Origin of the sequence: Haliscomenobacter sp., assembly GCF_040403615.1 — a bacterium.
Lineage (GTDB): Bacteria > Bacteroidota > Bacteroidia > Chitinophagales > Saprospiraceae > Haliscomenobacter.
Genome location: NZ_JBBAKG010000001.1, coordinates 57,672 through 115,342, shown reverse-complemented (window position 1 = coordinate 115,342; position 57,671 = coordinate 57,672). Strand labels below are relative to the sequence as shown.

43 protein-coding genes (2 of these 43 cut by a window edge) are annotated in these 57,671 nt (G+C 44.0%); 10 read left to right on the top strand and 33 right to left on the bottom strand.

The annotated features are described in order from the left end of the window. From ABW391_RS00435 to ABW391_RS00300, 28 genes are all read right to left on the bottom strand, one after another. A protein-coding gene (locus tag ABW391_RS00435; RefSeq protein WP_353479859.1) for a carbamoyltransferase C-terminal domain-containing protein crosses the window boundary here: on the bottom strand, positions 1 to 532 show its beginning. It extends 950 nt beyond the left edge of the window; the window shows 532 of its 1,482 coding nt (coding positions 1–532); it begins with the start codon at positions 530 to 532; its stop codon lies beyond the left edge, outside the window. Positions 533 to 626: 94 nt separating this feature from the next. Beyond that, positions 627 to 1,664: a hypothetical protein gene (locus ABW391_RS00430; protein WP_353479858.1), complete on the bottom strand. Its 1,038-nt coding sequence runs from the start codon at positions 1,662 to 1,664 to the stop codon at positions 627 to 629. Further along, positions 1,657 to 2,946, bottom strand: coding sequence for a twitch domain-containing radical SAM protein (locus tag ABW391_RS00425; RefSeq protein WP_353479857.1), 1,290 nt, complete (start codon positions 2,944 to 2,946; stop codon positions 1,657 to 1,659). Before ABW391_RS00425 ends, ABW391_RS00430 begins: the two co-directional genes overlap by 8 nt. After that, positions 2,933 to 3,829: a hypothetical protein gene (locus tag ABW391_RS00420; protein ID WP_353479856.1), complete on the bottom strand. Its 897-nt coding sequence runs from the start codon at positions 3,827 to 3,829 to the stop codon at positions 2,933 to 2,935. Before ABW391_RS00420 ends, ABW391_RS00425 begins: the two co-directional genes overlap by 14 nt. Beyond that, positions 3,819 to 5,027, bottom strand: coding sequence for a twitch domain-containing radical SAM protein (locus ABW391_RS00415; protein WP_353479855.1), 1,209 nt, complete (start codon positions 5,025 to 5,027; stop codon positions 3,819 to 3,821). The genes ABW391_RS00420 and ABW391_RS00415 overlap by 11 nt, the downstream gene beginning before the upstream one ends. Continuing rightward, positions 5,008 to 5,649: a hypothetical protein gene (locus ABW391_RS00410; protein WP_502916306.1), complete on the bottom strand. Its 642-nt coding sequence runs from the start codon at positions 5,647 to 5,649 to the stop codon at positions 5,008 to 5,010. Before ABW391_RS00410 ends, ABW391_RS00415 begins: the two co-directional genes overlap by 20 nt. Before the next feature lie 125 nt (positions 5,650 to 5,774). Next, the gene (locus tag ABW391_RS00405; RefSeq protein WP_353479854.1) at positions 5,775 to 7,037 is read right to left on the bottom strand and encodes a twitch domain-containing radical SAM protein; all 1,263 of its coding nucleotides are present in this window, start codon (positions 7,035 to 7,037) and stop codon (positions 5,775 to 5,777) included. After that, entirely contained in the window at positions 7,024 to 8,361 is a 1,338-nt protein-coding gene (locus ABW391_RS00400; protein ID WP_353479853.1) for a twitch domain-containing radical SAM protein, read from the bottom strand. The genes ABW391_RS00405 and ABW391_RS00400 overlap by 14 nt, the downstream gene beginning before the upstream one ends. Continuing rightward, positions 8,358 to 9,503, bottom strand: coding sequence for a hypothetical protein (locus tag ABW391_RS00395; RefSeq protein WP_353479852.1), 1,146 nt, complete (start codon positions 9,501 to 9,503; stop codon positions 8,358 to 8,360). The genes ABW391_RS00400 and ABW391_RS00395 overlap by 4 nt, the downstream gene beginning before the upstream one ends. Beyond that, a complete protein-coding gene (locus ABW391_RS00390) occupies positions 9,487 to 10,860 on the bottom strand; it encodes a twitch domain-containing radical SAM protein (RefSeq protein ID WP_353479851.1) in 1,374 nt (457 codons plus the stop codon). Before ABW391_RS00390 ends, ABW391_RS00395 begins: the two co-directional genes overlap by 17 nt. Continuing rightward, entirely contained in the window at positions 10,857 to 11,807 is a 951-nt protein-coding gene (locus ABW391_RS00385) for a hypothetical protein (RefSeq protein WP_353479850.1), read from the bottom strand. Before ABW391_RS00385 ends, ABW391_RS00390 begins: the two co-directional genes overlap by 4 nt. Continuing rightward, positions 11,804 to 12,328: a hypothetical protein gene (locus ABW391_RS00380; RefSeq protein ID WP_353479849.1), complete on the bottom strand. Its 525-nt coding sequence runs from the start codon at positions 12,326 to 12,328 to the stop codon at positions 11,804 to 11,806. Before ABW391_RS00380 ends, ABW391_RS00385 begins: the two co-directional genes overlap by 4 nt. A gap of 6 nt (positions 12,329 to 12,334) precedes the next feature. Beyond that, positions 12,335 to 13,261 (bottom strand): hypothetical protein, encoded by a 927-nt coding sequence (locus tag ABW391_RS00375; RefSeq protein WP_353479848.1) that lies wholly within the window; start codon positions 13,259 to 13,261, stop codon positions 12,335 to 12,337. A 308-nt stretch (positions 13,262 to 13,569) separates the two neighbouring features. Beyond that, positions 13,570 to 14,352, bottom strand: coding sequence for a glycosyltransferase family protein (locus ABW391_RS00370; RefSeq protein WP_353479847.1), 783 nt, complete (start codon positions 14,350 to 14,352; stop codon positions 13,570 to 13,572). After that, positions 14,336 to 15,148: a hypothetical protein gene (locus ABW391_RS00365; RefSeq protein WP_353479846.1), complete on the bottom strand. Its 813-nt coding sequence runs from the start codon at positions 15,146 to 15,148 to the stop codon at positions 14,336 to 14,338. The genes ABW391_RS00370 and ABW391_RS00365 overlap by 17 nt, the downstream gene beginning before the upstream one ends. After that, positions 15,145 to 15,402 (bottom strand): hypothetical protein, encoded by a 258-nt coding sequence (locus ABW391_RS00360; protein ID WP_353479845.1) that lies wholly within the window; start codon positions 15,400 to 15,402, stop codon positions 15,145 to 15,147. The genes ABW391_RS00365 and ABW391_RS00360 overlap by 4 nt, the downstream gene beginning before the upstream one ends. Before the next feature lie 118 nt (positions 15,403 to 15,520). Next, the gene (locus ABW391_RS00355; RefSeq protein ID WP_353479844.1) at positions 15,521 to 16,489 is read right to left on the bottom strand and encodes a hypothetical protein; all 969 of its coding nucleotides are present in this window, start codon (positions 16,487 to 16,489) and stop codon (positions 15,521 to 15,523) included. A gap of 11 nt (positions 16,490 to 16,500) precedes the next feature. Then, on the bottom strand, positions 16,501 to 17,895 hold the full coding sequence (locus tag ABW391_RS00350; RefSeq protein WP_353479843.1) for a hypothetical protein: 1,395 nt from the start codon (positions 17,893 to 17,895) through the stop codon (positions 16,501 to 16,503). Between the two features lie 52 nt (positions 17,896 to 17,947). Next, entirely contained in the window at positions 17,948 to 18,583 is a 636-nt protein-coding gene (locus tag ABW391_RS00345; protein ID WP_353479842.1) for a hypothetical protein, read from the bottom strand. A gap of 165 nt (positions 18,584 to 18,748) precedes the next feature. Next, positions 18,749 to 32,665, bottom strand: coding sequence for a hypothetical protein (locus ABW391_RS00340; RefSeq protein WP_353479841.1), 13,917 nt, complete (start codon positions 32,663 to 32,665; stop codon positions 18,749 to 18,751). A gap of 65 nt (positions 32,666 to 32,730) precedes the next feature. Further along, positions 32,731 to 36,171 (bottom strand): baseplate J/gp47 family protein, encoded by a 3,441-nt coding sequence (locus ABW391_RS00335; protein ID WP_353479840.1) that lies wholly within the window; start codon positions 36,169 to 36,171, stop codon positions 32,731 to 32,733. Between the two features lie 46 nt (positions 36,172 to 36,217). Continuing rightward, positions 36,218 to 36,592: a GPW/gp25 family protein gene (locus ABW391_RS00330; RefSeq protein ID WP_353479839.1), complete on the bottom strand. Its 375-nt coding sequence runs from the start codon at positions 36,590 to 36,592 to the stop codon at positions 36,218 to 36,220. 8 nt (positions 36,593 to 36,600) lie between these two features. Next, positions 36,601 to 37,677: a hypothetical protein gene (locus ABW391_RS00325; RefSeq protein ID WP_353479838.1), complete on the bottom strand. Its 1,077-nt coding sequence runs from the start codon at positions 37,675 to 37,677 to the stop codon at positions 36,601 to 36,603. Next, positions 37,674 to 39,185, bottom strand: coding sequence for a hypothetical protein (locus ABW391_RS00320; protein ID WP_353479837.1), 1,512 nt, complete (start codon positions 39,183 to 39,185; stop codon positions 37,674 to 37,676). Before ABW391_RS00320 ends, ABW391_RS00325 begins: the two co-directional genes overlap by 4 nt. A gap of 9 nt (positions 39,186 to 39,194) precedes the next feature. Continuing rightward, positions 39,195 to 40,844, bottom strand: coding sequence for a hypothetical protein (locus ABW391_RS00315; protein WP_353479836.1), 1,650 nt, complete (start codon positions 40,842 to 40,844; stop codon positions 39,195 to 39,197). Between the two features lies 1 nt (position 40,845). Further along, positions 40,846 to 42,396: a hypothetical protein gene (locus ABW391_RS00310; RefSeq protein WP_353479835.1), complete on the bottom strand. Its 1,551-nt coding sequence runs from the start codon at positions 42,394 to 42,396 to the stop codon at positions 40,846 to 40,848. A gap of 2 nt (positions 42,397 to 42,398) precedes the next feature. Then, entirely contained in the window at positions 42,399 to 42,698 is a 300-nt protein-coding gene (locus ABW391_RS00305; RefSeq protein ID WP_353479834.1) for a hypothetical protein, read from the bottom strand. Beyond that, entirely contained in the window at positions 42,698 to 44,098 is a 1,401-nt protein-coding gene (locus tag ABW391_RS00300; RefSeq protein ID WP_353479833.1) for a hypothetical protein, read from the bottom strand. The genes ABW391_RS00305 and ABW391_RS00300 overlap by 1 nt, the downstream gene beginning before the upstream one ends. A 107-nt stretch (positions 44,099 to 44,205) precedes the next feature. Between ABW391_RS00300 and ABW391_RS00295 the strand changes: the two genes are divergently transcribed. Genes ABW391_RS00295 through ABW391_RS00250 form a run of 10 tightly spaced genes read left to right on the top strand, consistent with a single transcriptional unit; the run spans position 44,206 to position 54,926 of the window. Beyond that, entirely contained in the window at positions 44,206 to 45,126 is a 921-nt protein-coding gene (locus ABW391_RS00295; RefSeq protein ID WP_353479832.1) for a hypothetical protein, read from the top strand. After that, positions 45,119 to 46,030, top strand: a complete 912-nt coding sequence (locus ABW391_RS00290; protein WP_353479831.1) for a hypothetical protein — start codon at positions 45,119 to 45,121, stop codon at positions 46,028 to 46,030. Before ABW391_RS00295 ends, ABW391_RS00290 begins: the two co-directional genes overlap by 8 nt. Beyond that, positions 46,027 to 47,040 carry a metallophosphoesterase gene (locus ABW391_RS00285; protein ID WP_353479830.1) on the top strand — a complete coding sequence of 338 codons (1,014 nt, stop codon included), beginning with the start codon at positions 46,027 to 46,029 and terminating at the stop codon, positions 47,038 to 47,040. Before ABW391_RS00290 ends, ABW391_RS00285 begins: the two co-directional genes overlap by 4 nt. A 16-nt stretch (positions 47,041 to 47,056) precedes the next feature. Beyond that, the gene (locus tag ABW391_RS00280; RefSeq protein ID WP_353479829.1) at positions 47,057 to 48,652 is read left to right on the top strand and encodes a twitch domain-containing radical SAM protein; all 1,596 of its coding nucleotides are present in this window, start codon (positions 47,057 to 47,059) and stop codon (positions 48,650 to 48,652) included. Next, positions 48,649 to 49,842 carry a hypothetical protein gene (locus ABW391_RS00275; RefSeq protein ID WP_353479828.1) on the top strand — a complete coding sequence of 398 codons (1,194 nt, stop codon included), beginning with the start codon at positions 48,649 to 48,651 and terminating at the stop codon, positions 49,840 to 49,842. The genes ABW391_RS00280 and ABW391_RS00275 overlap by 4 nt, the downstream gene beginning before the upstream one ends. Before the next feature lie 33 nt (positions 49,843 to 49,875). Then, positions 49,876 to 51,957 (top strand): AAA family ATPase, encoded by a 2,082-nt coding sequence (locus ABW391_RS00270; RefSeq protein WP_353479827.1) that lies wholly within the window; start codon positions 49,876 to 49,878, stop codon positions 51,955 to 51,957. Further along, a complete protein-coding gene (locus tag ABW391_RS00265) occupies positions 51,950 to 52,969 on the top strand; it encodes an aminotransferase class I/II-fold pyridoxal phosphate-dependent enzyme (protein ID WP_353479826.1) in 1,020 nt (339 codons plus the stop codon). The genes ABW391_RS00270 and ABW391_RS00265 overlap by 8 nt, the downstream gene beginning before the upstream one ends. Further along, positions 52,947 to 53,426, top strand: a complete 480-nt coding sequence (locus ABW391_RS00260) for a hypothetical protein (RefSeq protein ID WP_353479825.1) — start codon at positions 52,947 to 52,949, stop codon at positions 53,424 to 53,426. Before ABW391_RS00265 ends, ABW391_RS00260 begins: the two co-directional genes overlap by 23 nt. Further along, on the top strand, positions 53,393 to 54,454 hold the full coding sequence (locus ABW391_RS00255; protein ID WP_353479824.1) for a hypothetical protein: 1,062 nt from the start codon (positions 53,393 to 53,395) through the stop codon (positions 54,452 to 54,454). The genes ABW391_RS00260 and ABW391_RS00255 overlap by 34 nt, the downstream gene beginning before the upstream one ends. Positions 54,455 to 54,497: 43 nt before the next feature. Continuing rightward, complete coding sequence (locus ABW391_RS00250) at positions 54,498 to 54,926, top strand: hypothetical protein (RefSeq protein ID WP_353479823.1); 429 nt, start codon at positions 54,498 to 54,500, stop codon at positions 54,924 to 54,926. A gap of 410 nt (positions 54,927 to 55,336) precedes the next feature. On the opposite strand, the gene ABW391_RS00245 is transcribed toward ABW391_RS00250, so the two are convergent. The 5 genes in view from ABW391_RS00245 to ABW391_RS00225 are tightly spaced (at most 38 nt apart) and all read right to left on the bottom strand, a layout consistent with a single transcriptional unit that may run on beyond the window. Next, on the bottom strand, positions 55,337 to 55,675 hold the full coding sequence (locus tag ABW391_RS00245; protein ID WP_353479822.1) for a DUF6614 family protein: 339 nt from the start codon (positions 55,673 to 55,675) through the stop codon (positions 55,337 to 55,339). Positions 55,676 to 55,678: 3 nt separating this feature from the next. Beyond that, positions 55,679 to 56,122 carry a hypothetical protein gene (locus ABW391_RS00240; RefSeq protein ID WP_353479821.1) on the bottom strand — a complete coding sequence of 148 codons (444 nt, stop codon included), beginning with the start codon at positions 56,120 to 56,122 and terminating at the stop codon, positions 55,679 to 55,681. Continuing rightward, entirely contained in the window at positions 56,119 to 56,625 is a 507-nt protein-coding gene (locus tag ABW391_RS00235) for a hypothetical protein (protein WP_353479820.1), read from the bottom strand. Before ABW391_RS00235 ends, ABW391_RS00240 begins: the two co-directional genes overlap by 4 nt. Continuing rightward, the gene (locus tag ABW391_RS00230) at positions 56,625 to 56,801 is read right to left on the bottom strand and encodes a hypothetical protein (RefSeq protein WP_353479819.1); all 177 of its coding nucleotides are present in this window, start codon (positions 56,799 to 56,801) and stop codon (positions 56,625 to 56,627) included. Before ABW391_RS00230 ends, ABW391_RS00235 begins: the two co-directional genes overlap by 1 nt. 38 nt (positions 56,802 to 56,839) lie before the next feature. Then, a protein-coding gene (locus tag ABW391_RS00225) for a T4 family baseplate hub assembly chaperone (protein WP_353479818.1) crosses the window boundary here: on the bottom strand, positions 56,840 to 57,671 show its 3' portion. It continues 5 nt past the right edge of the window; only the last 832 of its 837 coding nucleotides appear in the window; the start codon falls outside the window, past its right edge; its stop codon occupies positions 56,840 to 56,842.

The window sequence follows — 57,671 nt, the reverse complement described above, 5'->3', positions numbered from 1 at the left end:
GGCCCACGCGGCCAGTGACTGCACTATAAAAGAGTCCGATGGAATGTGGGTAATTTTGTTGCCACAGTCGTTTATAAATTGCACGACCCGTTGAATCATATTCTGCTCCCCATATAGTAATGGTTTCCCATTCGCCTACTGCATCTATCACCACAACCGTGGCACGATCAAACGGGCTGGTTTGAAATCCTGAAGCTGCATGGCTCAAATGATGACTGTAGCTAGACACCCGTGTAGGTTCGATCCAGCCGCCTAACTGTGTCTTGAGTACTTGTCCTAATGTGAGTTTGTTCCATTCAATACCTTGCCCGCTGTAGAGTTGACGCAGTTGCTTGGCCCAAGGACGTTCATAGTAGGCCACATGTTCGGGGCCGTATGGCAAAATATCATCCAGTAAGCCCTGGCAAAAGTTAGCGTCGTTCTTGTGTTTGCTATAGCGTTCGCTGTGTCCAGCAAACAGCACATCACCTTGTGAACTCAGCACTGTGGCAGCAGCGTCATGAAACCCTGCACTGACTCCTAGTATATTCATTTATAGATAAAAGGATCTCTTTTGCGCAGCTCTTTTAATTTTTTGCGATAACGATATTCCAGGGAGATTCTTGCCCATAAATTCTTTAGCCAGTTCATTTCAGTTTCCTTATTTGTTGTAGATCGTAATCTGGGTCACTCCAACGATACTCGTATGTGGATTGTGCCATACTAGTACTTATTCTATACACATCCTGGTGCTGCGACAATTGTGCCCATATTTCTCGGTAATTTGTGGTGCCAAAACTGCGCACAAGATCCACTTGTGCTACTTTAGGATGTCCAATTGTTAGACTTTTATCTTCAGGATCAAAGTTATTGGCCACCAGCCAGGTACGGAATTCTTTAAGTGATGCAATCTGCCATGGATATGCACCAGGATCGTTGGCCCATTCTATATCAAAGTCGCCGGCTGCTTGAGTTTGTGATCTGAGTGTGCTGGTTACCAGTTCGTTCACACGGCTGTCTCGTCCTTCGTCTGTGAACACTTCCCAATGATGCTTGCCCACAGCTTTGTTTACGCCTACATATACTCCGCCCAGGGATCTATTGATTGTTTCTATTCCAAACAGTTCATAGTCTTTGGAGTCTAATTCAAAGCGTGGTGCTTGCAGCCAGCACATCAGCTGCGAAGGACGTTGCCATTCAGGCGCTGTTTTTAACTTGCGAATGCTTAGTACTAGACTTTCCAATTCATGGCATAGCAAATTTAGTTGCCGTATGTGCCAACGAGTTGTGTCATCTGCTGTGGTGTAATACGGACTCATTGCGCCTGACACACCTTGTAAATCTTCAAAGTATCTGTGCAATTGATTTAAATGATCATGATCAATGCCCAGATCAGAATCAATTGTGTTGGCTGGTGTAAAAAAGTCTCGTATGCTATATCCCAGGCCTGCTGCATTAACAGCATGTATACTGCGATTTATCTGTGTACAGATGTATTCAGGGTTGCGCTTACTTTTGGCCCAGCCCAGCCAGCAGTAATTCTTTTCCAAATGATTCTGCTGTAGAATCAATTGATTTAGTGCTGCCAACCATTTGCGGCTAAGACTGTTGTGCTCTACGTCAATGTACACTGACAACACTCGATCGTCAGTGCTTCTCAGATCCATCTGGATAGTATCAAGCATGTTGGTTCCACCATTCTAGCACCGCAGGTCTTGCTGAAAGAATATCAGCCATTGAAGTTGACGATTTGCGTATGCTTTCTAATTGTAACACTCTAGCACGGCCTTTTGCAAGACCTTGGGCATAAGTGTCCGGCCATTGTTCGTCAAACGTGGGGCGAGATTTTAAATGAACTAGTACATCACGCATGGCACCGGAACTGGCATCAATTAGCTCATCCAGCCAAGGATGCAGCAGGTGTTTGGGCAATACCAATGGACTCATCACAATATCTGGACTGAAACTAAACACCACTTTGGCCAGCAACTGTACACCCAGTTCTTGAGCCAATTGCTGTATGGCCATGACCTGTGTCATACCCGGTAATGTCAGCGTAAAGTCTATTCGCATCTGGCGCGGATGTGAACTGTACTGTAATCCTTGACGGAAGTTTGCAAGCCAGACGTCATAGTCAAGTCCTGTTCGGATGTATTCTCCTGTGGCGCCGACCCCGTCCAGACTTGCGCATAGTTGCCAGTCGCGTACATGAGCCAGTATGTTGCGAAATAGATTACGCCCACCATAATCAACTCTGCTGAGATTGGTATTGTATCTGGCATATACTCTACCACCATCATTGAGTTCAACAATACGAACCATGTAGCGCCAGTGTTGTTCATACATTAGCGGCTCGCCACCTACCCAGTATACTTCTTCCACACGATGCTGCTCCACAGCGTCTGAGAATTCTTTTTCAATTTGACTGTCTTGAAATGCAGCAATCTCTTGACGAATTTCAGGCTGCATCCAGGCATTCTTGGGATTGGTCCAGTCAATCATGTGATGCTGGCGTTGTTCGCTTTCCCAGGCGCTGCTCAACATGTCGCCACATGTTCTGCACTTGAAGTTGCAAAGATTACTAAAGCGATAGTCCCAGCTCACGGGCTGCATAGTGGTGCTGCCGTCAGGGGCAGTACTGGTCATTACTTCGGGTAACTTGTGACGGAACAGATGTTCAAAATAGGTACGATACACATCAGTATTCAACAATTGATCATTGCACACTTCGCACTCAGGCAAGGTTTCTCCGGCCATCATACGTTGGCGAACACTTCTCATGTGTTCGCCATTCCAGTGTTGCTCTAGTGTGATGGGAATGTATCGCCCTGTACCTGCTGAGGTATCTATGTACTGTGCAAAGTTCTGTGCAGATTCTCGCGACGCACAGCACATTCTACGCTCAGTCTGCGGCGAAAGATAGGTGTGCGTCCACGGAGCAAGGCATAGTGATTTAGATTTTTGCATAGTCTAATAGAGGTTCTATAATCTCAGAGATTATTCGCGATTCCACCAATACTTGATCAAAGAAGTGATCGTGATTGTGTTGTAATCGACGTTGAGTCTCTGAGTCGTATGGCACTGGATTAAAATTATCAATATTTTTTATAACTGCGTTAAGCCTTGAGTCAAAATCAACAATGTCATCGTAAGATTCGTCAAAGATGTTATTGTATGTTTCAAATCCCAATTGCTTGAGTTTTTTCAATGTGTGATATTGTCCTATCAACAAAAAAGGATGATGATATGCATAGGCTTTGAATGTTTTTTCTGTTGCCCAATGACGCGAACCGTGTTGCTGAGTTTCTACCACGGCACTAAAATATGTGTTATCATACCATTCGGGATTGAAGAATCGATAATATTGATTATCAGTTGAGTCTATATCATTTGGAAGTTTTTTATCTCGATAACTCCAAATAAAATTATCAAGCATTGATGTAAGTTTGCTAACAATTTTATTTCTTGTGTCACTAACTCTACTAATTGGCATAAATGCCAATTTAGAATATTGTTTATTTGGTTGGTACTTGTGATATCCCATACTGCGCCACCATAAACTTTCGTTGTACCAGTACCAGTTTGAATTTTCTAACCAATAATAATCAGTTCGTCCAGTTGATACTTCCCACAGATTATCAACTACTACTTTGAAACCGTGATCTCGAAGATTTTTACTGTAATCATCATTTGCATTCTGCCACCATACTACAAACAATGTCATTAATTGATCATAAGTCTTGCTAGGATCGTACCACTCAATATCAAAATATTTACCCCATAATGATTCCAAATAGTATGAAGTAAAACTAGTGAATTCGTCAAGTCTTAAAATAATTTTAGTTTTCATATCCAAGTATATCTGCTAATTCGGGTGCTACTTTTTTTAAATCTTGATTTCTTTTGCGATCTAGTTCTGCTATATTTGATCTCAGTACAGATCCATCTGTGCTGGCTCCTCCATTCATAAAATCAATCACACCATTGATATCTTGTTGGTAGCAGGCCGGGGCAGCATTGAATCTCAAATGGTGTGTGATAGCAGTTTTGGCGGCATCCGGCAGAGTAGCAATTGAAAAGTACCAGGCATCGTGCATGATATTCCAGTACACAAAATTAAAGTTTTGTTCAGAAATCCACCATGCCAACTGATCTATATAACGCACATTGAACACATTCACAGTGCTGCAACACTGCAACTGAATGTTTGGGTATTGTGTACGCAGTTGTCTAAAGCGTTCTAGATTGTCACACACTTCAGTCCACACAGCATTGGTGCGCTGGTATTCAAAGCGTTGATCTAGATCATCAATACTAAATGCAATTTCCACTGTTTTGAAATGACGCCAGATCTCAATAGCCTTTTCTGGATACTGAGTACCATTGGTGTTGTAGTGTATTTCAACTTGATGTGCAATTCCGCGATCCACAATACCTTGCAGCATGGCAAAGTGTTCGGCAATCATGAATGGCTCGCCGCCGGTGAATTCAATATAGCGTATGTCTGTCAGCACTGTGTCGATCTGGCTCCAGAATTGTGCATTTTTCCTAGGCCACGCTCCTGCTCGCAGCATTTGATATGCATGTGAACTTTTTTGTTCTGCTCGCGGCATGAAGTTTAGTTCTTCTGTGGCAAACTGACTTGAACTCCAGGAACCGCATATACGACATTTTAAATTGCAGATATTGCCCAGTTTAAGATCCAGGAACATTAGCGGCTTGGCATCTGTGGTCCATGGTTCATCTTTTACAGAGTGTTTAAGACGATCCAGGGTATGCATTCGTTTTGATTTACGTCCTGCATCTTCTTCATTCCAACATTTTCTACATGTTTCAGGTCGGTTGCCTGCTAAGAATTTAATGCGTAAATCACGCATGTGATCACTGATTTGTATGTCAACAAAATTGGCAGTAGATAATTCAAACTTGTTTCCGTTATTGTCCAGGATTTCGTCATCGGCCAGGCAGCAGGGTCGTACAGTGCCAATGGGACTGGCTTCTAGGCTGATCCAGGGTAGTATACAAAATTTATCGTGGGGTAAGTTCATATAACGCTTTTTTTTCTATCAGTAATGGTATCAACACTTCCTGACACCATAGTTCGTGTCCTATACGTGAAGGATGTAGATTATCTTCCCACAGATGATTGTGTGTTTTTACCCATGTTCCTAGAAAATGCTTGTGATCAAAAAACAACCAAGGAGCAGTATCTAATACCAGATTAAGTTTTTCAAGTTCTACTCCATAGTCGATCCATTGATTGGTTTTATCACCCTCACACCATAAATTCTGCCAGGCAGTGTAGTAAAACGTATAACCTCTTTGTCTGAGATAATCAGTTAACTGTGTCATAGCTAGCCAGGAAGTCAATGCCAGACTTTGATTGTTTTGAAATTTTGTATATTCTCTTAGAGCTTGCTCTACCAGTGATATTTGACGATTTGTCCACCAATTGCCACCTACCACCAATTCAGTACAGTCTGAATAATCATAGGTAAACGGGTATGCCTTTTTAAAGTTACTAAGTGTTGGATCAGTTATCCAATCCACACGTTCAATTCCGCTCCACATGATCATAATCAATAGGTCCTTGGGATCAGGTTTGTGTTTTTCAAGCCATAATATAATGCTGTTTTTGATATGGGTGTTTCCGGCACCCGGTATTGCCAAATTGTGAATGTTTAATCCGGCCCAGGATGCTAGATTGTTTGCCCACGAAACCGGAGTCTGATAATTGTTATGCGTAAAACTACACCCTGACACCAGCAAGTTTTTGTAAGATGATCCAATCATATTCATGCTAGCGCCGTCAATTCAGGAATTACATCCAAGATGTTTTCTTTTCTGATAGCGTCTAGCTCGTGTGTTTTGCGCCAGAATGTGTCCAGGAGTTGTGTGTTGTCTGTGGCTGTCATAAAGGTAATAGCACTTTCAAAGCCCACTGTGGCACGATGCAAGGGATCCTGGTCTTGTAACCATTTGATATGTTCCTGAAATTTAGTTTCAATCAAGGTTTTGTACGCAGCAGGTGCTATGTCTATTCTATAGTGTGGGGGATCCTGAAGTATATTTACATTGAGATCCTGAGCTCGAATCAGGCCTTTTGCAACCCATTCTTTGTGAAAATCTGGCAGGTGTAGAGCATTCATTATGCTGAGTGTGGGGCTGATATAGAAGTCTACCGCAGGGCAAATTTCAATCATTTCTCGTCGATTTTTTTCCACCACTGCCCAGTCTGTGCCTTTGCGTATGTATTCGCCGCGAGCACCACTGGCGTCCAGGCTGGCACCTACTGCTACTGAGTCAAACTGTTTCCAGTATTCAAACACACTGTTGCCCTTTAGGTCAGTGTGTGTGAAGTTGGTGTTGTAGATTAGTCTAACATCAAAGCGTTTTCTGCGCACCAGCTCGTCTAGTATTTGATAGTGTTCTTCCATCAGCAAGGGTTCGCCACCAGCAAAGTAGATCTGTTCCACGTAGTCTAAATGCGGTTCTAGTTGAGACCACATGTCTGTTTCTGTGCGTCCAGCATAGTTGAGTACTGTGTTCTTTTGTTTCCAGTTGCCGCCTGCTAGTTTGGCTTGATCTTGATACCATTGGCTACTGAATATATGTCCGCAGCTACGGCATTTCAGATTGCAAAGATTGCTGAAACGAATATCCCAGTAGGTCATTTCAAAAGGATTTTGCTCTAGTTTCTTTACATGATGTCCGTGGTGTTTGTTGGCTGACTTGCGTCCCGAAAAGAATCCTGATTCTTCTTGTTCATAACAGCGTGTGCAGGCAGCATTGGGCGTTTCACTCAGCATGTCTGCTCGCAGCTTTTGCATGGGAGTGTCAGTCCATATTTGTTCCAGGGTATTCTCACGGCAATTGCCCACTTGTCCCACACCCATTTCAGCATGACAACAAGGATATGCTTCGCCTGTGGGATATGCATGCAGATGAATCCAGGGATATATGCAGAATGTTTTGGATTCTGTCAGCAGTGATGCTTCTCGTGGCGTCAGCAACGTGGGCTTCAGCAGATCAGTTGAATTATATTTATATTGAGTCATACCATGTGGCTAATTTAGAGAACGCGGCGCCAAAGTTTTTGTGTCTGCGGCTGTCGTATTGGGAGTAGAACTCACGAAAATCATTCAGCAGTTTGGGCATTTCAAATGTGTCCGAGTGCGGTGTTTTGACCACATCCAAGTAATCAATCAAGCGTTGTGTGTGATTTACTTCATACTCGTGCAGCCACGGGTTGGCGCGATTTCGATACAGCCATTCTTCCAGTACAACTCTGTAGCCGGTGCGTATGTGTTCGGGTAACACCAGGGCTGACTGAAAGCTGGGAAAACGTAGAATATTCAAGGTAAAGCTCACTTGGTCACGACCGTACAGTCGTTTCAGGTCCATGAGCTGATCCAACAATTGCGGCAAGCTGTCCAGGCACAGGGCATTTATGGTACACATCACATGTAGAGCTTTTACAGCACGACTTTTTAATAGTGTATGCACATTGGCCAACCACTGAGCATAGTCCAGGCCGTCACGGATGTATTCGGCCTGTGAGCCCACAGCTTCCATGGATGTGTAAAGTTCCACATGCGGTAACGATGCAATTGCTGTGACAAACTCTTGCAGTTTGTGTGAATCAAATCCCAGATTTGAGTTGATGGCCAGGCGGGTTGTGCTGCGGCCTTGATTCTGTTTGAACCATTCAATCAGCTTCCAGGTGTAGCCTGACATTAGAGGTTCACCGCCGGTGATCCTTAGCTCTTGAAGTGTTTTGTGGAGGTCTGACTCCCACCACTTAAAGAACGCTTCAACGTAGGGATTAGTTTCACCAAACTTGTATAGTTGACTACTATCGTGAGCGTGAGTAAAGTGGTTACGCCCATCAGACACCAGGTGCTCATAAGCGCCGTGCTTTCGGATATCATTAACCCATGTGCTAGAAAAAGCAGGGTTACAATAACTACAAGCAAACTGACAAGTGCGGTCAAAGGCGATTTCAAGAGTGCGTAAATTAACGTCTTGATCTGGTGGAGTTTCATATGCTTGTTTCAGTGTGGTAATGGGATAAATCTTGCTTTTGTATACGCGGTCGCTCACAGCGTCACGACCCATGTCTTCAATCTTCCAGCAGTATTCGCAACCTGCAGGACGTTCTCCTGCAATCATTAGCGCCCGGTCTGCTTTCTTTTGATCAGTATTGTGCAGCAGCCTAGGGTTGATACTGACTTTATCTTTGTCGACCAAATGGGCTGGCGGGTGATGACAACTGGTGGTCTGTCCACTTCCTAACCAAATGGTAGCATTGTACCATTTTGCTGCACAAAAACTCGCACTCAGTGGGTCCAACGCTGTGTGCTTAAATTCTAAATCATTCACTGAAGGGTATGCTCTTGTAAAAAATCAAAGAACCGCTGGGGGAAGTCGCGGCGTAGTTGTTCTCGGTATTCACTGAGATGTTGTTGGTTGTATTTACATATAGTATAACACTCATTGAGAAATTGTGCAAGGTCTTGACTGCAAAGATCCTGCACAATTTCAACAATTCGGTTGAGTCTATCTTGTGTGTTGTCAATAGAATCAAACGATTCGTCAATCACATGCCCAAACGTTTGGAATCCCAGATTACGAAGGTCTCGATAAAATCCAGCATTGCTTGCCACTATCCATGGATGTCCTTGTGCAATTGGTTTGGCAATCTTTTCAGTTCGGAAACTACTGCCGTGTTCGCATATGGTTTCTGTGACTAGACTAAAATAGGTATCAGCATAGGGTTCAGTTTGTATGTAAATTTCACCCCAGGTGTTGTGGAACATGTCTTGCTTGATAAATTGCCGTTTGGGTTCAGTTATCTCAACAGAATTGTTTTGATATCGTGCAACTTCGTATCTGGAATCTAGTTGACGTATAGGCGTCACTGTGGTCATCAAATTAACATTGCCTTGCATGAGCGCTAGCTCTGTGCCTTTGAGTGCGGGTCTGCCATCCAGCATGGTCCATATTGCACGATCCAGCAGTCCCAGTTGGCGGAATCGTTCCCACAGGTATTTTCTGTGCGGTCTTGCTCGACCATTTAGAAATAAAAAATCATAGGGCTTGGTTACGGTGTTGTAAATTTCAGACATGCGTTGCATCTGTTGTAGATTTTCGTTATAGCCCAGTATCACATTAAAGAAATGATCATGTGTTAGTGCAGGATACTCGGCTGGCATGACACCGCCACTGAGTACCAGCAGTTGTTTGCTCAACACAAGATCTTCTATGCCCAACATGCGTATTTGTTCTATCAGTGTCCAGGATCCTTCAGCAGCGCCGTCAAACACCATGCAGTATTGTGCAGACTCGCACATGGCTCTAATTTGAGGTCTATTTTCCACCAGTTGTTTGCGTCCTATAACATAGGTCGCTCCTGTGACTAGCACATGATCTGAAAACTCCCAGAACTCCTGACAGGCAAAGGGTTTTAGTAAATCGTATACAACACTGAATGTATCTACTATCAGTTCAAGTTTGTCTGGCATGATACTCACACTCGGCCCACCAGGAACGCATTTCAGGAAACACCTGTAAAAAATTTGTCCCGTGGCGATGATCTGCTTCGCTAAAGAAACGATAGAAGTCTGCCAGGTGTTGACTTTGATCTAGATCTTGTCCTGATCGCATCCAGGCAATGTCTCTGTCTAGTCTGGCTACTTCATAGTCTTTGAACCCCTTGAACGGTGCCGCTGGTGTTTCCAAGTGCGCAGACATGTAGTTTTTGACTGCATCTAGTCGCACAGCGTAAGATTCTCCCAGCGTTTGCAGGCTTTGCCACGCAGGTTCACGTAGCACAGGAGTATCAAACCACACACGCTGATATGTTGTGCTGTGCTTTTTGCGTAGTTCCAGTATGCCTGCCAACAATTGGGCTAGACTTGACACACTGAGGTTGTTCATTGTGATAATAAATGTTAGACTTGAGTAGCTGGGCACCTGAGTTAGGAACTGGTTGACTCGATCCCACAACAGATCAAAATCCAGACCGTGGCGTATGTATTCTGCTTGGGCTCCCCAGGCGTCAAGACTCACGTACTGCATGAAGTGTTCTATGCGGCCATTGCATAGTTGTTTCATATAGGCCAGATACTTTTGCCATGACTTTTCATCTACTGAAAAGTTTGACGTGACATTTAAGTGTAGTTTGGCGCTGGGGTTTGCCAGCACATAATCAAATACTCTATAGGTATTCCGATCCAGTAGTGGCTCACCACCAGTCATTCTAAAGTGTTCCAGTTCGGGGTACAGGGTAGGCCACCAGTCCCAGAATGCTTCTACATAGGGATTATGTTGCCGTGCTGGTATGGGCTTACGGTCGCCAGAAAAATGCTCAGGAGCATTATGAGGCACCAAAGTAGGATATGCACCGTGCCGATCAGTTTCTTGCTGCCAAGTGCTTGAGAACTGCGGGCTGCAATAGCTGCATGCAAGGTTGCAAACATTGTTAAAATTAACTTCCACATAACTGGGAATAACATCTTCATCTCCTGTTGAGTTTTTTATTTTGTCAAAATCTACTGCGGCCCAGGGCTCGCCTGATCTATAGTGCCGATCACTCAGCTTGTCATGTGCTTCCATGTTCCAGCAATAGCTACACTCTGCAGGTTTGACACCTGCTAGCATGAGATTGCGCTGTTCTTTCTTGTGCGGTGTATTGTGTAATGCACCGGGATTGCGTCCAATATCTTCGATGGGTATTCTATGCAAGGGTGGATGATAGCAACTGTTATTTAACCCTGTGGGCAGGTGCAAACTCACCTGCTTCCATTTGGCCAGGCACAAGGCAGGGCCAAGATCACTGTGCATCTGTTCAGCCCTAGATAAAAAATCACTTTTGCTCATTGTATTTTTGTTATAGTTTTATTGTATCCTTGACTCATCAGCAAATCATAATTGTGGTCCAGGATTGGTTGCATTTTTTGATACATGTCTACTAGCACATTAATGGGTTGTTGTGCAAGGCTATCAATGAGATCAAGTATTTTTTGATATCGATTCTGTTCTGCAAATCCGTCATAATCTTCATCCCAAAAATTGTTAAAGGTTTTAAATCCCATCTGCTGTAGATACCCAAGAAAATCTTGTGATCCCATTACAATCATTGGTTTTTTCATCAACATAGGCCTTATTGTTTTTTCAGTAATAAAAAAACAATTTCCGGTTGTGAATGTTTCTCCTACTATATCAATCAATAAATTTTTATAGACTCTTTTGGTCTGTTGAAAAAACCCATCTGCTAATGTCAATCCAGGTATGTATTGAACAACATCAACATGTTTGCAAGGAAATTGAGAAACTATTTTAGAAAATTCAATCAAGCTGTTTGGGTTATGTTTCCACAGTTCAGAAATTTCAAAAAGTTCTCGTTGGTCTGGATCAGTAGGATCACATAAACAACCAACTTCACTTATGCCCGGATGTGTGGATAATAAATGTGATGCTATTCCTAGTCTATGCCATAATGGTCGACCGTATAGTGTACCAAAAACTGATTTTTGATTCCATATATGATGAATTGGATCAATAGGCTGGGATGCTCTTAGAGATTTCCAAGGAATTTGAAAGGAAATTTTATAGCGGTCATGAGTCTCTAACAGATTACTGGTTTCGATTGTAACGCTATTAAATGAAAATTTGTCTAACCATTGATATAGTCCTATGGTACTGGCGCAACATCCTTCGTTATTAGTTTGTATTACTATGTCTTGATTTTGATATGCAATAAGAAAATCAACCAACTCTGGCAGATTCCATATAGATGTGTCAGCTGGAATAATTTTAAATATCATTCCAACAAGAATCCCGATACTTGTAAGGTATATTTGTTTTGCATACCTGCATTGGACGAAAGATGCAAATGTGTAGAGTCCCACATGAATCCGTCGCCAGCATGCCATTTGGTACTGATTTCATTGTCATATTGTATGAACTGCCCTAGTTTCCAATCTTCGAGATATATGTTGGCTCGGACTTTGAGTTCTGCTCGTTCTGGATAACGTTGGGTGATCTGATAAAATGTATCCCGATGTAAAGGAACCATGCACCCAGGGGGCTGGCAGATACTACTCGCTGTGATTACTTCCATACCCAATTGACTACCAAGTGCAGCAAAGTCAATATCATCCTTGGTCCACCATAACTGATGTATTATGGTATTTGCATAACAATAAGTTTTTGGAAATCCGCCATACTGTTCATGGATATCAGTTAGTTCATGGACTTGATGACTAATACAACTACCCTCATGTTGCGAATAATCAGCAGATAAGATTTTTGAAAAATCATAATTTAAATAAATTGGTTTAAGCATAAGTTATTACCATCCTTCTTGTTGTCGTATTACATCAATCTCACGAACCATTACGCCTTGATTGTGCCAGTTTGATCGGTAATGTCGTTTAAAGAACTCACTGGCTTCTACTGTGAGCATGTGCATAGGCAGATCCAACTGTGTGTGCAAGTCATCAGCGATTCTATTGGCCAAAATCTCTGGTTGCTCTGATTCCACAGTCTTCCATAGTTCAGCTAGTGCATCAAAATTTTGCACCTGCAGATAATCCCAGTTTGTGAGCATGGTCATGTAGGTGCCTTGTCTAGCACCAGCCATGGCCCAGTAACCGTATTCTACATCCGCACCTATGTTGTGCCAGATGGTGAGATGGTCTAGGTTGCGTTGATGTACTTGATCCTTGAACTCTGCAAGCGTGGGTCTTGCTCCGCGATTCAGGCACATCTTTACACCTTCTCTAAATCCTGCACGCCAGGCATGGAATGCTGATCCATTGGGATAGGTTGTTGAGTAACAGTCGTGCATGGGCCAGTATAACGGATCAAAACAAAACTCCACTTGTGTTTCTGTACGACCGTCTGTGTTTTCATGTGTGTTCATGTTTTGCACATATTGCTGCGTCCATGAGCTCAGTCCACCGTTGCCATACATGAGTCCATTGATAGCGTTACGTGCTTTCCAACGAAACACCGCAGATTCATAATCCTCAGTAGGGAATTCCAAAGTTTGATTGAAAAATTTAGCGTCAGGAATGTTATCTCCGTCAATCAGAACAAAACGTTCTGTGGTGCTAGCATCTGCTGCGGCCTTGTGTGCTGCGTCAGATCCCTTGACTCCGTCCACGCGGCGAGCCCACGGAATCATGTTTCTGATCTTGACCCAGTTTTCTTCTTTTTTGGGTTCATCATAGGTCAGATATACACAGTCAAGATCTGCAATGTCAATTTGGTTCATAAGTTCGTTTGTTCCATTTTTGATGGGACTTGTGCTCACTGACGATTACAGCAACATTGTCAGGATGACAAGGGGATCCAGAGTCAGAGGGCACAAGTTTAGTTATTCTATTAAACCGTTGGGTCACAATCTTTCCGTCAACAACTCTAATGTGCTTGTTTTTTGCATTGAAGGTGGCTTGATCTATTTCGACATAAAGGCCTGGAATATCATCCATTGAATATGCCACAGGATAACCATCTGCGTCGTGGTATAGTCTGTAGAACACAGGCTCGGGTGCAGGCATGGCACCAAGTGCTGCCCAGAAATTATCTACACTGAGTGGCTGCTTGTTTGACATGATAATGAAAAGCTCCCCATTGTGCGTGTGTTTGTATCCGCAATTGGTTGTTGTGATATTCCCACACCAACTCCTGTGTCCAGTCTTCTGTTCGTGTTCCTGCATGATGCTGTTTCATATGCACTATTTTGGGATAGGTTGCAAATGGCAAGGTAACTGATTCTGGTCCCATGATTTGTGCTGCCATAGCATATACCACATCAGTGGATGGCTGCTCTTCAGGAAACTTCAACAGTTTACGATACTCTGCCCAATGAGCAAATATGTCACGTACCAGTACAAAAAACTCCTGTGCTGTTTGACTAAGGCGCCAGTAGGTGATAGCGTTGTACACATCAGGCAGGTTGTTGTCATCAAATATTCTTCGATAACGCCTATTATGGCTGTCTTGATCTCTCCAGGTTCTGCATCCTGTTGATATCACAAGATCTCTGTGTCTAAGCATATCCCACCAGTGATCTATGTTGCTCACGATCCACATGTCTGCTTCCAGCTTGATTGTTTCACGAAACGGAGTTTGATAGAATGCCTGCCAGTCATTCTCGTATGGGTTGGCAGGGTTTGCATTGGTAATATAGCGCACATGATCAAACACAGAATCAGTGCATTCTGAATCTGTGACCAGGCAAACTTCGGCTACAGGATTGTGCGTTTTCAATGTTTGGGCCAGTGATCTGGCACAGTCAACATAATCAACAGTGGTACTATTGCAGGCCACAATCACGTAGCCTTGTTCAGCTATGGGCTTCAATGATGTCTCCTAGATGTTTTTTGCCCATGGCATGAAAGTCTATACCATTTAAGGCACAGTACAACTTTGCTCCATTGGACGCACGATGTGTGATTTTGAATGTTTCGTCATTGTTGGCAATTTGTTCCAGCTCATACTCGGGCAAGATGCTGGCCAAACTCCAGGGAATACTGTCAACTCTCCAGGTGCCACCGCTGATGATTCCCAGGGCAATGCTCAGTGCAAAGTCATTGCGATAGGTACTTTTCTGAATCTTGTACAGGGCTCTGTAATGATCCCAGTTGTCTCGCACCATGTGCATGCAGTCAAATATGTAGGCTGCGGTGTTGCTCTTGCGAAACATCATCACAGTGGCCCAACTCATGGGTAGGCGATGTTCGCCAAATGTGTTTAGTTCATCTAAGTATCGAGACTTTGCAATGTCATAAGCACGATCGTGACACATGAAATCACGATCGCTGTTGATCACAAATTTCAGCTGCGAACTGGCCACCACATAGTCTGCATCCAGCACCAAGGTCTGTTCCCAGGGGGTAAGAGCGTATGCATCAACCCTGCCAGCATTGTGCCAGGTCACTGTTGAGTTGTAGTCTTCAAAAAATCTTGTACCACCAGAATCAGGCTCTGCGTGAATAACTTGATCAAATGTTTTGCTCAGTGCAGGATCTGTGCTGTCGGTCACAACAGCAACCGGTATGCCCAGATACTGGCGAATACGACCTGCACTCCAGGCGGCCATGCTCACATAGTCAGTGGCTTCGTTGTTGAAGGCAAATAACAGTGCGCCGCAGGTCATCGTAGTTGACGTTGTTGGTCAAGTTCTACTAGCCATGCATTCATTTGTTCTTGCCATAGCTGCATGGCTAGGCCTCTTAGCTGATCAGGGTTGACCTGCACCGGAGTTTCGTACAGATCTAGCACCACTGCATCGCCCGGAGGCACGGTGGCCAACAGTACCAGCAGTTCAGGATCAGCTCGCCACATTCCACCACGATAGGCAAACAACATACGGGCTTGGTATTTTTCTTTTAGAACGCGACGAGCAGCCACATGATCAAATCTTGCTCGTGCGTGTGATATTAATTTTTCAGTATCCATGTGACTATTGTACACTATCTGCGGCCAAAAGTAAAGGGCCTTAGGCCCTTTACTGCTGGAATATTACCGATTAGGCCACTGTAGCAGCAACAGTGGGTGTTCCCCAGGCAGCGCTCAAATAGGTTACACTTGGTGGGAAATATGTTACCACTGTGGCAGGTGCTGTACCAAAAGTGATACCAGTGGTTGCTGTACCACCTGAAATGTTATCACTTGATCCTGTTACTGAACCTCCGGGATCTACCCAGGTTGTGGTCAGTACCAATTGTGTTCCTGCGCCTGCTGTTTTGGCGTTGATCTGTATGAACTGCCCAGTGTACGGACTGGTGTCTGCAAATTGTTTGTAGATAGTGGTATCAGTGGTGATCAATCCGTAGTAGCCTGTGGTGGTAAGCAAGGTGGTTGGTGTTCCTGTTCCGCCAACTTTGGTTGTGCCTGTGTAGGCCGCTGCTGCAATTGTTTGTGTACCGTTGCCTTTGGTAATGTAGATGTCACCAACCAAGGTGTTGGCCAGGTCATTCCATTCTGTGTCGGCTGCGGTTGTGTCAGCTGTTTTGGATGTTTCCCATTTGATAAGGCCGCCTGCGTTGAAGAAGTAGCGGGCAGCGTCGGCGCTGGCCCAGGTAACAGTATGTGTAAATGTAATTGTCCAAGGAGTAGAACCAGAACCAGTTGCAGTTGTTTTACTTGCAGTACCGGTCCAGGCTGTGTACTGTGTGCCGGTGCCCGCTGCATTGCCGCTGCTGGTGGTTAGACTTGTGATGTCTGTGGCCACGTTGGCCAAAATAGCAACAATATTTCCGGTAACAGGAGCTGTTCTAGTTGTGATGGCTTGGCCGGTTTGATTGCTGGCTGCTGCTAGGTTGTTGACCAAGGTAGCCCAGTTGGTGGCAGTTACCACACCTGATGTGCTCACGCTGGCAACGCTTGTCTGTCCCCAGCCAACGTTGCCAGTGCCAGTGCTCCAAAAAGCATTGGTGTTGGTGGCAAATGTATTGTAATCCGTTGCTTGAATCAAGCCGCCTGATGAGTATGTCATTTTTTTTCCTGTTAATTTATTGTTACAATGGCTTCAACTGTGCCCAGTTCAGCAGTTGTTTTTCCAACCAGAGCACGGCCAATAACATTGAATGCTGTGGCTTCACCAGGAGCAGCAGCACGGGCAATGCCATCGCCTGCAGAAATCAATCTGTCGCCCTTGGCCACAATGCCTGATACCAGTACAGGCACACGACCTGTCATGGCAACCGGAGGATGAGTTTCATTATCGCCTGCACCACCATTCATGGTAAATGCTGGTCTAGTAGAAATCACGCCAAACACTCGGTCACTAGCGTCATCTTTCACACGAGTAATTTCATTTGCGCCGCCCAGTTCAACCACTGTGCCTGGCAAGTATACTTCATCAGCTGCAAAACGTTCTGCAACGTCGGCATACAGTGCTGTGGTTGCCTGAGCAAATATGGTATTGAAATAGCTTGAGCTTGAACCAATGTTGCCTACTGCATTGCCTGCACCATTCACAATGGCAGTAGCAACACCAGCAGTGTTTACTGTGGTAGCTCCGCGAATAGCTGTCATGTTGTTTGCACCAAACAAGGTAACCATGGTAGTTGTTACGCCGCCATCGTTGATTTGCAAGTACACATTGCCGTCGCTGGTTTGATTGCGCAGATACACATCAGAGCCTGTGACTGTTGCACGGAAGTCAGAGTTGGTTCCTACTGACAGTCCGGAATTATTAACAATGCCCAGGGTACCCGTTGTGGTGTCATTGCTGGTACTACTCAAAAAGTCTGTTGAGTCCAGGCCGTCTAGCAACTGTGCATTGGTTGCTGTACCCTGAAACAATTGCGGTACGCCCGAAATTGAACTGGCCATTGTGACACCAGGATTAATTGTGGTGAATCCTGGAATAGCAACCTGAGGAGTAAATGCCAAGTCCTTGCTAAAGATACTCACTACGCTGTCTTCCACATACATTTCAACCACAACGTGACTCACAGCATTGCTGTCTGTGATTGTGTTTACAATTGCACCTGTGGTTCCTGTGCCTGCTGTAAATGCAGGACCTACCAGCAAAAAGGCAGTACCGGTATAAACTTTGAGCTGTGCATTGGTCGAATCATACCACAGGTCGCCAGCCACATTTGATGTAGGAGCTGATGCACTTGCTGTGGCACCAGAAATTACTTTGAATGTGGTTCCACTGTAGACTTTCATGGTATCAGTGGTCTGGTCCCACCACAATTGCCCTGTCAAGGGTGCGCCGGGCGCAGTGGTGTTTGAACCATTTTCCAACAAGTGGATATAATTCTCGTCCAGAAATTCGCCGTAACCGGCGTAATTTTTACCCACCAAGATCATGCTTGAACTGGTATTGATGGTACCATCTGCTATTACTGCAAAAATTGTACCATCGGTAAGATTGATTGTATATGACATATTGCTTGCTCCGAATCTTATAGGTATTTATTACCTGTTAATCTACTAATATTTATGCTGCGCTCAGGTTAGTTAAGGTCTGTATACGCACAGTATAATCAATTTGAATTTGACGATTCAAACTCTTCTGAACTGGATGGAAAATCACATGCGTCAACAAACGCAATGCATTACCTTCTCCAGTCCAGGCCTTGAGTCCTAGTTCATCAAACACATATTCCCCGTTGTAATTGGTTGAATTATCAAACGCTTGCTGCCCCGGTGGCTCGCCGTAATCCAACAAACAGCTGACCAGGATATCTGTATACACCTGGCCCGAGGTGTGTAACACCGTCATGTTGTTGTTGATTGGATCAGTATCAGCTGCTGATTCGTCATCAACAACTTTGGCATAGGTTTCATTGTAAAGATCAGCGTTTTGACCAGTGGTATTAGGGGGCAAATACGTGATTACTCCAGTGGGATCTACTGAGCTACCGCCGTTACCAAATGCCATTTCATAAATCCAGCCCTGATTTCTATGAGCCAGAGTTTCAGCCAGGCTAATACTCATGTTTTCATAATGAATAGCATTGTCTTTATCAACTAGTACTTCTCCAGTGACTGGATCAGTAATTTTAATGTGTCCTTTAATAATAGGACCGTAGGTGTTAATAAGCATGTTGTTGTTCGCTTTTTCTTTGCCCATATTTAATCACGCTCGTGTCTCCACAAATACTTGTTTAGTGTTGGGGTCTGAAATCTTTACAAACCCCGACACTGCAATTGACCCTTTTTCGTTTGGACGAGCAACAGATTGCGGTTTAGGCGGCTGTGAGGGAGTTTGTTGATTTTGCTGCATGATTTATTTACCTTAGATTTGTCTTCGGAAAAACCTTGCTGCATCCGTATTGGTCACTTGCAGTGCTTGTCCGTCCGATGGGTTACCGTTGGCTGGTTGATACCAGCCAACTCCTTGCCGTACCAGTATAGAAACTTCATATCCGTTGTTGGGTGCTGTATCAAAGGTCACCGTGGCAGGGGCTACAGAATCCACAGTGTATCCGGTAGTGGCACGGATGCCACCCACAAACACCAGAATTGCTTGTTCAGCAAACGACAAAGTCAACTGACTCAAATCAATGTTTGGTGCACTGAATGTAACTGTTGTTCCGTTGCCCAGAGTGTTGGTGTATATCACCCGATCCTGGTACTCTTCAGGAGCCAAATTGCCGCGACCCAGGTTATATACTGTTGCGCCTGCGGTATGCACATCAGGTGCTGTGCCTGCTGTCCCTCTGCGTAGTCCACTTACTAGGTTGTTCACAATGTCAAGATAACGATACATGATGCGTTCACCGTTGATTGTCAGCACTCCCCAGATATTGATTGCCAGATTTGGCTGTGTCAACGCTGCTGCATTGTCAACATAAATTATGTCCTGATCCAGGTACAAATCCTGTGCTAGAGCAGTTGTGGTCGACGGTGTCATTCTGTAGGTGGCTTGTACTCCACGCATGTCTTGAAAAATTCGGAATTCCATTTGTTCTGGAACAACACTGTCTGTAAACAACTGGGCAACAACCACATCTATGACGCTGATCACCGGACCGTGTATGACCAGTTGCTCGCCAACTATCAAGTAATCATCACCGTAGAATATACGATTGCCATTTTTACTCACTACCATTCTGGTTGGATCAGGCACAATTCTGCCCAACTGGAAGTCATTTGTGGTCACCAGTTGTCCTGCCGAGTAGTCATAGCTGCCCGGTGACCCAGTTACTAGGCCCACATCAAAGTCAGTTGAATCATAGGGCTCAGGAACTACTACACCTGTTGTCACTGGTCCTTGATATACCAAAGTTACTATTTCTTGTTGGCTTGTGTCATTCCATGATGTCACAGAAATTATGTCTCCTGCAATAGGATAAAATCCATTGGTAGTGCGCCATGCCAGCACGTTACTATACAAGCTGCTGCCATCACTTTGCAACACATAGTCGGCCTTGGTACTTACACTGATCAGGACTTCTGATCCAGATGATGGTGGTATTGCAAATTCTACGTCTCTGGTGTCGTCGCCGAGCACATAAGGTTCTATAATGAATTCGCTGTACAAGGTAAGTTCTTGATTGTTGACCCATACACGAACATCGTTGTCTGCTACCAAAGCTAGGCTGTATCCACCACGAGTGGGCAGTGGATAAGCTGAGCTGCCGTCAGCAATGTAGTATGCACCTTCAGGAGGTCTTGCTCGAATACCATTTCGTTCAACAATTAGGTTGGCAGGATTGGTTCCTTGCAAGGAGTTGTCAAGATTGTAATCCAGTTGTCCGGCACTCACAAAGTATTGAGTTTGTGGAGTTGACCAACTGTTGGGCAATGATCCATCTGTGGATCCAATGGCTGTGATGTTTAGTTCGTCAGCCACACTGTAGGAATTTGCAAACAAGATGTTTGTGGTATTGTTTGTTCCTGCACTGTAGTTATAATTGCTTATCAATCCACCGTTGACAAAAATTACCATGTCTTCAATTTCGTTAACAGCCACAGGAATGTTAAAGGTATTTCCCACAACGGCTCCATTCACACTGGTTTTGTACAGTTGATTGCCACCACCAATGCCGTATATGCTGACAACTAAGATGTCACCATTGTCTGCTGGAGGAGCACTAACACTGGTCAAAATAGTCACAGTGTTGGATACCCAATTTACAATGTAATCTGTGTCAAGATTTAGTTCACGACCTTGTGTTTGATTGGTCACTCGCACCTGCACAGGATTTGGTATAATACCGTCAAAACTTTGACTGGCTGCGCTGACAGAATTATAGTACCACTTGACAATTTCCCAAGCAAATCCGTGTCCATTCAATTCCCAATCTGATCCGGGTCGAGTGTACACACGGAAATCTAGTGTGTCGTATTCAGAGCCGGGTATTAGTTCTTCCGGAGCATGGCTTTCGTAAGGGCCAACAAATTCACCACCAACCACATTTACATCGTAGGGTCTTGTGCCAAGATAGATGTCAACAAAACGACTTTCGTAGATGGCATCTAGAATTGCAGGATCATAGGTAGGAAGACCCTCGGGTCCAAATGCAATATTATCAAAAGGATTGATGTCAAAGTTGCCAACATCAAATCCTGAGTTTTGATCAAATGTGGGTGCAGTAACTTGCACACCTGGATAATCAACACCATCAATCAATAACGGTAAATCTAGTCCTGGTTCGTTGGCAGTGGGCACATATAGACCCATGGTTCTATCCACGCCGGACAGGGTGGATGCACTGACCAGGGTCCATTGTTCAGGATCAAAGGTTACAGATTGCACTGCACTTGAGTCAGTGTTGCTGGCTTCCCATACTCTGTTGTCGTATCGCACCAGAGTCCCGTTGTCGTACTGAACTGTTGGTTCCCAGTCTAGGATGGTACTTGCATATTGATATCTGTCAAACTTGATTGTGGTGTTGATACTACGTACCAGACCGTTGCCCATTACTGCAATAATTCTACCACCCACACCATTGCCGCCTGACAATTCTATCAGTGCCGTGGTCAGGTAACCAGCTCCGGGATCAGTTATGATTACTCCAGTAATTTTGCCTGCGCTGTTGACGTCCACAGTCATGGTGGCCTGTATCAAACAATCTCCAGTAACTGTGGCAACAGGAGGTTCGGTATATCCAACACCGCCGTCTGCAACCACAATGTCTTGAATGCTTAGAGTATAGTTGTTGTACCAGAATTGCCAAGGCTCTGTTTGCCATACCGGGTTGTCGGGCGCTGTATCACTGTAGGTGTTTGATGTTCCAGTACCCACCGCAGTACTTTGAGTGTATGGTGTCAATACCGGACTCATGAACTGATTTGGAATTAGTATAGTGTTATAAAAACTTGGAACGTCAAAGTCAGTCATGCTGCCCTGATAAACATCAGAGCCATCGTATATTAGATTGGTCTCGCGAATCTGCACATGATATGGTTTGACTTCTTTGATATAGTCCACCACAAAGTCTTGATTGTCACGTTGATAAGTCTGGAATGGCAGCAGTTGACGGATCTTGTGATCAACATCAACCAGACTGGTTTTGCTCAACCAGTCGGGTGCTTCAAATTCACTGAGCACAAAGTTGAACATCAGTATTAGAGCTTTGTTTCGTTCGATCAACAATTCACCAATCAGCAATTCCTGATTGATAGCCTGAATAATTTTGCGAGTTTCTATCACTGGTTCTTGATCAAAGTATTGTGCATCAAACACTTCAGAGTCAAATCCAAAGCGTCCCAGTTGATAATCCCACAGCTCAGCGGCAATAGCAATGGTGCCGTCCTGCAGACCTACTCGGTCCCAGCCAGTGTTGGTTCGTAGATAAATTTCCCATTTACCTTGAGCATTGGCCACCACTCTCACGCTGGCACCAACAGGCACTGTGTACACACTGAGAGTATCAAGACTACTATAAACCGGCACTTCGGCCACTATCTGACTGCTCTGATTGTACCCAATTAGATACCAGTCAATGTAACTCCAGTATTTGCGGGTGTCGTAATTTTGCACTCGCACCAGCATCAACGAAGCAAAAGTTTTTGCTGTGGTAACACTATAAATGGTCCATAAACCATTTTGTGCAGAATCAGTTGCAACTAGATACTTGTAACCCACAGGTACGATAGCAAAATCTTGATAACTGAGTTCTTCAAGATTGGCCACACGTTTGTCCCAGGCACCTGTGCCCGCGGTCGGCTCTGGTTCGCTGGAATTCAACAAGGTAAAACTGCGAGTTTCTGAGATAGGAAATTGTGCGAGCACACTATTGACTCTCTCAAAATAATTTTCTAGTGCCAGGAATCTATCAGCAAACATTGACTGACGCGGTCTGAACTGAACACCGTAGCTGTTGGCAGGACTTAAATTTGGATCCGGTACCTTGGCACCAACAATATTAACACCGCACAACGAATCCTGGAACTTGAGATACAAATTGTCCGGCAAGAATCCATCAGCACGATTTTCTGGAATCAGGCTGTATTCCACGTGAACGTTGTCGTCGGTGTATTCTCTATCAAACTCAATGCTCAAAATTGTATCTTGTGCAGAAATATCATTGACTGCATTATAGATAGCAGTTGCACTGGGACTAACAAATGCCACATACGGAATACCCGAACTGCGAGGTTCTTCAATGTATCTGGCAATACCAGTAGTACTGAGAGTTTTTCCTGCATTGGTGTCAATTGATGTAATGCCGCGAACCCAGAAATAATATGTTGTGGTGAAAATTCCGTACTCGTTGAGTCCGGTTGACAAATCGTAGCTGACTAGGCTTCTAGGAGTACCTTCGCCAGCATAGGTTGCAGGTGGTTGGTCGCTGTCTACCCATTGATACACATCCACAGTTGAACCCGGAAACACCTGACCCCAACGGCGTGCTGCATACACAATGTTGTCTTGATTTGGATCAATAAAGCGAACATTGTTGGTATCCCACCAAATTTCTCCTACATGTACTTGTCCCCAGATTCTGCCATAGTTGTTGACTGGTCCCACATTGTAGGCAGCAGGATCTACTGCACCAATATAGTTGATATTCTCTCGTGCAGCACCAAGGATTTTGCCCTGCAACGGATCAAAGAAATCAAAGAAGTTGGTTTTTGCACCAGTAACACGATCATATGTGAATACTGAATTGATCAACTTGACATCCACCACAGGCAACTGTTGGTGTATTGTGGTCCAGGCTGGTGTTTGTGTAAGATTTCTAAACACAGCAACACGGCCATAATCCAGCTCGCTCTGAGTACTGTCGTCAATGTCACTGCCTGGACTACCAATCAACAACACGCCGTTGGTGTAATCAATGGATGTTCCAAATAGATCTAGTTCTTGCACTCGTTGATCATAAATTTGTTGACCAAATGCAAATTTACCTGGATTACTGATTGAATCACCGGCACTGGACAAATAATCATAAGTGTATACCACGCCACTTTGTGTCAATGGACCACTTATTGTTGTGGTTCGGCTATCAAAGTATGTGGTTCCAGCATCAAACGTATTTGGACGATACAGGTTGCCACGAGGAGCACCAACTGTGAGAGTGGTAGCCAATGAATCAATGTTCACTGCTGATCCAAATCCAGCGTATGCAACCGGTGCTGGGCTTTCAACAGTTTGAGTATATGCAAATGTTTCAAACACCAGGCGCTGAAACGTGGTTCCAATCAGTCCAGGTAACACTGTGAGTCTATTGCCGGCATCAGCAGCCAACGTATTTTTAACACCAATTGTTATCAAACCGTAGTTGGCTGTGCCTGCTACGCCAGCAACAGCCACAACGTTGTCTATGCCTGCGCCGTTGATGTCTTGTGCCAGCGCTGCTGTCCAGCTGCTGGGTTGCCAGTATGTGGTGTCATTTAGTGCTGTTCCTGTTGGTACAGATCTGACAGAGATGTAGAGACTCAGCCCATAATCAACAATGGTATCCACTGTGTATGTTGATGCACTGTTCCAGGCCACTGGCTGAGATAATGCAACCTCTTGATCATTGATTCTAATTGTTTCGCCAGGAATCAATCGAGGACCAGGATTAGTACTGGATGTTATACCGTACACTCGACTTTGATTTACATTGCGCTGGACTAGACCTGCTGCAGGCAGCACTGATCCATCTTGCGGCGCACCTACATACAAGCTGCAATTGTTTTTGCACAGGTCAATGGCAGCACCAAAATTAGCACTTTGGAACGGAGCAATGGCACCAACAATTTGCAGCAGATTGAATTTGTTAACTTCAATTTCTATCACATCGCCCACTGCAAGTGGTGTATCAATTGTGACTTCAGTTGAACTTATCTTGGTAAAGGTTCCTGTAACGTTTCCTTCTGTATTGGTCAAGAATTGATTGTTTAGAACTACAGATGTTGGTGCAACTAATGTTCCATCGACTGTGTAAGTTGTTTGTGCAGCATCGGTCACAACAAAATTCTGTACGGCGCGGTCAAATACATACACTGCGCCAGCGTCAGTTATTGCATCGTAGTAATCATTTGGAGTACCAACCATTACCTGACGACCGTCGGTAGTGCAACTCAAACTTTCACCAAATCTAGCAGAGTCACCTAATCTAGCAGTCATAATGATAGAAGCCACGGTTTGATTGGTGTTTACCAAGTATGTTCCTGTTGCACCGGTGCCGGTCAACAACGCTGTGATTTTTGTTCCTGGTATTACTCCTGTTCCACTTAGGTTCATGCCCACTGTCAGCGGAGATGCTCCTGGTTGTACACTAGACACTGTTAGTGTGGTTCCTGCTATTGATGCTGTTACTTGTTGTGTGAATTCAATAGTGTCCGCAAAAACAAAATAACTCTGTGTTGCAACAGTGATTGTTGCGCCATTGGCGGGTGCAACAAAGAATATTACGTCTCTGCCAGCAGCACTGTCATTGTAATCAAAATCATAATCAATGTTTGGTCTCTGTAATACACTGTTGACAGTAACTTTGAAACTGTAGATGCTGGTAGCAGAATAAAGATATTCGTTCAATGAGAACAGTGTGGTAGATCCGTTACCAGTGTAAGCATACTGAGTTCTACGAACAATCTTTAAAATTAAATCTTTTGCAGGGGCTGCAGGAAATACAATGTTTGTTGCTGTTTGAGAATAGTCTACCCCGTATACCAACAATTTATTGTTCAACACCACACTAAGTTGTTGGTCATAGCCTGAATCAATTACTATATGATCGCTGAAGTTAAATGTAAATTGTCGACCATCGGCCACATATGCAACTGATTGATTTTCAACTTCGACCAGTCCGTATGCAAATACTTTGTTGATGCCCGGAGCACCAATATACATCCAGTGTTCGTCGGGGCTGACAGCAACACTATATCCAAATTCTGCTGGATGTGCTAGGTCTCTAGGGTCTGGAACTGTTAGCAAGTTGGCATTGATAAAACTTGCCGAATCTGGTTGGCGATATACAGCTGATACATACCCTCTGTTGTTGAGACTTGCTGGTGCGCCCACAGCTTGCCATGTTTGATTGCCAATGCTGACACTGGATCCAAAGCCCACGGTATCTACGGCGCCATCTAGTTCCAGTACTGAATTTTCAGTAAACGGAGCAGATGACGTACGAACATAGGTGTATAATGCACCGTAGCCTTGACTATATGCAGAACTACCAACAATAGCATATAAGTTGCTCTTGGCCTGTGCCACGCTTTGTCCAAACTTGCTGTTGGTCACAGGATTTGTTGCTGTTATTTCTGTTGTGGAAGAAAATACTATTTGTTTTTCTAATACTTCCCATAGGCCGGCACCGTTGTTGTCAACCCATACCTTGTTGCCTGGCAGTAGGTCATTGGCATATGGCAAGGTTATTATGTCACTGGCTTGTGCCACACGCTGGGTTTGTAGCACAAATCCAATGCCAGTTCCTGTTGCCACAAGCTGGCCACCATTGGCAAACGAAAAATCAACAACAATTTGGGTGATGTTGGGTACACTGATTACTCTGTACACTCCATCAACTTCTATAGAGAAAAATCTTACCACAAGCTGACGTCCAACTGTGATGCCATGCGGTGCTGTGAATGTCAGCACCGCAGTTCCGTCAAGATTGCTACTTACTGAAGAAATATAACCAGGTACCTGACTTGTTCGATAGATGTTCCAGTCGTAGCCATTGATCTTGGCCACCCAGATAACTGTGCCCACACCAATCTGATCAAGATTTACATCCAGGCTTGCAGTGTTGGTAATATCAAATACAGTAATGTCAATGTCGTCAAGATTGACATAGCCAGCACCTGGCAGGGCCACGTCAGTTGGATTGACTATTGTGATTGTAAGAATATCAGTATTAGGTATCTTGTAGCTTTGTTTCCACAAGTTGCTCAACAACACTGTTTGATCAGCTTCGCTGGTTTCTCCAGGCTGAACCACTTGTATCAAGCTGGGGTTTGCTCCAAGCAAGGCTTCGTTCAATTGCAATTCGTAAAAACTACGATTGGCATTGGCACCGTATGTGGCTCTTAACACAGCCCAGTTTTCATAGATGTCATACTGTGCAGGGCCGCGACCCAGATCAGCAAACGAAAATAGTTCAGCTGCTCTAACAGTGCCTTTGGTGCCCAGGAACTGCTGATACAGATTGACCTGACTGGTGCTGTCAAGATTCAAGGAAACCATGTATTGTCTAGGTTTGAATCCAATCAAGCCATATGAAAACAAGTCTTGGTTCTGTTCAAGGTTGGCAGTGTATGTGTTGTAGCTGTTGGCCAGTTGATTGCTCTTGTTGGCCAAGTTGGGCAACAGGCCTTGTTGTATTTTGGTATAGTCTGAGATTGTCCATTCATTGAAATCAAACTTGGCACTGGGTTGAACAATATCAATAGCACTGTAATAAAAGTTTTTGTACTCCACAATCTCACCGCGAGCATACTTGACGTTTTGGCTCCAGGGCTTGATGTTGTCTTGGTTGAGAACAAATCCTTGTGCGTTTAGTTGGCCGTTCCACTCAGTTGTGGTTGTTCCAATCAATTTCACACGGTCTTGTCTTGCACCGGTAATTGGCTGATAGATCAAGTCTGCAAAAATACTAACATTGTCCAGCACAACCATATTTTCGTAACTGGTAAACTTGATGTTCAAGAAGTTGATGGTTTCGTTGGTCACACTGCGCACAGCAAAACGATTGTCACTACGTTCAATCACAAGATCTCTAGCATTGAATGGTTTTCGATCCGCATTGAGTATCATGTTTTCAGCAGTTTGCACAGCAATACTATCCACAACGGCGCCGGCACGTTCTACAATCAGTTGGGATGCACCGGGGTTGAGATTGATAATAGCACCATCGGTCCAGCCTTGATTGCTCCAGTACAGGAACTCGCTGACCATCTGATTCCAGTCTAGCACATAACCATTTTCTTGTATGTCAAATGATAGGCCCTGACTCCGTAACAACGCACCATAGCTCAACAAGAAGTCTGCCACAAGAGTGCGATTGGTAAACACATAGCCATATGGTATCTGAACCACGTTGTTGCTGTATTCCACAGGAACACGCACAGTGCTGCCACCAGCTGAGATAGTTGCTAAATTACCACTGATTAGGCTTTGCAATATATTAAAGTATGGCTGAGTCATGTTGTAGCCATACACTGCCCAACCTGTGGTTGTGCTTTGAACAATTACACTTGAGTATGTGAGTTGAGCAAATGGCACATTCTTGTAGAACAAGAGATTGTAGCTTTCGTCTGGCAGCAACAGAGTTGAGTTCAGACTGTTGGGACTGGATTTTTCAGTGTAAATTTGCAGGAGATTTTTACCAGTAAACGATGCCATTCTGTAGCATAGTCTTACGTCAAGATTTTTAAGATCAGCTGTGAGAGCAGTGGTAGAATTGATTCCGCTCACACGGTTAAAATCCACAATCCAATCAATATAACTGGCCTTGCTGACACCGTTGCCATACACTTCGATACCATTGGCATCCAGTCTATAACGTCCGTTGTAGAGATACTGGTTGATAGATGTGTCGAATCGATAAAGATCTCTGTCAGCAAACAATGAGAAAAATTCTGCTGGGCGAGTCAGGGCCAACAGTCGCATGGCAGCAAATGGATATGCACTGGATGTGCGCCAGGCGTTTTCTACCGGACCATCATCGCCCACGACCCAGCTCTTGCGAAAGTCGTTGCTGTTGAAGTTGCCTACCATCACTTGCATGGGACTCAACAAGGCACCTTCGCTGCCAGACGGAATCACATCTGTCAACCCGGGACGGACGTATTCCGGCAGCACATACGGTGCCACAGGATCTCTAACCTGGCCAGCTGCTAGGTCTTCCCAGAGCACCAGGTTACCCGAAGTGTAAGGAGCTGGTCCATATTCGTCTTCCCACCATACAGGTATAACACTAAATCCCAACATCTCCCAGGGTCTAGTGTTTGGATAAATTGTATCGTAGAAATAATTGTAGAGGCCGCGCCAGGCACCTACCACCAGCGGCTGGTTGGCAGTTAACTTGTTTGACGCTGTGGAATAATTCCAGGTGAATTGATTGTTCTGTTGGTAATCTTGTGTTTTGTAGTCTAGTTTGTTCCAGCCTACCCAGGTCAGAAAATCTTCGCTGAGAATGTCTGTTATTTCACCAAGTGTATAATTAGTGGTACGGAATTCACCAGGCACAACTTCAGCCGTGGTCAATGGCACAGGATTGCCGTCTAGTTTGAGATTGTTATAAATTCTGGTCTCAAACTCCAGCAGCAATGCATCACGGAAATCTCCAAATGCTCTGGTAATAGATCCGTCGTGACCACGAATAACAAACACTGGATTTACATAAGTCTCATCAAGAAAAATTTCTGGAATATATGCAGGATACAGTCCTAGTTTAGTGGGAGTGTTTGGTACATAGCTGCCGTAGGTCTCAGGATATTCTTGTATAACAACCACATCTCCCACTGCCAGTGGCACTGTGATAGTAATTCTAGGTCCATCTGTGGCAACCACATATCCAAGGTCACGAGTCAATAAAATATCATTTACATAAACCAGCAGTCCAAGGTAGTTGGCTGAAGTATAATTGTACACCTGTGTGGTGTCAAATACCGCTGTAGAAATTGGCGTTACTGTGGTCTGTAGTTGTGTGTACACACTGCCTGTGGGCAACATGTCACTCCAGTAGAACGGATTAGTGCTGGTCCGGCCAAGTGTTATATCAGAAATTACTGCTGTGAGTATTTCTGGCACTGTGAGATTGACATAATCATTGGTCACTGCTGTGTTCAGCAATTGTGCTTTGAATTTTTCGTATTCTCTTGAGTTGTATGAAAGAGCAGCAAAAATTTCGTATTCAGGTTTGCGCAAGAAATACCCAGCCAGGGTCATTGGCGCACTTTGTTGCAGAATATTCAGACCATAAGGAATAATATTGCCAAGATCTCTAGTGTTGTTGGCACCGTTGACTTTGCCAGTCAATGCCACTAGATTCTGTGCAATAGTTTCGTAGTGTGTTCTTACTGTGCCCAGTGTGAAGTTTGCTGAGTTGTTGTTCAGTGGATTGTTTTCAAGATTAACAGGAACTTGATAAAAGCCCACAGAACTAACTTGATTGCTCAAGGCCAGCACTTCAACAACATCGCCGGGTACTATAACAATGTTGCTGTTAAATGTAATTGTGGTAGTATTGGCAGTTGTGGTAAAGGTATATGCTGTGGGGTCCTGGAACACACTACCTACATAAATTTTAACACTGGGTACAACTCCTGTTGGGACCACAGCCACATCAAGTACCAATGGTGTATCAACAACTGATGTAAAACTAAATTGTTGATAAATCAAACTCTTGGTTGCAGCACGTTGCCATCCAATTTCTTTTTCATACACTGTTCTATCAGCGTATTGACGAACAAATCCAATGCTGACGGGATTTTCAGTGCTGACATTGTTGTCTACGTGAATAAATGTGTCTGTATAAAAATTATTGTCAAACACAATGTCACCCACATTGTTGATGCTGAGATATTGTAGAGCAAATCCCAATACAGTATCCTCAACTCCTGATCCCACAGCATAACTGAACAATTTGCTGCCTACAAATGTTGAACTAGGATAGACGGCACGATTGCCAAGACTAAATTCATCTTGGTCATACACATCAAACAAGGGTGCTTGATTGACTGATGTTTTTTCTTGTGCAGTAATCCATTGAACACCATCGTAGAAAAAACTTATTCCTTGCAAAGTGTTGCCGCTTGAACAAACAGTGCATTGATCAATTAGGACATCTGCGTCAGATGCGGGCACTAGATTAATAACTGGTTGGAGTATCAACGTGCTGCCATCTGTGCTGGGAGTGATAAACTCCACTAGATAAATTTTGTTGCGGACCTGCGGGTCGTTGTCTGCTGCAAAAATCACTCGACTTCCAGAAATAAACGAATATCCATCAACTGCATATCCAATAGTACCATTGATAGTTGACAAAGCATCAGTTGTTTGAAAATCTATAATGTTGACCGGTGTCTTGGCCTGAGTTCCCATAGCAAACAATCTTGTGCCACCACGGAATTCCAAGATAGGTCGCTTGGCGCGAAACGCATTGTCTATTAGTGGAATGGTGTTGTTGTATTCTGCAGATGCATTGATAACATCAATGTGGAACCAACGATTAGATCTAGTCCAGGCATTACGATCAGGACTATCCAGTGCAATAGTAAGGTAATCAGGCACCAGAGGCTGATTTAGGCTGGCATCAAAGTTGCCTATATCAAACGGTAGTGAATCAAAAGGCACTGCGGCGCTTTTGGTGTAGGTTTCTGGAGTAACATAATCAGTGATTGGCAACAGTTGTATAGCTGTGCCCACTCCGGCTACATAATAGGTTTGATTCTGATAACTAGCAGGAACAACACTGCCTCTAAAGATAACTTTGAGATTGTTGGTAAACACCACACCGTTGGGCGCAACATAATTTTTCTTGCCAAGGATGTCAGTTACTATATTCAGTGTTTCGACCTGGCTTTGATCAATCAGGCGAATCTGGCCAAAAATTTCTGGGTTGGTTCCATCTTGATACCACAGCAGATCTTTGATTGCAGTGAGCAATGGTATTTCTTCAAAGTAACCTTCTGCATCGCGATACCATTGAGTTCCTGCCCATTGAGTACCAAACATCACAGTAAATTTATTCAGCAACGGACATGTTGTTACTGATGACAATTGTAGTATGGCATTTCCATCATTGTCATACTGATATTGTATTGCCCACACACTATATCGTGTGTCAACATTGAGGATGGGCGTTGTTTGATCGTATACTTGTGTATCAAAACTACCTAGCAATCCATTGTTGGTGGGAATCTGAGCCAATGGATCAAATTGACTAGTGATCAACCAGCCGCCGTCAGTTGGGTCAGCAATCTGATTGGTGAACACCACTGTGCGTCCGTTGAGATTTGTGATGCCATCAATACCCGACGGATATTGTGCTAAAAATTCTGTCAGATATATGTTGTTGATCTGATTGAATTTCAAATCAGTTATCAAGTCCACTTGTCCTGCTGTTGGAGTGGTTGGCACCAGTGTTAGATCATAATAGAATTGCTGAGCGTTTTTCAGCGGAACATTAAAAGTTACTGTACCGGCGTCTTCGCCGTTGTTGATCACCCCGAGTACGTCTCTTGAACTGATATTAGGAGCATAGGGCAGTCGGCCGTTTACACCAGGATCCGTTTGTATAAAGAATCCATTAGGAGCTTGATTCACAACAAAATCATAGTTGCCACCGCGAACCAGAGTGATGATGGGATTCTCACCAGCAACACCTGAGAATTCATACGCATCTGTGCCACGAGTGATATCAAAACTATCTGTTAGCGGAATTACTGTGGCACTAACGTCCACTGACAATGGACCAGCTGGCAACCAATAGTACTGACTGTAGTTTGCAAATTTGTCAAAACTAATAAACGGATCCCAGGTATAGTAATCACTAGTATACAATCTGTCTGAGTTGTTTGTCTTGGCTCCTTGACGATCTAGTGCGTCAGAAATACCAGGGTAAGTTATTACATCAGAAATATCTGTGGTGTCTGGAGTTAGACTGATCACGCCCGGTTCAAGTTGATAATTTGCTCGTGTGGCATTGGGCTCAATCACATAATAGTCATTGGGATTCACACCTGGGCCAACTCTGCGACCAACAAAACCCTGTGTCTTTTTAAACTGCGGCTCTTGTACCAATTGGTCCAGAGTAGCTGCCAAAAACTGTTTGTTGGTAGTAGTTTGAAATATCGGTGGTAGAAAATCTACGGTTCTTGTTCTATCCATTAAATTACTCCACTGCCCGGTGCGGTTCTAAGGTTGGTTGATGTCAGTGCTGTGATCACTTCTACGGAACTGACTCCGGCTGCATTGACAAAAATTTCATCTGGTGCGGACCGTATTTCATACAGGTCACCAAAACTCTTCAATGGGTCCAAGGGCACCAGTACTACAGAACTCACAATGCCGCCCATATTTCTATGGATGTAGGCTGCAAGTTCTGAGAAATAAAATGTATCTCCAAAATCCCATGCGTCAATTGAGAAATACTCATTCAAGTTGGCCACTACTAAATTTTTAATTTCACTTTCGCTGGCTGTTGAATTGGCTGCACGAATAACCTTGATTGTGGCTCTGAGTTCTTGTGCTGCCTTGGCACCAAACAGTGGCTTGAACACTACTGAATTCACTACCACGTTGTCTGAAATCATTTTGTAGTTGTTGAGATTCTGATACGCAGTTGACAATTCATTGATTGTGGGCACACTGGGCTTGGGCACTGTGTCTGTGGTGTCTCTGATCCAGTTTTGATAAGCATTATAATAGCTTTGTGTGACCACATACAGGTCAATGATGTTGGTAGTCCCTGGGTCAATACGAGAAGTCAGTGGAGCATTGTGTCTGTATTGGAAATACAAACTTTGGCGTCCAACTCTTGCAATCCAATCTGAAGATACATCTACCAGTGATCTCACAAAAGTTGTGCTGACCACTAGTTCATAAAAAGCACCCACTTGGCCGGCCAAGGGTCCGACATAAATTTCTTGATTGTAGGCATAGAAAATTTGCCCTGCCACATATTCTCCCTTGACTGCTTCAATATCATTCTTGATAGCATACTCACTGACCACACGGCCTGGCTCAACTAGAATATAACGTTGTAGATTGTCAAAGTCCACTGTCTTTTCAAAGAACACCAGTTTTGAATTTGGAACAACCAACGGTGCCACAATTTCATCAAAGAAATCTGGATCATCTGCTACCCCATCACTGTCAACGTCTTGGTAACTGACAATCACTTGATAATCGTCGACATATCCATCGGATTCAACTGGCTGGCCAATGATAGAAAGACTGATGTCCCCGGGCAGAGGTTGATTGGAATCTGGCAAGCTGTTGGTTCTCAACACCTTGACAAAGTCGCTGATTGTTGTGCCTGTGCGAGTGTCAAAAATACGTTGCCCAGATTCAAAGAAGAATCTTGTTTGCAGTACCGAGCCAAAGTTGTACACCAGTGCGCGGCTGGTCACGGTATAGCTAAGTCCATCTGTTAGGCATTGAATGACCCAGCTTGCATCTTGGCCTGTGCCCGATGTATCTTGTGCGTTGGCCAGGCTAAAGTCCGCATTGACAGCAAGATTATTAGATGTAATTAGATACCAGGTCTGTGTGGTATTATCATATCCCAGGCCAAAATTTCTAAACAACAAAATCTGATCAGCAATTGCGGATTCAAGGCTGGCTGGAATATCTGTGACCAGCAACGGAATCACTGACACGGGTATTGCTCCTGTGGGCACAAAATTATTGAGTGTGACTGGTCCAGTTCCGTTGTCAAAATTGCCTTGACCTTGATTGGTGCCGTTCAACACAATGATGCTTGGACTGGCCCAGATGGTGAGTGTTTCATCTGCACGAACCGGAGTTCCTAGTTTTAGTCTATTGTTGGCATCAAAGTAGTAGCCAGCAGGTGCAGCAAATTTTACCAGGCTACCCACTTGAATATATTTTGTGTTGTTGCTAGAAAACGTGCCAATTGGAACAGGGCCGCCGGTGGAATTTACAAAATAGCCAGTGGTCTCATTGGCCATTGTGGTACTTTGATTCCAGGTGATGTTGAGTACTGCCAAGTCTGGTCTTGGAAAATTTGCATAATAGAACTGTGTAAAACCGTTGGTGATCAATAGTGGTTGTATCTGGTTGGTGATCACACTGGCAATGTCATTGCGATTCAACCAAGAAAACACAAACGTGGGCAGTTGGTTTTCTTCCCACAGAGCACCGTCAGATCCAAAAATATTGGTCGAGCTGTATTTGCCTGTGTTGTCTACCAGATCAAGATATCGACTGGTACCAATGCTGGCACGATTTAGTGCCTTGCTTTTGATAATTGAGTTGTACAAGGTAAACGGAAAGTTGTTGTAGTCTTCGCCGTTGACCATGCGATTCTGTGTGTAGTATCTAGCAGGAGCACGTTGCTTGATTTCGTCCAGAGTTTCTCTGGCCTGTGCATTGCTGACAGGAGTGGTAATGCCACAGGTGAATGTGATTGTTTGCAACTGACCAGTTCTGCTGATGTAGCTGATTGGCAAGACCACACTCTGCATTTCTTCTGGATTGATAATGTATTGCAGACCGTTACTGGCACGAACATACGCACGGAACAAGCCCACTGGAATTGCAGAAAATACACCATCGCCAAATGTCAACATGATCTGATCGTTGGTTCTTGATGTTGTGGAAAATAACTTGCGTTGATCAGGTGTTAACTGTTCTGCTGCCGCAGCAAAAACTGATTCTACATACTGCCATTGGCCCACAACTGTACCCACATTGTCTAACTGGAACACCCAGCGATCTTCATTGTTGACACCTTCAATATTGATGTTGACTGTGCGATTGCTGATTCGTTCTGCCAGATTAAAATCTTGACTTTGCAACACGCCTTGTTTGAAATAAAAGAAATAACCAGTGTTGGCTGCTGCAAACCCTAAGGAGTCACTGCGGAACAGGATATTGAAAATGCCATTGGCCACAGGAGCAGGTTCGTAGAGATAGTCTTGCCCCACGGATGTGGAACTCACTGCTTCAAACGGCATGTTGACGCCGTCCACAGTGGCGTTGTATGGCAACACCGGCAAGAATCCTGGAACCAGGTTGATAGCATATTCAGATGTGTTTACACCCACAATGTCTTGACGATTGCCTGGGCGACCCACACGTTGAGTGTCCACTAGAGCAGCGTTTAAAATGGCTGTGAATTGTTCTTCCCAGTTGAAATTGGTAGGATCGTTCCAGTTGATAGTGACGTTGGCCAGGTCAATTCCGTTGAAGTCTGTGACATTTTCAGTAGTTTGTACGGAAAAAACTTTGAGGTAACCTTGGGCTGCTGTATTTCTTTTGGCAGTGTAGCTTACCAAGTTAGCCAGGCGCACCACTGAGTCTCTACGCTCTGCTGTGTCTATGTAATTTTCACGGGTGTTCAGATCGTTGCGGAAGGCCATTGCTTGACCCATGAATGCAACAACGTCTAGTAATGCAATGAATTCTGAACTTTCAATATAGTCGTTGAATGTTTCAGGATAATACTGTCGAAGATAATCTACAAAACTTTTTCGCAAAGTTTCAAAGTCGTAGCTTTGAAAGTCAGCTTCTCTAAAGGTCTGATAAATGCGTTTCCAGTCTTCAACGCCAAATATAACTGTTTGTCTAGTGGTGCGTGCCATGATATTCCGTTAATATGTTATTTACCGATAAAGTAAACGGCTACTTTTATACGAACGAAGCTCTGCGCTGTTGTTGATCAAAAAACACACTCAGCAATTGTGCATCTGCACCAGCTACCAGTTGTATCTCTAGTTCAATCAACACACCGTTTTCCTGTGAGTACACTTGTACATCATTCAGATAAATTCTAGGATCACCGCCGGCTACTCTTTGTACTTCACGCAGAATATTGGCCATGGTAGTTTGATCCTGGCTTTCAAACAAAAAACTCCAGAGTGTAGTTCCGTATGATGGGCGTCCGGGCAATTGTCCTTGCCAGACATTGAATGCATTCAGTAGGTCACGCTTGATTAATTCGCCGTCTACCAGTGTGAATTTTTTGTATTGATTCTGTGTGTTAAATCCAATGAATGTGGCCATACAGATATTTAGCTGGTGCCCGGAGGTGCAAAATCTGGCACAGATATTTTGCTGTTGCCAATGACTTTTTTTACAGCTTCATTTAAATTAGATCGATTCACAGTGTTGGTAAATCCTTTAGCTGCTTGTACGCCTGCTTCCAGTGGATTGCCGCCGCCGGATATGTCGGCATTCAACCCAGCAAACGCCTGTGCAAATTCTGCTGATTTGGCAAAGTTGTTCATTTGACTAATTAGTGCAGCTGGTGCACCGCCTGCACCCAAGGCAAGTAATCCGCTAATGCCACCACCACTAACTAATGATCCCAGTGACCCCAGTGACGGTGCAGTTTTGAGCCATTCTGTTGCATTGCCCAGCCCAAACTTTGTGGCATTGTTTAACAACGGACCCAGTTGCGATGCCACTTCTGTGCCGCTGATGGCTCCTACTTGTTTGAGTTGATCAAAGTTTACATTCATTAGGCCTTGTTGTACTGTAGTTTGCAGTCGTTCGTTGCCCAGTACTGAGGTTAAATCTGTGGCACCTAGTTTGCCTGTCCAACTGGTGGGACTTGACAAGATGCTGGTAAATTTGCTAGGATCAAGATTGATCTGTTCGGCTAGTCCTGGTTTGATCAAGCCCGACAACTGCAACTGATCAGCATTAAGGCCAAACTTGCCAAGACCTTTAGTATTGGTGATTGCAGACGTAGCCTGGCCTACTGACGTACTAGTTTGTGCAATTAATCCTTGTATTTGTGCAGGATTAATGGCGCCTATATTTTGTTGAATCACTGTTGTTTTGACAAAGTCACTTACTCCTATTGGATTGGGAATAGGCATTCCTCTTAAATCAGGAAGATTGATTGCACTTCCTAGTTGTTGAGCCTGTGCAAATGATGCTGGTCCTATTTGAGCTATGGCCGATGATAATCCACCTGTGGCCTGTGTGACTGCGTTGACTAGTCCGCCTACCGGTATTCCTGTTAGCCCGCCAGTGCTGATCTGTTGATCAAATATGGCTCTGGCTTGTTCCACAGTGGCACCCGACGGGCCTTCCACATCATACACTTCGCCGTTTGGTCCTGTGAATGAAAATTTACTCATGATTTTCTAACAATGCCCCAGCTGGAAGGAACCGGCTCAGCATCTGGCGGAGGAGTGGGCGTTCCTTCAGTCAAACTCACACTGGCCTCTACGCCTTTGTTGTGATACGGATACGGTTCGTGAGTGGGTGCTCTTGTGACAATACTTTCTAATGCATTGGGTTTTACTTGCCAACCTGTAGAGTTGTCAAATGTAATATCATCCAGGGTTGTTTTAGGATACAGCTTGGGAATCTTGACGTCTGCTGCACTGCCGCCGTTGAGATCAATCCTGCTGGCCTTGAATTTTAATGCTGAACCACCATCCCATGAACCACCTTGACTTTTTAATGCTAGACTGCCATCACTTCGAATGCCAATTGGTGCTTGGCTGTAAATGGTCATGGCACCTTGGCTGGCCACGTTCATGGTAGTCACAGCACCAATGTTGGTGGCTGCATTTGATTTCATGTTGATGTTGCCGCCAGCAAACATATTGATGTCTTTGTCAGCATGTAAATTGATAGTTCCTTTGGTTCTTACGTTTACACTGTTGGTTGAAAACACATCTACTGTGCCTTCGGATCCCAGTTCAATCCAGGTTTGTCCATTCGAATGAATGAACTGAAAAAAGTTTTCTGAATCATTCATCATGATCTGATGACCCTTGGCAGTTCTCAATCTAAGCAAGGCATTGTTGCCGTCTAGATCGCCGTCGTCCATGACCAATGTGTGCCCACCTTTGCGGCCTATCACTTTGACATCCTGCGGCGTTAGTTCTCCAGAATTCAATTTCTGACGTATGGTGTTGGGATCTGCACCACCTTGATAGATAGGCTGGCCGGGTGTGCTGATGCCATACACTGTGCTGGGACTTTCTCGTTGTGCATTTGAAATGATAGGGCCACGTTCAGGATCTTTGTCTAGTCCTTGTTGAAAAAATATGGCTGCTTGAAAACTATGCACAGGCTTGGGCTGTTCAAAGAATCGCGGATTTTTGTTAATCTCTTTGTTGGCTGAGTTGATTTCAGTAACAGGCAGTTGAGGTGCATTGGCAAAATATTCTGCTTGTGACTTGTTCTGAGTAACATACTGGCCTTCCTTTGCAGCACCAATGGCCGGCAACATATGATTCAAGCTGTCTTCAATTATTGACCCAATATAGTAACCTTTGTCAGGATCACCTTCAACAAAGAAACACATGACAGATGTTCCAATATCCGGTGGAGTAAACCACATGCCGTAACTTTGTTGATTTCCGGGGTATGTGCCTACACCTGCACTAGTGCTGGTTTTTTCTGTGGCTCCATAGAACGGTGACAAGTATCTTACCCAACGCCAAGTTTCAGGATTGGTGGCGGGTTGTCCGCTGGCAAACTGTTCAATGAAAACCTGCAGGCGTCCATTTCTTGTGAGATCCACAGTGTTTACAATACGACCAACAAATGGCCCCATTTCTGCAGGTGTGCCGCCGCGATCAAATTTATAATTGGGTGCGCGGCCTGATGGTTGAGCATTATTTTGTGCCATATGTGTCCTTTAGGTTCCTTGATCGTCGTTTACTACACCCTGTGAAGGATCTGGTGATAGGTCAAATCCGCCAAGTCTGTTTTCTCCTGGTTTTCCAGAAAGAACCGGTGGCGGTTGAAATTGTGTAGTTGGAATATCTACACCCTCTACACTGGCTGGTTTTGCTGGCAACGGTTGAGCTCCGGATATGGATGTGATAACATTGGTTGTGGGCGCAGGTGCTGTGTATTCTGCGTTGGCAGGCACCACCGATGCTGCACCTGCTTGCAGTACTTTTGAGGTTGATTGTATTATTTGATTGGTAGGTAATGCGCCGCCAGTGGCTGCTATTATACGGTCACCAACACCTGAAGTTTTTGCTGGGACAGTTGGCGGTGTGGTATTTCTTCCGGTATCTGTTGTCTTGGTAGGAGCGGTATCTGTCACCCAGATACCTTTGAGTTCTTGAGTAAACTTTCCACCCCTGAATGTGCTTTTGCAATGTGTGGCCTGGTATGTTACTGCTTCTTGTGCCAGACCGGCCTTGCCCTGCGAACGATCCGCAAAATAGTTGTTTTTTCCTGGGTCCATGAGTCCGGTATTGAGATCATAGTCTCTGGGTTGGTTCCAGGCAAATTCAAAGTATGCACCAGATGCTTTGGCATTTATAGTGCCATCAGCTTCAAATGGTGCTGAGACAAACTTGCCGGGTTGCATGGCTTTGGGAGACGGAATCCAGGCAGGATCTCCCATGATTACTAATCTAATGTTGGCCTGGTCGACCGAATACAAGTAGTCAGCAGCATTGGCGCCTGGCTCAAATGTTTTGCCATCGCCGCCCTGACGTGCTTGGCCGCTGGCTGGCATTGTTCGTTTTTTCCAAAGTTCTCGACTGTTGACTGATTGTTTTAGATCTTCAGCTGTGGAGTAACTGGTAATGGCCTGGCTCCAGAGTTTGTTGAACTCCTGTTCATACTGCAAGATCTGTGTGTTTTGTCCTGTGAACCAGTAATTAAACACCTTATGCACACCACGAGACGCACCACTGTCAAAATATTCGCTGGCCACTGGTGTTTGATACGGTGCCACAGTATAGATCATTTTGTACGCAAAATCGTTTTGTTTTGGATCGTACTTTAACGGTTGTGCATCACAACTGACACTGAACCAAGCAAACCTTTGCGGAGACGGACCATTGGGGTCCCAGGTGTTGGTTTCTGAATTCCAAATAACTTTTTGTTGTGCAGTAATATAACTGCTGCTGCGTATTACTGTGTCAATGAATTGCACAATTTGCTGGCCTGCCGTGGCTGACTTCTGTCGCACAGTTGGACTCATACTTTGTTTTTCACTCAGTAATTGATCAGCTGCTGTTGCTGTGACTGACCCACCTGCCATACTTTTGTCCAATGGACCCGGAGGAACAATGCTGGCGTTTTCTAATATGGGATCAGCAAATTTAATTTCATAAACGTCTGGTATAAAGCCACTGCTTTTGGCTTGCTCTGCGTAGAATGTGTTTAGTGCTGCACATAGTCCGCTACCAAGTGTTGTGGCACCAGGTTTGGGAGCTGCATCAGCCTTGGGAGGGGCGCCAACGCCGCCAACTGCACTTTCGCCCGGTTTGGTTTGTGGTACCTTGTCAGTTGCTGATATTATTCGAGGAATTGCGGTGGCCATATTATTGTCCGGACTCTAAAAGTGCTTGTGCTCGTTGTGCAGGATCTTGCACAGTGTTACTGCCTGGTGGCGACGATTCTATAGGTGCACCGTTTCTGGTTTCATCTCCGGCTGACTGGCTTGCTGTTTGTTGTATCACAGTACCAACCAATATGTCCTTGACTGTGCTGCCCTGGAACTGAAAATTCTGCGGTATGCTGCCACGATTGGTGCTGAAGCCAGTGATGTCGGGCACTGCAATTCCTTTGATCATGTATTCAACCAACTTGTTGGCTACTTTAAATTCAATTCCAGAGATTGTAAAAGGCACAAACTTTTCAATTGCTGCACGATTATCTGTGCCACCGGTTTTTCGTGCAATAGGTTGCACAAGATTGCCATTGATATCATAACCATAAAATCTTATTACCATGCAGTACTGTGCTGCGGCATAGTTTATGGGGGTGCCGGGTTTGGCTATATTTTTGGATTCGTACAACTCTCTAACAGCATTTAATAAATTGCTCAACAGTGTGATTCCGTTGGGTTCAGTCACAGTAAAGCTCAACTCTGTAAGTTGTGCTGACCCGCCAGCATCAGGGGTACTACTAAAAACAGTACTGAGTTCAAAATTATCAATATAAAAATCCAGAGGGAAAAACGGGCTGCGGCCAGCAACTGGTGCGCCGCCACTTTGCACCAACAAGTAGTAGCCGTTGAGATTTTTTTTGTCTTGTTTTACCAAGATTTTGTATGTTTCAGGATCCATCAAATACCAACTCAGACTATAGGTATAGCTGGCATACTGATCTAGTACATTATCCTGTGCCACAATGGCATTGGAGGCACCACCATACAATTCATCCAGTCTATTGCGAACTGCTGCGGTGCCGTTGACACCAGCAGCATCATCACTGCGAGCTCCTACACCGCCTTGTTTGCCGTTGTTCACAGGAGTGGCTCCGGGCACTGCTCCTGAACTTTCCAATTGATTAAATGCTCGTTGCTGGGGATCCAGGAACGGTGGGGTAAATCCACTGGATGAGGCAACTCCCCCGGGTGGAATAACTCCACTGTTAAACGGTGGGGTCTGCAACAGACCAGTTGCCGGAGGATCAGATACGGATTGACTATTGGTCAATGTTACTGTAGCTGCATTGGTTCCAGAATCAACATCTCCTGTTTCTGTGGTTGGCGGTGGATCAGCATTGGTTGGGCCTGCTGTGGTTTTTTCAACTATTCTGCCATCAGGTGTTTCAACCTGCTGGGCAGGAACAGGATTGTTTGAGCCAGCACGGTCGTCCCGTGCAGTTTGTGCGTCTCTGGTGGTATCGGCTGAACTACTGGGTGGATTTACCCCTGCAGTGAGAGATTCAAATGAAGGTATATCGTCAGGTGAAATAAGATTGAGATTGATACCGGCCGGGGTATTGATGGCTCGGCCGACTTGCAATCCAGTCCGTGTTTCTGCTATAGAAATTGCAGTGCGATATGCTTGCCGATCTTGGATGGAAGAATTCCAAGATTGATAAAACGCTGCTAGAAACTGCGAGATCTGATCCTGAGTGGCCATGCTTAGAATCCTAACACGCTGCGTAATGTGGTAATTTTTGGCAGATAAATTTGTACACCGGCCTTGAAGTCCAGGGGAGGTGCAGTCAGAGTGTTGGGATTGCGTTGATAAAACACCCACCATAACTCTGCTGTGTCGTACAAGTCAAATGCCAGGAGATCTGGTCTATACTGATACGTGGTGTTGATCAGCATGATACGATCATCAGTTTCTTTAGGAATAGGACGATTGGTCATAGTGTCCAGAAAGAACTGACTATAGCCAGTGGCATAGTATGCGCTGGTTGAATCATAAGTGGCCATTACCAGAACCCTCCTTTGATTAGATCACCGTTGGCAAATCCCTTGACGCTGAACTGTTGGCTGACCTGCGATCTGGTCTGTATTGGCAACAATACCAAGCTGATCTCAAGTTTTGTAGGCACATAGGTTGGTTCATTTTTTCCCAGGGTGGCCGGAGCGTTTGGACTGGACATTGCTCCTTTGCTTATACCTTGACTGGAAAAAAGATTTGCCAGTCGATTGACTGCACTGGAGATGGGGTTTGTGGGCAAGTTTTGTCGGTCTCTGCGTGACAACAGATTGGTTCCGTTGATATTGACACTTCTGGCCCGTATGTAATCAACGTCAGCTGGCAGACTGTATGAGAAACTGCTGACCACACAAGGATGCGCTGAAAACTGATACTGTCCCAGTCCTGTCAAGAATACCAAAGGGGGCGGTGCACCTCGTTCTGCATCCTGCCCATAAAACATTTTTGTTACTGATCTAAAAAAGTGTATCACCGCCAACAAGTAGGTGGCTTCAGCGGAATCTTGTGCTGTGAATGTGGCTGACATATTCACTGCATCAGTATAGCTTGACTGGTAAAAATAGCCCTTGTAGTTTGAATGAGTGAGTGCGTATGGGGAATACTCAGCCTTGTAGTTGATATCAATCTTGGGTGTGTAGGGGAATATTACCCCACCTGTGTTGGCCAAAGGAGCCAGTATTCCTGGAGGACTTGCATTGTACAAATAGGTGGCACTGGGTGCCAGGCTGAGCCTAACACGCCAGTCCCCGTTGTTGGTCATCTTGCGTTGTGCTTCCAGTGTGGCTTGACGTTGTGCCAACATGGTGCCTGCTTGTGCCTGGGCAGCGGCACGTTGCTGTGGATCTTGAACGGTGTTTGCTCCGGGCACAGATGCGGCAGCTATTTGGGCAGCTTCGGCACGTTGTTGTGGATCTAGAAATATGTTCACAGGAGCCGCAGAAGTTGTGGGTTGTGCTGCTGCAAATTGTCTAGCAGCTTCCTGGTCCTGAAGACTTTGGTCGTTTGCAGCATCAACTGGGTCAGCCGCACTGGCTGCATTGGCTTCTGCAGACGCTTCAGCAAGAGCAGCATCACGTGCTTCAGCACGTTGTTGCGGATCTAGAAATGTGTCTACTGGCGTTGCGGCCTGTGCTGCTACTGCGGCATCTACTCCTGCAAATTCATTGTATGGCGGAATCACAACTGCCGGCGGTGCAACAAATGGTTCAGCATCAATGGTAAAGGTAGAAGTGTATCCGCCAGTAGCATCAACCTCTGTGTTGGTGAAACTGCTGATTATTACAACATCGCCACCTAGTGACGCGGCTACCTGAGCCCGAGCATCAGTTTCGGCCAGATTCTGAGCGGTGTTGGCATCTGAGGCAGTGACTGTGGATGAGAATGTAGACATAGTGATTCCTGTATCTTATTTACCCAAAAAATAAACCACTCAGTTTATAAAGGTTGACAAAGCGGCAAAATATGTTATACTAAGTAATATTTTAAGGACCTGTCTTAATGGCAATCATCGCAAGGACCACACCAAAAACCAATTATCTCAACAACAGAGACATTCTCAGAGAGATTCATTCCAGCAAGAAAAACTACTGTGCCTATAGAGATCCTGATCTAGATCACCAGTGCGATATTATCTTGCCAAGTCTAAACAAGATCAATCAAAAAACCATAGCAGAAGCCAGACGCAACCGAGCCGATCGTATCAAACGTGAAACTGGTGAGATACTTGATCCAAAAAAAATACCCAACACAGACATTGTGTTTCGCATCATGACCTGGGAACATGTGCCCATGGCACCAAAGAAAATCACCAAGGCTGAAGCAAAAAAGCGCAGCAAACTAGAAGATTTGTTAGAACTGGATGAAGTGGTTGAGGATCCATTGGCTGACTTGATTGATGCACCGATGTTGGATCCCACACACATTCGAGTAAACTTTCCTCCGTTTTTTCACTATCGCATAGACGACGCCAAGGTGCCGTTTCTGGTGGGCAAAAGCCACTGGAAAGGTGATCTTGAAACTGGAAAGTTTTCAAAAGATCACGGTGACATGACCAACAAGCTGGCCATGATGTTCATGAAACTGTGTGAACGTTATGCCACAAGATCCAACTGGAGAGGATACACCTACAATGAAGAAATGCGCGGACAAGCCCTGTTACAACTCAGCCAGATCGGACTGCAATTTGACGAGTCCAAATCGCAGAATCCTTTTGCGTATTACACTGCCGCTATTACCAATAGTTTTACTCGTATCCTGAACATTGAAAAGAAAAGTCAAAATATTCGCGATGATATTCTGGAGATGAACGGGCTCAACCCTAGCTGGACACGACAAAACTCTGGCAAGCACTCGATGGCGGCCATGAGTGGTCCGGTTACAATTACAACCTATCCTGTGACACCACAAGAAGATGCATGAACTGAGTAGTACTGTTCCTATCGCATACCACGGAGGAACATATGGTACATATCTTGAATGGTGCTTGACTAGTCTGATCAGTACTGATCAGTTGGTTTCTCCGTTTACTGATTTAGGAAATAGTCACAAATTTAAAAAAGGTAATTATTTTGAGTTTGGCACTGTTTCTAAATTTTTGAGTTTGCATCAATCGGCAAAATTTGCACGATTTCATGCTGAAACCCAACAGCAACATTCAATATCAGATAAATTAGATCAAGTTTGCGATATTGTACAACACATGATATATATCTATCCTGATCGTGATTCAGTATTGTTAACTATCAATAATGTTTTTACTAAAATTTGGAACAACTGGTGGTCTAAAGAATTTTTAATCACATCTGCTGCTGATGCCAGCCGACTTTATCAAAATTGGCCAGTATTGCCAGGTACAGCAATACAAGATATACCCAACTGGATTCGTCGAGAATTCCTGAGTTTGTATTTTATGCCTGCATGGCATGATCAAGTAGAATGGTATCATCCTGATCATTGGCAAAATCCCAAGTGTTGTAAGATCACTGTCAGAGATCTTCTGAACAATTTTGAAGAAACCTTACAAAAAATAAGTTTGTTTTGTGGCATAGAGTATGTGCGCCCTATTCAGGATTTGTTACCGTTTCACGAACAAAATTTAAAAAATCAAAAATATCTACACCATGATGCACTATGTACCAATATTATACAAGCTGTAACCAACAATCAAAATCTTTCGTGGGAAACGTTGTCGTTGCCCAGTGAGGCCTGGATTCAATGGCAATTGAGAAACCTTGGGTATGAAATTCAGTGTCACGAGCTTGACAAGTTCCCTACAAATAGTGTACACTTGCACGAGTTACTGTATCAACTCAAATCCACATGAACCTATTTCACAAAGCAGCGGTCTTCACAGACATACATTTTGGACTCAAGAGCAACAGTACTCAACACAATGAGGACTGTTTGAACTTTGTGAAGTGGGCCACGGCCAAGGCCAAGGCTGAAGGTTGTGAAACCTGCATGTTCCTAGGTGACTGGCACAACAATCGAGCCAGTCTCAACATTGTCACTCTCAACTACAGCCTACAAGCACTGGAGCACATGAATGCTAATTTTCAACGTGTGTATTTTATTCCTGGTAACCACGATTTATATTATCGCGATAAACGTGACATTCAGAGCGTGGAGTGGGCAAAGCACCTTCCTAATGTGGAAATCTGCAATGATTGGGTTAGCCACGGTGATGTCATTATTGCCCCTTGGCTATGTGGAGATGATCATAAACGCATACCCAAACTAAAAGGCAAGTACATGTTTGGGCACTTTGAGCTGCCCGGTTACTTGATGAATGCACAAATTGAAATGCCAGATCATGGCGAAGTTCAACGAGAACACTTCACCGGCTTTGAACATGTGTTCACCGGACACTTTCACAAGAGGCAGACCAAAAAAAACATTACCTACATTGGCAATTGTTTCCCGCACAACTATGCAGATGCCGGTGACGATGAACGTGGCATGATGATCCTTGAGTGGGACAAGGAGCCCGAATTTCATGCCTGGCCAGATCAGCCTAGATATCGTGTTTTTGGTCTCAGCAACATCATTGACAATGCTGCCACTATACTGGCGCCGGACATGCATGTGCGTGTGCAACTGGACATTGAGATCAGCTACGAAGAAGCCAACTTTATCAAAGAAACATTTATCAAAGACTACGGACTTAGAGAAATGGCCTTGATACCAAACAAGTCCAGCTCAGTGGACACAGACATGGCACCTGGTGAGATCAAGTTTGAAAGTGTAGATCAAATTGTCACAGACCAGATCACCAACATTGCATCCGAATTCTACGACAACAAACTACTGTTGAAAATATATCAGAATCTATAAGTAATAGAATCGTGACATGACCCAACTACATAATCTTACCACAGCTCAGGACACAATAATCAATAAACAAATTGATGAACTAAAGACAAACTATAATGTATTAGGAGTATTTTATCTTTCAAATTTCTTTAAGCCAGATGGTGATAAGTGGTTGTTTGAAAACTTAAAATCAGTCTACCAATCAAGGTATGAATACCTTGACAAGATCGTGGTTGTGCAAGACTGTGTTGATATTCCAGAATTCCACAAACACCCTGGGCGAGCAATTTCTCGTTTACAACAACTGTTGTCTCAGATTGACATATCAAATTCTTTTGTGGTGGTAGTAAGCGGCAATCAGCATCTAGACACTGAGCTCGATCAAGTTAAAACACTGTGTTCAACTGACAAATTTAGCATATCTCACGTGTATGTTAAAGAACTTGAGTATATTAACCAAGACACCAAGACTGATACATTTTGTGTATTACCGTGGACTCATTTATATTTTGGTCCAGACAGTAAAGTGTTTCCATGTTGTCAGTCCGACCAAACTTTGCCAATAGGAGATACAGCAACTGAATCTATTAATGAGATTGTAAACTCAGATAGTATCAAAAAACTTCGATCAAACATGTTGCATGGACGTCGTAGCAAAGAATGTGCATTTTGTTACAAACAAGAAGAATTTAATTCAGAAAGTTACAGAACTCTTAGTAATGCGCAATTTGCCAACTTGGATGTTGATTATAAAGAGGATCTTGACCATTTTCCATTGAAGTGGGTTGAGTTCAGTATCAATAAAACATGCAATCTAAAATGTCGAATGTGCAGCGGGTATTACAGTAGTTCTATTGCCAAAGAAGAAAAAAAATTGTATGGCATCGAGTCGGTGACCACTACTGCAAAGCAACGATCTCTAGTGGTAGAGCAACTTATTCCGTATCTGCCCAATCTGAATCAGATTGATTTTGCTGGTGGAGAACCACTGTTGACCAATGAACATTATGCTGTCTTGGACCAACTGATACTGTGTGGTAATACCAATTTAGAAATAAATTATATTACAAATTTTACCACTCTCAATTATAAAAAATATGATATTTTCAGTTATTGGGAAAAGTTCAGTAACATAACACTTAATGCCAGCTTGGATGCACACGGAAAAGTTGCTGAGTATGTTAGATCTGGCACAATCTGGAAAAATATTGAAAAAAATATACATTTAGTAAAAACACGCCGTCCGGATATAAAATTATCCGTATCGTCTACTGTGGGATTTATGAATGTCTTAAATCTAACAGAATTACAGCGTGATTGGCACAACCGAGATGTTCTGCCAATCACAAATTTTAAATTACATCCAATTTTGACACCCGAATATCTTACTGTTCAGGTGTTACCTAAAAAACACAAAGCAGGTGTGGATCGAGCTATACAACTTCATATAGATTGGTGTATGCAGATGGGTGCTGTTGCTCTTGCAACCCAATGGAAAGATTTGTTACAATACATGTGGAACTGCGATAATCAACAATGTCTTGAAGAATTTAAAAAAATAATCACTCTTCAGGATCATGCCAGACACCAATCGTTTGTTTCAGTTTTTCCTGAATATCAAGATCTAGTATGACCAAAACATATCACAAATACAACGTCGCCGGTAGGATTAGAACTATTGTTTTAGGCAGTTTTTTTGGTCCAGAATATTTTGAATTTATCAATGACGTTGGCATACGTGACCCATTACAAAAAATAGCTGCTGAAATCAACCAGGATCTTGATTACTTCCAACAGATTTTGGAATCACACGACTCTGTGGTATTAAAGCCCGAATTGATATCTCTTAGAGAATTTAAAGATTTTTTTGATTCTTATGGATATTTTCCCAAGCCGCCCTTGCAACCTAGAAATAATCATGCAATCATTGGAGATCGGTGTTATCGACTCACAGCAGATTCTAGTTCAATTGTCCAACGCCTAGAACTTTACAATAACAACATTGTAGATTTGACCCAGGCAAATAGTCAGATGTTTGCCCGTAGCATGGAACAAAATTTGTCCAACTACAATCCAACAACCAACACTTGGTATCGACGACAAAAATACCATAGCCTAGCAGGTCCTGATTGGCCCAAATTTGAAAATTATATAAAGGGGGATCGATCAACAGTACCTTTTATACAACAAGAATTGGAGGAATTTCAGTCTGAGTTCACCTACGAAACCAAAGAACTAGGTCCAGCTGAAGGTCCTAATTTTATGGTGTTAGGCAATCAATTGGTAATTGATTGCAACGAATATTGTGACTATGCTGCGTGGAGCCAAGAACATATTCCTGGATTCGAAACTTACAACACTATCAACACCACTGCCGGGCATACTGATGGGTGTTTTGTAATTGTAGGAAATAAAACAATAATAGGGATTGATCCGTTAATTGATTATCATATACATTTTCCTGATTACAAAGTAGTTAGAGTTCCTCCTAAAAATTATCAAGATATTTTACACAACTATCAACACAGTCAGACCAACAAAATGCGAGCCTGGTTTATCCCAGGAGAGGATTGTAATAAACCATTACAAGAATACATAGACAAATATTTTGAAAAATACACTGGCTTCTCGCCCGAAACTGTGTTTGATGTTAATGTACTGGCATTGGATCAAACCAATGTTTGTGTGACTGCTGATACTGCCGAAGTAATCGGTCCGTTACAGCAACAAGGCATCAATTGTATAAATGTACCATGGCGACATCGATGGTTTGTGGATTGTGGGTTACATTGCATTACCTTGGATCTACATCGAAATGATTGACTTTACCTATAGAATTATATTATAATACATGCTATGATTCAAATTAAAAATCTCACTGTTCGAAACTTCATGAGTGTAGGAGCAGCTACTCAGGCCGTTAACTTTGACCGCAAGGACATTACCTTGGTGCTGGGCGAGAATCTTGACCTTGGCGGTGACGGTAGTCGCAACGGTACGGGCAAGACCACAATCATCAATGCACTCAGCTATGCCTTGTATGGCACGGCTCTGTCAAACATCCGCAAGGACAATCTAGTCAACAAGACCAACGGCAAAAACATGCTGGTGAGTCTGGAGTTTGTAGTCAGCGGTGCTGAGTACCGAATTGAACGTGGACGCAAACCCAATGTGCTCAAGTTCTATGTGAACAATGAAGCCACTGTGGCCACAGACGAGGCACAGGGTGATTCAAGAGAAACACAAGACGCTGTGGAACGTATCATGAACATGAGTCACGACATGTTCAAACATGTTGTGGCTCTCAACACCTATACTGAACCGTTCCTGGGTTTAAAAGCCAATGATCAGCGAACCATCATTGAACAGTTGCTGGGTATCACTCTGCTGAGTGAACGTGCTGATGCAATCAAAGAACTGGCCAGAGGCACCAAAGATGCTGTATCTCAAGAAGAATTTAGAATCAGAGCCGTGGTTGAAGCCAATAGCCGTATTGCAGAACAGATTGAGAGTCTCCGACGACGACGAGTGCTGTGGCAAAAAAAGCAAGACAGTGATCTTGAATACCTGGCCACACAGTATACTGACCTAACACAGATCAACATTGAAGCTGAATTGCTGGCACATCGAGATCTTGCCGTCTACAGTCAACAAAAAACAGCACAAGATGCTCACACTGCCTTGGTGGCCAGACAAACTGCCTGGCGACAAAAACAATTCCGAGATGTGGCTGAATTTCGTGCCAACTATGATTTACTGAGTCACATTGACATTGCAGCCGAACTGGCTGCACATGCCGCTTTGGTGGCTCACACACATCAAGCCAAGAACACAGCGGATCTTGAAAAACTGATTACTCGCGGCCGTTCTGATGAGACTAGAGAACGGGCTGCCGTTGCCAAACTATCTGCAGAGATTGCTGAACTAGAAGCACACAAATGCTATGCTTGTGGACAAGAGTTCCATGACGGAAGTCACACAGCAGTACTGGAAAACAAACGCAAAACCCTGCAAGAAGCTGAACTACAGGCTGTGACCACAAACGTTCAACTGACAGAACATGCCGCAACACTAGCAGCACTAGGCGCATTAGGCGCAAAGCCTGTTACACATTATCGTACTGAAGCAGAAGCTATCAGACATTCAAGCGAGTTGGAAAATATTCAAAAGCAAATTGATGCCAAACTTGACGAACTTGATCCCTATGCCGAACAGGTGTCAGAATATACTGAGGTTGTGCTGGGTGCTCAACCAGTCACTCACTACGATACCGAAGCCAAAGCTGTTACACACCTGAGTCAAGTTGCCAACCTGTTACAACAAGTCACCGCCAAGACAGCCGAGACTGATCCCTACACTGATCAGATCAACGACATGACAGATCAAGCTCTGCAGACTGTGAGTTATGATGCACTAAACGATCTCAATCGGTTGCAGGAGCACCAAGACTTCTTGCTCAAACTACTGACCAGCAAAGACAGTTTTGTTCGCAAGAAGATTATTGATCAAAACTTGAGTTATCTCAACGCAAGGCTCACGCACTATCTGGATCGCATTGGGTTGCCGCACACTGTGAAGTTTCAAAACGATCTCAGCGTCAGCATTGAAGAACTAGGTCGCGAACTGGACTTTGACAATCTCAGTCGAGGTGAACGCACCAGACTGATCTTGAGTCTCAACTTTGCATTCCGTGATGTCTGGGAAAGCCTGTACTCTCCAATCAATCTGTTGTTTGTGGATGAACTGATTGATAATGGGCTGGACACAGCAGGTGTAGAGAATGCCCTGGCCTTGCTCAAGCGCATGAGTCGTGAACGTCACAAGAGTATCTGGCTTGTGAGCCACAGAGATGAACTGAGTGGACGAGTAGAAAACATACTCAAGGTTGTGAAGGAGAACGGATTCACCAACTACAACACCGAGGTCGAACTTGCATAAAAAACTAGCTTGGCTTATTTCTGCTAGAGAACACAGTGATTTTTACAATTGCAGAGATCAGGCCGGGTTGTTGTTTCAAGGATCGCGAGCTGTGCAAGATCCTGCGGTAGTTGATTGCATTAAAGAAATTTTTTCCCAAGATCTCAAAACTCTAGGATTAAACCAAAGATCAAATCTTTCTATGTTTAAAGAATCCATGCATCAATGGATTGCACAACACTCCAGCAGTCAGTTGCAAGGTCTTGATCAATACCGGATTGATTTTGCAAGCGGAACTACTCAAAGCTTTGATAGTTTTTACTATAGACACCGTCAGCGGCGTATGCGATGTTTTGTTGGTGAATATTTTTATCATTTAAAAACCTGGACCAGTAACAGTACTCCCTGGAGTTTTGTTACCGAGCATGACCCTCTTGTGCCCGGAGATGCGTTAGTGGTCAGTGTGCCATTCTGTGATACCGGCACAGTGTTGCCAGATATCAACAGTATACTCAATCTCTGCGATTCTGCTGGCATTCCGGTGCTGATTGATGCTTGTTATTATCCTATTAGTGGAAATATTTCTGCTGACCTTGCACACGATTGTGTAGATACTGTGGCATTTAGTTTGAGCAAGGCATTTCCGGTTGCCAATCTACGCATTGGCATACGTTATACAAAACCCAACATATTTGATGGACAAGCATTGCATGATTCAATCAACTACAACAATACCCTTGGCGCATACATTGGCCTTGAACTGATTAAAAAATTCAGCTGTGATTACATTTACAATACCTACAAAGATAGACAACAAGAAGTATGTGAATTTTTTGATCTAGAGCCCAGCAATTCTGTGCTGTTTGCCATTGGCAACCAACTCTGGAAACAATACAATCGAGCAAATTTGCTTGATGCATATCAACTAACGCTAGATGCTGATCAATTTAAAAACAGAATTTCCTTGGTCAGTATCTTTGACAACTGGGATCTTTTTGAATTTGTAAAATATGAAACTACAACTAACATTTAAAAACATTGTGGACTCTCCGCACTGTGTGATACGCATGAACAACCAGGAATTATACCGTGGTGGAGTTCCTGCAGATTTTTTAAACAATTTTGAGCAACTGGAATCTGATTGTGTACTGATAATTGAGCACATAAACAAGCAGCCTAGTGATACCATAGTTAAAGACGGAACCATCATAAGAGACCGTAGTTTCGAACTTGACCAAATCGTAATTGACGGATACGATCTTGAAGAACTAAAGTGGACCAGTGAATTCCGGGCGCAAGATGGTGCAGTATATGCCAGTTGTTTGTTCTTCGGTCCCAATGGCGAATTTGTTTTGAAATTTAGTAATCCAGTGCTGCGTTGGCTTTTAAAAACACGTCATGAAAAAAACAACAACGACCCGCACTGGGAAGAAGACTACAACTATTATCAGCAAGCATGCAAGACACTACAACAGATATCGCCACAATAAGGCAATTGGCCTGGACACTGGCACAGGCCAGTGCTGCTGATCAGCTGGATGTACCAGGTGAATATGTCTGGGCGTTTCCGCCAGATCAAACATTTCAATCAGTGCAAGCCAGATCTCGAAGTATATTCAGCAGTGGCAACAGTATCAAAGATCCTGATGTGATATCATATGTGCAAGGACTTCATCTAGCAAAACATCTGCTGGATCCCTGGGTTGTTGAAAAGTTTGAATCACGCTTTCCAGACTGGATTTCTGCAGGAACTCGATATAAATTACACAACTTTGATCAGTTCAAGTATGTGGGATTCAGTGCTGGTACCCAAGAAAGTTTTATCAACTTCTATTTGTTCAACAAAAACAAACGATTTCGTGTGTTCCGCGGTGACTACTGGTGGCACATGGATATATGGAGCAAGATAAATGCGGACTGGGCCTATATAGAAGATGATGACTTGAGGCCAAACGATATTTGTATTTGCAGCTATCCGTTTGCTCTCACCGGAGATAAACATCAAAACTTTGATTGGTTAGTAGATGAATGTAATCGTGTGGGTGTCAAGCTGTTGGTAGATTTTATCTACCTGCCCAACAGCAACAATGCAGTTGACATTGATTTAGCCGCCGACTGCATTGAACAAATTACCTTCAGTTTTAGCAAGACTTTTCCTGTACAATGTGCTAAAATAGCAGTGCGTATGTGCAAGACAAAACCACAAGATCCCATGCAGATGAGCAATGATGAAAATATCTGTAATCGACTCAGTGCTGGCCTTGCGTTGGATATTATCAGTCAGTTTCCTGTGGATTATAACGTGACCAAGTACTGGGATCAGCAGCAACACTGGTGCAACAAACTAGGTCTTGCTGCAACCAAGGTTGTGCATTTTGGGCTCGGTGATGATTACACCAGTTACGGACGTACAGGACAGGCTGCTTGGTGTAGTCCATTTAACCAACAGCAAAACCGCTATAATTTAGGCATGCTATACGAAAATCAAAATCTACTGAAAAAATTAAAACTTTACTGACCAGGCATAACTATACTGCAAAGGTAATACAACAAATTCTCGCATGACATGGCACTATCAAAACACTCCAGTTGAGACACTGCCCGAAGAATGCATAGGATTTGTTTACCTGATCACCAATAATCTTTCTGGTCGCAAGTACATAGGCAAAAAACTAGCTAAATTTTCAAAAACCACATACAAAACAGTCAAGCAAAAAAACGGCATCAAGAAAAAAAAGAAAATTAGAACCAAAATTGACAGTGATTGGCGCGAGTACTACGGTTCAAGCGAAAATCTAACTGTTGACGTAAACACCCTAGGCACCGAAAACTTCACCAGAGAAATACTTTACTATTGCACTTCAAAAGCTCAGTGTTCATACATTGAAGCTAGAGAACAGTTCGATCGCAAGGTATTAGAATCCGCAGATTATTACAATGGCCATATCTCAGTCAGAGTTCATGGCTCACACATCATAAACAAAATTTAAGGCAACACAAACGACACTGTGCCGGATGTTTGGTTCGGCTCCATTGAGGAACGGTGAGATACCCGGTCTGGACTTGGACGTCAAAGGCAATTGCTAACTTAAGGCAACAAATGGTTGGGGCTATGTGAAAAAGATACAACCCCAGCTTATAGGACTTGGATCTTGATCGGGTTACTAGGGTTCCGTTGATATGTGAAGCTTGAGTAGGGGGTACCGGTCAACCGCCTCCGCGTAGGAAACTACAATCTCATTATCGTAGATGACTGCTGTCACTCGGATGATGCATTCAATTCACCGTGCATACGGTGAATTATGACCACATAATCTGGATGATACTAAATTCAGCTTCGCTCTAAACAATGTGTGAGCGATAGCGAAACACATAGATACACGAAGTGTATCTTGAAGCGTTAGAGATCAGTATCTGGCCAATCTCTAAACAGTGCATGTTGTATATCACCTGATACAAACTGATTGAAGCTTTTGTGCTTGACTTCGAGTTCTCCTTCAAGTGGTGCTACTCTCTTAAAAGCTTCGTCCATCTGAGCCATACCTGTAAATTCCATCAGGATCATCCATTCAGGCATGTCTGCAATTGATCTGAATCCCATCTTGCAGCGTGTGATTCTGTAGCTTTCCATTTTGCCTTCTTCAATCAGATGATCAAAGAAACTCTTCATGCCTGTGACCCAGTCAAGATCCGAAATGTCGCCTTGTTTGTTTGCCCAAATTGTATATAAGTCTGCCATGTGTTACTCCAGTGGTCCTAGTATTTCGAATCCGTCTATAGCAGATTTGTACAGGTGTGCTTGGTCAAGATACAGGTATTCAAACCCGCGGGCTTTGTAGATAGCACACTCTGTTTTCATTGTTTCTATTCCCAGTCTTGTTTTGGGATTGTGATAGGTCCATGCAAACTGATCGCACTGTGCATTGTGCTGGTCAAATCGCCGTATTAGACTCCAGGCAACTAGTTGTTTGTTATCGTAGTAACCAATGATGTCGGCCATTGGATCAAGATATCTACTGTGAAACATGGGCATGACACTGGCAAAGTGTTTGTGAGTGCAGTAGGTTCGATAGATGTTGTCCAGCTGAGCCAACATATCGGGGTCACGATCGGTGATGTACTCCCAGTCCACTGTGGATTCATAGTTGGTTTTGTTCAAATCAACCCTGGCAAATTGGTAGCTCATGATCTTGGGTCCATTCGATTCTGAAACAACTGTTCAAGATACGGTTCAGGCCAGGCATGATAGAAACCTTTTTTCTCCATGGTCTGTGCTCGAGCATTTAGATCTGACAAGGGTTGTAGTATGCTGAGTGCATACTCGCCTTGGTTCATGCAGATACCGTTGACCATTTCTTTGTCCTCAGGATGATCCTCCAGCACCAGCAGATCGTTTGCCAACAAAAAGTCTCGATTGGCAGCATCAAGTCTGCCATGAAAATAGTTGTAGGTCCACTCGCCGGGATCGTAGGCATAGATTATGACTTCGTATTCGCCCATGCCTTGGGCACATCGGGCTTCAAGATCATGATAAGGATCCGTGCCCACAAATATGCCCACAGTGCGTTTGAGTCTTGCTGACCTGGCAAACGGACAAGGTGGAAAGTTGCCCAGTGCAGGATGTGGAACTTCCACAAAGGTTTCTGACCAGTGCAAGATATCTTGAGTGACTTGAGTGATGTTTAACATTAGAAGAAAGGTAGACCTGATTTCTTAGTGGTCTCTAGATTGTCTTTGATCAGTTCGCCCACAAGATCTCGTTCATTAACGGCCAAGGCCATGGCTTGATCGTATGTCAACCCACCACGCATGAACCAACTCATTTTTAATGCCTCCCGACGGATCTGTTGGCAGTCTTTTTCCATACCCTCAACTAGATCGTTGATTTGTTCAGGACTAGAGGTTAGGAGGCGTCTTCGAAAAAACTTGACAGATCCAGCGTAAATGCTTGCTTGTATTTGTGACTGCATTCTTTGCAAATCAAATCCAAGGGCTTGACTTCGCTGGCCTGTTTGAGACCAATTACATAATCTCTCAGCTGATTGAATTTTTTGCTGTCGCAATTTTTTAGAAAGTCCACAATGAACTCAGTTTCAGTTACCATGGCCTGCGGCGTTTTGATTGCAGCAATGCTTTGTGCAACTGTGTTCAGGGTGGTTTCATTGATCACAGCTATGCTTTTGTTTAGTTGGTCAATTTTGATTTTTTCATCTGTGTCGCTGTTGATCAACTGCATGGCCTGCTGCTGTTCCAGTTGCACCTGATTGTTCAGATTCACAGTGCGATAGGTTATGGGCTTAAAGTAGATTTCTAAATCGCCTATGTTCAAGACCTGATCGTAGTTGCTAACACTTATCATGTCGTTGACTCGTCTAAGATCCACAGAAATTTCATCTGCTTCGTTGCAGGCTGGGCAAGTGGTGCCAATTTCCATTTCGTGTCCGTAACTGGCAATTCTAATGCCTACCAGCACAGCATCGATATCTGTACTGGGCATGACCCAGGGATCGCGAATGCCAGGAACACAACTCTTGATCACGTTGACTGTGGCAGTACCGTTGAACAAGGCATCAGGCGTGCGATAGGTGATTTCATCCACACTGGTCATGGGCAACACTGGCAATTCGTTGTTGGGCGGCATCTGCAGGGTGCCCGGTGGGTAGAATTTTCCACCCGACGGCAATCGGATGTAGATAGCAGGTTGGCGAAAATACTGGGTTAAAGGGTTGTTTGGT

Coding starts and splice junctions, on each gene's coding strand:
- ABW391_RS00430 (WP_353479858.1), bottom strand. CDS start 1,664: ATGCTTGATACTATCCAGATGGATCTGAGAAGCACTGACGATCGAGTG.
- ABW391_RS00425 (WP_353479857.1), bottom strand. CDS start 2,946: ATGCAAAAATCTAAATCACTATGCCTTGCTCCGTGGACGCACACCTAT.
- ABW391_RS00420 (WP_353479856.1), bottom strand. CDS start 3,829: ATGAAAACTAAAATTATTTTAAGACTTGACGAATTCACTAGTTTTACT.
- ABW391_RS00415 (WP_353479855.1), bottom strand. CDS start 5,027: ATGAACTTACCCCACGATAAATTTTGTATACTACCCTGGATCAGCCTA.
- ABW391_RS00405 (WP_353479854.1), bottom strand. CDS start 7,037: ATGACTCAATATAAATATAATTCAACTGATCTGCTGAAGCCCACGTTG.
- ABW391_RS00395 (WP_353479852.1), bottom strand. CDS start 9,503: ATGCCAGACAAACTTGAACTGATAGTAGATACATTCAGTGTTGTATAC.
- ABW391_RS00390 (WP_353479851.1), bottom strand. CDS start 10,860: ATGAGCAAAAGTGATTTTTTATCTAGGGCTGAACAGATGCACAGTGAT.
- ABW391_RS00385 (WP_353479850.1), bottom strand. CDS start 11,807: ATGATATTTAAAATTATTCCAGCTGACACATCTATATGGAATCTGCCA.
- ABW391_RS00380 (WP_353479849.1), bottom strand. CDS start 12,328: ATGCTTAAACCAATTTATTTAAATTATGATTTTTCAAAAATCTTATCT.
- ABW391_RS00375 (WP_353479848.1), bottom strand. CDS start 13,261: ATGAACCAAATTGACATTGCAGATCTTGACTGTGTATATCTGACCTAT.
- ABW391_RS00365 (WP_353479846.1), bottom strand. CDS start 15,148: ATGACCTGCGGCGCACTGTTATTTGCCTTCAACAACGAAGCCACTGAC.
- ABW391_RS00355 (WP_353479844.1), bottom strand. CDS start 16,489: ATGACATACTCATCAGGCGGCTTGATTCAAGCAACGGATTACAATACA.
- ABW391_RS00350 (WP_353479843.1), bottom strand. CDS start 17,895: ATGTCATATACAATCAATCTTACCGATGGTACAATTTTTGCAGTAATA.
- ABW391_RS00345 (WP_353479842.1), bottom strand. CDS start 18,583: ATGGGCAAAGAAAAAGCGAACAACAACATGCTTATTAACACCTACGGT.
- ABW391_RS00335 (WP_353479840.1), bottom strand. CDS start 36,171: ATGGCACGCACCACTAGACAAACAGTTATATTTGGCGTTGAAGACTGG.
- ABW391_RS00330 (WP_353479839.1), bottom strand. CDS start 36,592: ATGGCCACATTCATTGGATTTAACACACAGAATCAATACAAAAAATTC.
- ABW391_RS00325 (WP_353479838.1), bottom strand. CDS start 37,677: ATGAGTAAATTTTCATTCACAGGACCAAACGGCGAAGTGTATGATGTG.
- ABW391_RS00320 (WP_353479837.1), bottom strand. CDS start 39,185: ATGGCACAAAATAATGCTCAACCATCAGGCCGCGCACCCAATTATAAA.
- ABW391_RS00315 (WP_353479836.1), bottom strand. CDS start 40,844: ATGGCCACCGCAATTCCTCGAATAATATCAGCAACTGACAAGGTACCA.
- ABW391_RS00310 (WP_353479835.1), bottom strand. CDS start 42,396: ATGGCCACTCAGGATCAGATCTCGCAGTTTCTAGCAGCGTTTTATCAA.
- ABW391_RS00305 (WP_353479834.1), bottom strand. CDS start 42,698: ATGGCCACTTATGATTCAACCAGCGCATACTATGCCACTGGCTATAGT.
- ABW391_RS00300 (WP_353479833.1), bottom strand. CDS start 44,098: ATGTCTACATTCTCATCCACAGTCACTGCCTCAGATGCCAACACCGCT.
- ABW391_RS00295 (WP_353479832.1), top strand. CDS start 44,206: ATGGCAATCATCGCAAGGACCACACCAAAAACCAATTATCTCAACAAC.
- ABW391_RS00290 (WP_353479831.1), top strand. CDS start 45,119: ATGCATGAACTGAGTAGTACTGTTCCTATCGCATACCACGGAGGAACA.
- ABW391_RS00285 (WP_353479830.1), top strand. CDS start 46,027: ATGAACCTATTTCACAAAGCAGCGGTCTTCACAGACATACATTTTGGA.
- ABW391_RS00280 (WP_353479829.1), top strand. CDS start 47,057: ATGACCCAACTACATAATCTTACCACAGCTCAGGACACAATAATCAAT.
- ABW391_RS00275 (WP_353479828.1), top strand. CDS start 48,649: ATGACCAAAACATATCACAAATACAACGTCGCCGGTAGGATTAGAACT.
- ABW391_RS00270 (WP_353479827.1), top strand. CDS start 49,876: ATGATTCAAATTAAAAATCTCACTGTTCGAAACTTCATGAGTGTAGGA.
- ABW391_RS00260 (WP_353479825.1), top strand. CDS start 52,947: ATGAAACTACAACTAACATTTAAAAACATTGTGGACTCTCCGCACTGT.
- ABW391_RS00255 (WP_353479824.1), top strand. CDS start 53,393: ATGCAAGACACTACAACAGATATCGCCACAATAAGGCAATTGGCCTGG.
- ABW391_RS00250 (WP_353479823.1), top strand. CDS start 54,498: ATGACATGGCACTATCAAAACACTCCAGTTGAGACACTGCCCGAAGAA.
- ABW391_RS00245 (WP_353479822.1), bottom strand. CDS start 55,675: ATGGCAGACTTATATACAATTTGGGCAAACAAACAAGGCGACATTTCG.
- ABW391_RS00240 (WP_353479821.1), bottom strand. CDS start 56,122: ATGAGCTACCAATTTGCCAGGGTTGATTTGAACAAAACCAACTATGAA.
- ABW391_RS00235 (WP_353479820.1), bottom strand. CDS start 56,625: ATGTTAAACATCACTCAAGTCACTCAAGATATCTTGCACTGGTCAGAA.
- ABW391_RS00230 (WP_353479819.1), bottom strand. CDS start 56,801: ATGGAAAAAGACTGCCAACAGATCCGTCGGGAGGCATTAAAAATGAGT.